The sequence below is a fragment of the Psychromonas aquimarina ATCC BAA-1526 genome (assembly GCF_000428725.1).
Taxonomy (GTDB): domain Bacteria; phylum Pseudomonadota; class Gammaproteobacteria; order Enterobacterales; family Psychromonadaceae; genus Psychromonas; species Psychromonas aquimarina.
This window is the reverse complement of record NZ_AUAM01000010.1, coordinates 57,672-115,342: the sequence shown is the minus strand read 5'-3', so window position 1 is coordinate 115,342 and position 57,671 is coordinate 57,672. Positions and strand designations below refer to the sequence as shown.

At 41.3% G+C, this 57,671-nt stretch carries 43 protein-coding genes and 2 tRNA genes (1 of these 45 only partly in view); 19 read left to right on the top strand and 26 right to left on the bottom strand.

What is annotated here, in order from left to right; all coding sequences use genetic code 11:
* Window positions 1–416 precede the first annotated feature (416 nt).
* From G337_RS0103410 to G337_RS25500, 3 genes are all read left to right on the top strand, one after another.
* Complete coding sequence (locus G337_RS0103410) at window positions 417–1,040, top strand: hypothetical protein (protein ID WP_028862627.1); 624 nt, start codon at window positions 417–419, stop codon at window positions 1,038–1,040.
* Window positions 1,041–1,084: 44 nt separating this feature from the next.
* On the top strand, window positions 1,085–1,237 hold the full coding sequence (locus G337_RS29515) for an ATP-binding protein (protein ID WP_084605269.1): 153 nt from the start codon (window positions 1,085–1,087) through the stop codon (window positions 1,235–1,237).
* 359 nt (window positions 1,238–1,596) lie between these two features.
* Window positions 1,597–2,994, top strand: coding sequence for an alpha-amylase family protein (locus tag G337_RS25500; RefSeq protein WP_051302925.1), 1,398 nt, complete (start codon window positions 1,597–1,599; stop codon window positions 2,992–2,994).
* A 261-nt stretch (window positions 2,995–3,255) separates the two neighbouring features.
* Here G337_RS25500 and msrA read toward each other — a convergent pair whose 3' ends face one another.
* The gene (gene msrA, locus G337_RS0103400) at window positions 3,256–3,846 is read right to left on the bottom strand and encodes a peptide-methionine (S)-S-oxide reductase MsrA (protein WP_028862626.1); all 591 of its coding nucleotides are present in this window, start codon (window positions 3,844–3,846) and stop codon (window positions 3,256–3,258) included.
* A 204-nt stretch (window positions 3,847–4,050) separates the two neighbouring features.
* On the opposite strand from msrA, the gene G337_RS0103395 reads away from it, so the two are divergent.
* The gene (locus G337_RS0103395; protein WP_245597626.1) at window positions 4,051–5,847 is read left to right on the top strand and encodes an ABC transporter transmembrane domain-containing protein; all 1,797 of its coding nucleotides are present in this window, start codon (window positions 4,051–4,053) and stop codon (window positions 5,845–5,847) included.
* A 168-nt stretch (window positions 5,848–6,015) separates the two neighbouring features.
* Here G337_RS0103395 and G337_RS0103390 read toward each other — a convergent pair whose 3' ends face one another.
* From G337_RS0103390 to G337_RS0103370, 5 genes are all read right to left on the bottom strand, one after another.
* Window positions 6,016–7,167, bottom strand: coding sequence for a lipocalin-like domain-containing protein (locus tag G337_RS0103390; protein ID WP_157619199.1), 1,152 nt, complete (start codon window positions 7,165–7,167; stop codon window positions 6,016–6,018).
* Window positions 7,164–9,629, bottom strand: a complete 2,466-nt coding sequence (locus G337_RS0103385; RefSeq protein WP_028862623.1) for an FtsX-like permease family protein — start codon at window positions 9,627–9,629, stop codon at window positions 7,164–7,166. Before G337_RS0103385 ends, G337_RS0103390 begins: the two co-directional genes overlap by 4 nt.
* Window positions 9,629–10,303 (bottom strand): ABC transporter ATP-binding protein, encoded by a 675-nt coding sequence (locus G337_RS0103380; protein WP_028862622.1) that lies wholly within the window; start codon window positions 10,301–10,303, stop codon window positions 9,629–9,631. Before G337_RS0103380 ends, G337_RS0103385 begins: the two co-directional genes overlap by 1 nt.
* A 498-nt stretch (window positions 10,304–10,801) precedes the next feature.
* A complete protein-coding gene (gene deoA, locus G337_RS0103375; protein ID WP_028862621.1) occupies window positions 10,802–12,133 on the bottom strand; it encodes a thymidine phosphorylase in 1,332 nt (443 codons plus the stop codon).
* Window positions 12,134–12,549: 416 nt separating this feature from the next.
* Window positions 12,550–13,488, bottom strand: coding sequence for a LysR family transcriptional regulator (locus G337_RS0103370; protein ID WP_084605268.1), 939 nt, complete (start codon window positions 13,486–13,488; stop codon window positions 12,550–12,552).
* Window positions 13,489–14,006: 518 nt separating this feature from the next.
* Here G337_RS0103370 and fbp point away from each other — a divergent pair.
* Complete coding sequence (fbp, locus tag G337_RS0103365) at window positions 14,007–15,008, top strand: class 1 fructose-bisphosphatase (RefSeq protein WP_028862619.1); 1,002 nt, start codon at window positions 14,007–14,009, stop codon at window positions 15,006–15,008.
* Between the two features lie 271 nt (window positions 15,009–15,279).
* Here fbp and G337_RS0103355 read toward each other — a convergent pair.
* The 3 genes from G337_RS0103355 to G337_RS0103345 all read right to left on the bottom strand — a co-directional run bounded on the left by G337_RS0103355 (window position 15,280) and on the right by G337_RS0103345 (window position 16,180).
* Window positions 15,280–15,355, bottom strand: a tRNA-Val gene (locus G337_RS0103355).
* A 38-nt stretch (window positions 15,356–15,393) separates the two neighbouring features.
* Window positions 15,394–15,469: transfer RNA gene (locus G337_RS0103350), tRNA-Val, on the bottom strand.
* Between the two features lie 195 nt (window positions 15,470–15,664).
* Window positions 15,665–16,180, bottom strand: a complete 516-nt coding sequence (locus G337_RS0103345) for a hypothetical protein (protein ID WP_028862618.1) — start codon at window positions 16,178–16,180, stop codon at window positions 15,665–15,667.
* 194 nt (window positions 16,181–16,374) lie between these two features.
* Here G337_RS0103345 and G337_RS0103340 point away from each other — a divergent pair, with 194 nt between their 5' ends.
* The 6 genes from G337_RS0103340 to G337_RS0103305 all read left to right on the top strand — a co-directional run bounded on the left by G337_RS0103340 (window position 16,375) and on the right by G337_RS0103305 (window position 31,834).
* On the top strand, window positions 16,375–18,285 hold the full coding sequence (locus G337_RS0103340) for a DNA topoisomerase III (RefSeq protein WP_028862617.1): 1,911 nt from the start codon (window positions 16,375–16,377) through the stop codon (window positions 18,283–18,285).
* A 458-nt stretch (window positions 18,286–18,743) separates the two neighbouring features.
* Window positions 18,744–22,874 carry a TOMM system kinase/cyclase fusion protein gene (locus G337_RS25495; RefSeq protein ID WP_051302924.1) on the top strand — a complete coding sequence of 1,377 codons (4,131 nt, stop codon included), beginning with the start codon at window positions 18,744–18,746 and terminating at the stop codon, window positions 22,872–22,874.
* A 485-nt stretch (window positions 22,875–23,359) separates the two neighbouring features.
* The gene (locus tag G337_RS0103330) at window positions 23,360–23,752 is read left to right on the top strand and encodes a BMA_0021/BMA_0022 family TOMM bacteriocin (RefSeq protein ID WP_028862616.1); all 393 of its coding nucleotides are present in this window, start codon (window positions 23,360–23,362) and stop codon (window positions 23,750–23,752) included.
* A gap of 520 nt (window positions 23,753–24,272) precedes the next feature.
* Window positions 24,273–28,253, top strand: coding sequence for a TOMM system kinase/cyclase fusion protein (locus G337_RS25490; RefSeq protein ID WP_051302923.1), 3,981 nt, complete (start codon window positions 24,273–24,275; stop codon window positions 28,251–28,253).
* Window positions 28,254–28,276: 23 nt separating this feature from the next.
* Window positions 28,277–29,500, top strand: a complete 1,224-nt coding sequence (locus tag G337_RS0103310) for a hypothetical protein (RefSeq protein WP_028862615.1) — start codon at window positions 28,277–28,279, stop codon at window positions 29,498–29,500.
* 120 nt (window positions 29,501–29,620) lie between these two features.
* Window positions 29,621–31,834 (top strand): TOMM precursor leader peptide-binding protein, encoded by a 2,214-nt coding sequence (locus G337_RS0103305; RefSeq protein ID WP_028862614.1) that lies wholly within the window; start codon window positions 29,621–29,623, stop codon window positions 31,832–31,834.
* A gap of 84 nt (window positions 31,835–31,918) precedes the next feature.
* Here G337_RS0103305 and G337_RS25485 read toward each other — a convergent pair whose 3' ends face one another.
* A complete protein-coding gene (locus tag G337_RS25485; protein WP_051302922.1) occupies window positions 31,919–33,172 on the bottom strand; it encodes a hypothetical protein in 1,254 nt (417 codons plus the stop codon).
* A 283-nt stretch (window positions 33,173–33,455) separates the two neighbouring features.
* On the opposite strand from G337_RS25485, the gene G337_RS27550 reads away from it, so the two are divergent.
* The 4 genes from G337_RS27550 (at window position 33,456) to G337_RS0103280 (ending at window position 39,727) form a co-directional block, all read left to right on the top strand.
* A complete protein-coding gene (locus G337_RS27550; protein ID WP_051302921.1) occupies window positions 33,456–35,591 on the top strand; it encodes a YcaO-like family protein in 2,136 nt (711 codons plus the stop codon).
* A 274-nt stretch (window positions 35,592–35,865) separates the two neighbouring features.
* Window positions 35,866–37,692 carry an asparagine synthase (glutamine-hydrolyzing) gene (gene asnB / locus G337_RS0103290; RefSeq protein WP_028862613.1) on the top strand — a complete coding sequence of 609 codons (1,827 nt, stop codon included), beginning with the start codon at window positions 35,866–35,868 and terminating at the stop codon, window positions 37,690–37,692.
* 464 nt (window positions 37,693–38,156) lie between these two features.
* On the top strand, window positions 38,157–38,651 hold the full coding sequence (locus G337_RS25475; RefSeq protein ID WP_051302920.1) for a GGDEF domain-containing protein: 495 nt from the start codon (window positions 38,157–38,159) through the stop codon (window positions 38,649–38,651).
* 131 nt (window positions 38,652–38,782) lie between these two features.
* Window positions 38,783–39,727, top strand: a complete 945-nt coding sequence (locus G337_RS0103280) for an FHA domain-containing protein (protein WP_028862612.1) — start codon at window positions 38,783–38,785, stop codon at window positions 39,725–39,727.
* Window positions 39,728–39,987: 260 nt separating this feature from the next.
* On the opposite strand, the gene ylqF is transcribed toward G337_RS0103280, so the two are convergent.
* Window positions 39,988–40,917, bottom strand: coding sequence for a ribosome biogenesis GTPase YlqF (gene ylqF / locus G337_RS0103275; protein ID WP_157619197.1), 930 nt, complete (start codon window positions 40,915–40,917; stop codon window positions 39,988–39,990).
* Between the two features lie 143 nt (window positions 40,918–41,060).
* On the opposite strand from ylqF, the gene G337_RS0103270 reads away from it, so the two are divergent.
* Window positions 41,061–41,393 carry a YajD family HNH nuclease gene (locus tag G337_RS0103270; RefSeq protein WP_028862610.1) on the top strand — a complete coding sequence of 111 codons (333 nt, stop codon included), beginning with the start codon at window positions 41,061–41,063 and terminating at the stop codon, window positions 41,391–41,393.
* A gap of 63 nt (window positions 41,394–41,456) precedes the next feature.
* Here the strand turns inward: G337_RS0103270 and G337_RS0103265 are convergent, their stop codons facing one another.
* Both G337_RS0103265 and G337_RS0103260 read right to left on the bottom strand, forming a co-directional pair.
* The gene (locus tag G337_RS0103265) at window positions 41,457–41,831 is read right to left on the bottom strand and encodes a DUF2799 domain-containing protein (protein WP_028862609.1); all 375 of its coding nucleotides are present in this window, start codon (window positions 41,829–41,831) and stop codon (window positions 41,457–41,459) included.
* Window positions 41,832–41,885: 54 nt separating this feature from the next.
* Window positions 41,886–42,755: a flagellar protein MotY gene (locus G337_RS0103260; protein WP_028862608.1), complete on the bottom strand. Its 870-nt coding sequence runs from the start codon at window positions 42,753–42,755 to the stop codon at window positions 41,886–41,888.
* 155 nt (window positions 42,756–42,910) lie between these two features.
* On the opposite strand from G337_RS0103260, the gene rnt reads away from it, so the two are divergent.
* Entirely contained in the window at window positions 42,911–43,525 is a 615-nt protein-coding gene (rnt, locus tag G337_RS0103255) for a ribonuclease T (protein ID WP_028862607.1), read from the top strand.
* Window positions 43,526–43,589: 64 nt separating this feature from the next.
* Here the strand turns inward: rnt and grxD are convergent, their stop codons facing one another.
* Window positions 43,590–43,928, bottom strand: coding sequence for a Grx4 family monothiol glutaredoxin (grxD, locus tag G337_RS0103250; RefSeq protein ID WP_028862606.1), 339 nt, complete (start codon window positions 43,926–43,928; stop codon window positions 43,590–43,592).
* A 222-nt stretch (window positions 43,929–44,150) separates the two neighbouring features.
* Between grxD and G337_RS0103245 the strand changes: the two genes are divergently transcribed.
* A complete protein-coding gene (locus tag G337_RS0103245) occupies window positions 44,151–44,732 on the top strand; it encodes a Fe-Mn family superoxide dismutase (RefSeq protein ID WP_028862605.1) in 582 nt (193 codons plus the stop codon).
* A gap of 64 nt (window positions 44,733–44,796) precedes the next feature.
* On the opposite strand, the gene G337_RS0103240 is transcribed toward G337_RS0103245, so the two are convergent.
* Complete coding sequence (locus G337_RS0103240) at window positions 44,797–45,414, bottom strand: AhpA/YtjB family protein (RefSeq protein ID WP_028862604.1); 618 nt, start codon at window positions 45,412–45,414, stop codon at window positions 44,797–44,799.
* Between the two features lie 149 nt (window positions 45,415–45,563).
* On the opposite strand from G337_RS0103240, the gene serB reads away from it, so the two are divergent.
* Complete coding sequence (gene serB / locus G337_RS0103235; RefSeq protein WP_028862603.1) at window positions 45,564–46,607, top strand: phosphoserine phosphatase SerB; 1,044 nt, start codon at window positions 45,564–45,566, stop codon at window positions 46,605–46,607.
* A 16-nt stretch (window positions 46,608–46,623) separates the two neighbouring features.
* Here the strand turns inward: serB and G337_RS0103230 are convergent, their stop codons facing one another.
* The 11 genes from G337_RS0103230 to sbcB form a co-directional block, all read right to left on the bottom strand.
* Window positions 46,624–48,981 carry a PilZ domain-containing protein gene (locus tag G337_RS0103230; RefSeq protein WP_028862602.1) on the bottom strand — a complete coding sequence of 786 codons (2,358 nt, stop codon included), beginning with the start codon at window positions 48,979–48,981 and terminating at the stop codon, window positions 46,624–46,626.
* A 410-nt stretch (window positions 48,982–49,391) separates the two neighbouring features.
* Window positions 49,392–49,769, bottom strand: coding sequence for a PilZ domain-containing protein (locus G337_RS0103225; RefSeq protein WP_028862601.1), 378 nt, complete (start codon window positions 49,767–49,769; stop codon window positions 49,392–49,394).
* 24 nt (window positions 49,770–49,793) lie between these two features.
* A complete protein-coding gene (locus tag G337_RS0103220; protein WP_028862600.1) occupies window positions 49,794–50,465 on the bottom strand; it encodes a M15 family metallopeptidase in 672 nt (223 codons plus the stop codon).
* The gene (gene dapE / locus G337_RS0103215; protein WP_028862599.1) at window positions 50,459–51,595 is read right to left on the bottom strand and encodes a succinyl-diaminopimelate desuccinylase; all 1,137 of its coding nucleotides are present in this window, start codon (window positions 51,593–51,595) and stop codon (window positions 50,459–50,461) included. Before dapE ends, G337_RS0103220 begins: the two co-directional genes overlap by 7 nt.
* Before the next feature lie 9 nt (window positions 51,596–51,604).
* Window positions 51,605–51,955: an ArsC family reductase gene (locus G337_RS0103210; protein ID WP_028862598.1), complete on the bottom strand. Its 351-nt coding sequence runs from the start codon at window positions 51,953–51,955 to the stop codon at window positions 51,605–51,607.
* Between the two features lie 118 nt (window positions 51,956–52,073).
* A complete protein-coding gene (gene crr, locus G337_RS0103205) occupies window positions 52,074–52,583 on the bottom strand; it encodes a PTS glucose transporter subunit IIA (RefSeq protein WP_028862597.1) in 510 nt (169 codons plus the stop codon).
* An 81-nt stretch (window positions 52,584–52,664) separates the two neighbouring features.
* Window positions 52,665–54,386, bottom strand: coding sequence for a phosphoenolpyruvate-protein phosphotransferase PtsI (gene ptsI / locus G337_RS0103200; RefSeq protein ID WP_028862596.1), 1,722 nt, complete (start codon window positions 54,384–54,386; stop codon window positions 52,665–52,667).
* Window positions 54,387–54,435: 49 nt separating this feature from the next.
* Complete coding sequence (locus G337_RS0103195) at window positions 54,436–54,693, bottom strand: HPr family phosphocarrier protein (RefSeq protein WP_028862595.1); 258 nt, start codon at window positions 54,691–54,693, stop codon at window positions 54,436–54,438.
* A 436-nt stretch (window positions 54,694–55,129) separates the two neighbouring features.
* Window positions 55,130–56,095, bottom strand: a complete 966-nt coding sequence (gene cysK, locus G337_RS0103190) for a cysteine synthase A (protein WP_028862594.1) — start codon at window positions 56,093–56,095, stop codon at window positions 55,130–55,132.
* 155 nt (window positions 56,096–56,250) lie between these two features.
* Window positions 56,251–56,814: a hypothetical protein gene (locus G337_RS0103185; protein ID WP_028862593.1), complete on the bottom strand. Its 564-nt coding sequence runs from the start codon at window positions 56,812–56,814 to the stop codon at window positions 56,251–56,253.
* Window positions 56,815–56,874: 60 nt separating this feature from the next.
* A protein-coding gene (sbcB, locus tag G337_RS0103180; RefSeq protein WP_051302919.1) for an exodeoxyribonuclease I crosses the window boundary here: on the bottom strand, window positions 56,875–57,671 show its 3' portion. It continues 664 nt past the right edge of the window; 797 of the gene's 1,461 nt are visible here — the last part of the coding sequence; its start codon lies beyond the right edge, outside the window — the gene reads right to left on this strand; its stop codon occupies window positions 56,875–56,877.

Sequence of the window (57,671 nt, the reverse complement as noted above, 5' to 3'; positions counted from 1 at the left end):
ACAGACACTGCGCGGGCGGTTATGAAGTCTTGATTTATCCCGTTAGATCTTTAACTTCTCTGCTTAACTTTTCCTCTGCCGTTTCTTTGGCATCGTAATTAACGACTGCTCAGCTACAATTCATTATTGTTACAAATTGTTACAAATTAAAACAAAAGGCCAACAGATTTACTTCATACAGGAGGGTAATGTTGTAGTAACTTGATTTATATGTGATTTTTATTAGCTGTTAAAATTCCCAAATAACTGCAGTTCCACTAATTCTTATCTTAAAGGGGATTGTCAATTGAGAACGTCCAGCGGCTGCCGCTCATTGTCATGACCGGGTTATGTATGGTCAATAAATAATTATAAAGTGGTGCTGATTAATATTGACCACTTTATACACTGTAACAATTTTTAAAATGAGTGTATAAATGGAACATATACTACTGCAGCCAATGCCGGTTGAGCAAATAGAACTGTTAATCGTTAAATCCAAGTATATTGGTGATAATGAAGCGGAGTTTATACTGCATAAGGAGATTTATCTGCGTTGCTGTGATGTGCTGGTTGAGAATGAAAGGATCAGAACCATTGTCACCATTATTATTGCCTCTATTCTGCTGGATCAACCGCTAGTCACACAACGACAATACATTAAATCACTGTATAAACGCTTCGGGACGGAAGCGAATAAAAGTAAAGCAAATTTGATGAAAATGAAGCATGATTTAAAGACTGTTGAGCAGCGCGGGAACGGCAGCTGGTATTTAAAAGCAGCACTGGTTGAGCGAATTGCGGCTGAGGAGCTGGCGTTAGACCGCTACGCTGAGGAACAATCGCTAATAAATAATCACTGCCCTCGCTGTGCTGCGGCTCAGGGGGACGAAATAAGTGTAGGCTGTGATGCCTGCGGCGGTACGGGAAAAATTGCGGTGACAATGCGTGATGCTAAGGCGTTTTTTAATGTGCTGGGTTTACCGTACACGCCGTATAAATTTGCATCTGAGTATTGGAGTAAAATTCTATTTATTGTAAGTGAATTACAAATTAAATAGTCTAACACGATAACTGCCATGCACAGGACTCTGTAAATAACCCTGTGTGCCTCGATTCCAGCCGAAGCCGGGAATCTGGAGGCCGCGGATTGGGTTTGGCAAACGTCAAACGGCTGCTTGACTCACATCATGGATCAGTTTCTATTACAACTTCTTCTCCTGGCGGCAGCCGCTTTACGCTTTGCCGGCAGGTTTAAATCGACAGCTGTTTTCATCACGTTTATCCAGTCACACAGCAGGCGTCTAAGAGCAGCCGCGTTTTCAGCCTCTAAACTCCCTTTTTTCCCTGTGCAGCTTGCATATAAAACCGCGAACTTTCTTTCTGGGCATGGTAATTAACTAGCCGGCCCTGTATTCGCCATGGTTACAGGTTGTTACAAATTAAAACAAAAGGCCAACAGATTTTTTCAAAAAAAGAGATACGATAGCAAAGTTAACAATTAGGTAAATGAAGGTGCGGGAATGGGATAAGGTGGTTGTTTTTTTACATTCGAAAAGACTAGCTTGGAGGGAACCTCGTACGTCTGCTAACGTACTTATAAAGAGAAATACAAAGATGGATATTAACCAACGTGATATAACCACTGAAATTCATGTCAAAGGCGCTACTTACTTAAATTTCAATATCCCTAAAGAATTTCGCGGTACCTATTTAGGTCTGTGTCATGATTACATGATTGAGTTCTTTAAACAAACAGGAATAACTAAACTTCAGCTTCAGCCTGTAATGGAGTTCCAGGAAGAGGAACACCTTATCGAAAATGGTTTAACTAACTACTGGGGTTATAACCCGTCATGCTGGATAACACCTACAATACGTTATGCGACGCAAGACGGGGATCCAGTTAGCGAATTTAAACAGATGGTTAAAACCCTAAAGGATAACGGCATTAAAGTTATTATCGATGTGGTATATAACCATGTGGCGAAGAGTGTCCGCAAGTATTACCCGCACTGGAATAGAAACTACTCCGGCTGCGGCGATACTGTACAGCTAGAACACTGTGTCGATAAAGTAATACACTCAATGCATACGTGGCATTGTGACTACGGTGTGGACGGGTTTAGATTTGACCTGGCTACTGCATTAGGCCGTGACGGTTTAGGCGGGTTCAATCCTAACTCTAAGATGCTTACCGCCATTAAGAATGATCCTAAATTACAGGGAGCTGTACTTATTGCAGAACCGTGGGATTGTGAAACATATCAGCTGGGCAGATTCCCTGCGGGTTTCCAGGAGTGCTCTGATCGATACCGTCAATGTGTTCGTGAGTTCTGGAAAGGCACAGACAGCATAGGCAACCTCGCTAAGTATATTACAGGCAGCCAGGACACATTCAATAACTGGCAAAGCAAACGCCCAGTGAACTACGTTACCTACCACGACGGTTATACTCTACAAGATTTAGTTAGCTATGATGAAAAACAAAATCTTGCTAATAAAGAAGATAACAAAGACGGGTGTAAGAATGAAGACAACGCCAGCTGGGGGCGTTATAAGCCGGGTGATACGCCAGAGCAGACAACGGCACGTAGAGAGCGTGATAAACGTAGTATGATGACTACACTGCTTTATAGCCTAGGCGAACCACACATCGTATTTGCAGACTTATTCAGCCATACACAGCGAGGTAACAATAACGCCTATTGTCAAGACAACGAAATCAGTTGGATTAACTGGGACTTTACCGACACCAACAAGAAAAATTTCTATAACTTTATGGCACGCACTATAAAGGCATCTTCTGCAGTTATGGAAGAGTTTAATGCGGCGGTAAATAACGGTTTACAGTATGACTGGAAGTGTGATGACTGGGCTGGTAAAAATGCAATGTTAACACTAACCACAGAAGATAAAATATTGACCTACAATATCGCAAGAGAAGGCATCACTATGTCTGCATACGATCGAGTATTTGTAACATCGTCTGCGGGTGAACTAGCCGCCGCATAAATAACATTAAGCGGCAGTTATATGAAGCCGCTATACGTTAATTAAACATGGATTCCCCCAGCTCAGCCGGGGGACTCGCATAGGTTTTACTGTTACAACGGTAGGGGAGTTTTCTTTGCTCGACCAAAAATAATATATGGCGCTCAGAAAACACTTAGGCGGGGCGTTTTATGAATCAGCAAAAAGAAAAGGAGCAATCGAAGCAGCGCATTTTCTTTTTATTACTTGAATCTGGAAGTGATTTGTTAAATAACAAGCATCTTAATGTGTCGCCTTATCTCCCCAAATTTCTTTGAGTCGTTTGTCACGGCCGCAGTTCCAGCGATAGAATTTATAGCGAACGGGGTTGTTTATATAATAATTCTGATGGTAACTTTCGTCACCTTTAATAGGATAAAAGACAGTCGCTTCTAAAATTGGCGTAACAACTTTTTGATCAGGGAACTGCTCGGCTATTTCTCTTTTAGATTGTTCCGCTATTTTCTTTTCAGTTTGGCCTGCGACAAAGACTGCACTTAAATAACTTGAGCCTTTATCACAAAACTGTCCTTTATCATCAAATGGATCAATGTTAATCCAGTAATGGTCCAGCAGCTCTTTATAACTAATTTTTGCCGCATCATAGGTGATCTCAACGGCTTCATAGTGACCTTTATGACTGCCGTAATAGCTTGGATCTTCTAACGTTCCACCAGTAAACCCGGAGATGACATCACTCACCCCCTCAAGCTTTTCAAAGTCGGACTCCATACACCAGAAACATCCTCCAGCTAGTACGGCTTTATCTGCCGCCGCATTAGAAACAGAGAGCAGCAGGCTGGTTAAGATAAACAATAGTGGTTTACATTTCACAATATTTCTCCTTTCTATTTAACTAAAGAATAGTCTAAATGGTTCATGTCTAGACTGGACAAGGGGAGGGCTGTTTTTGTGTTTTCTTGCGTAAATTAAAAAGCATGCTTATTCTGATCATAAGCTGTTGTTAGCAATAATGATATTAATGATTCAAGCATTAAACTAAAAGAGTATTGAGATTAATAACAGACGGAAACAGCATTGAAAAATGATATGCGAACCAACGACCAGAACGAATTGCGCGCTAAAGGAGCCTCTCTTAAACCTTTACGTGCTCTTGTTCCATTTATGAGCCCCTATAAGGGCACGCTGATTACTGCAGTCATAGTATTATTGATGGCGTCTGCGGCAACGAGCTGTCTGCCGATTGCAGCCAGATACCTTATTGATAGCGGTATCAGCAGTGGTGATCCAGACAAAATTAATTTTTATTTTAAGCTTGTTTTAGGTGTTCTTCTGCTGATCAGTTTATTGTCAGCTAGCCGTTTTTACCTGATAACCTGGCTGGGTGAGCGAATTGCTGCAGATATCCGTAAAAAAGTATATTCACATGTCATCAGACAGGATCCTGCTTTTTTTGAAGTGACCCAGACAGGGGAAGTTCTATCTCGACTGACTACTGATACAACGCTGGTACAGTCTATATCCGGGGTCGGAATATCAATCGTACTGCGTTCATCTGTTATGTTGATTGTTTCTCTTGCCGGCATTATGTATACCAGCCCCTCTTTAACACTGATGATTCTATTACTTGTTCCTGCCGTAATCGGGCCAATATTGTGGATTGCCCGCAAAGTACGCAGACTGTCCCGCGCGGCTCAGGACAAAATTGCGGACTCCAGCGGCATGGCTAATGAAACACTGAATGCTATTGAGACAGTGCAGGCATTCACCCTTGAGTCTTTACAAAGCAGACGTTTTGCAGAAGCAGTGGAAGCCGCATTTATAGCGGGCCTGCAGCGGATCAGGGGACGCTTTGTGATGTCTTTAGGGTCCATGTTTCTGCTCTTTGGCGCTGTGACGCTGGTACTTTGGGTTGGAACGCGGGAGGTACTGGCTGGAAACATGCTGCCGGGGGAGCTCGCTCAGTTTGTTTTATTCACGGTTCTGCTTGCAAGTTCAGGTGCAATGCTCAGCGAAATGTGGGGAGAAGTTCAACGCGCGGCAGGTGCGATGGAACGGCTGTTCGAATTACTCGATGCACGACCATTTATTCGTGCACCGGCAAATCCGATATCTTTATCCTCGCAGGGAGGAGGCCGTATTGTATTTAGTGAGGTCAATTTCAAATACCCCTCGCGTCCGGATACGCCTGCGATAGATAATTTTAACCTGAACATCACTCCAGGAGAAACTATCGCATTTGTAGGACCATCGGGGGCGGGTAAAACAACGACTTTCCAACTGTTATTACGTTTTTATGACCCGAATGCAGGAGCTGTATACATCAACGGGGTTGATATAACTAAAGCGGATCCGCAAGCCGTGCGTGCTGTTATTGGTATTGTCCCGCAGGAAACCATTGTCTTTGCCGCCAGTGCGCTGGAAAACATTCGCTATGGTCGACCGGATGCAAGTGATGATGACGTTAAGTCTGCAGCACAGGCCGCTTTCGCCGATGAATTTATCGAGCGCTTACCAGAGGGCTATGATACATTTCTTGGAGAAAAAGGGACGCGTTTATCCGGAGGACAGAAACAGCGCATTGCTATAGCGCGTGCCGTTTTGAAAAATCCGCCAATATTACTGTTAGATGAAGCGACGAACGCGCTGGATGCTGAGAGCGAACAACTGGTACAGGAAACGCTGCAGAAACTGATGCACAATCGCACTACTATTATTATTGCCCATCGCTTAGCAACTGTACTCAAGGCAAAACGCATTGTGGTTATACATCAAGGAAGGATTCAAGCAATCGGCAGCCACGCGGAACTTGTGGCAAAAAATCCTCTTTATGCGCGCCTTGTAGAACTGCAGTTTCGCTCCGCAGAGGAATAATACCAATCGGATTAAGTATGTGATCTATTTTTGCGTAGGAGAAATTGCTTAGTTCAAGGCGTAAATTGATGTAAATGGTTGTTCCCTTTACGAAATTTACAACGAAGAAATAAGCTGTTTTAACCAGTAAAACTGATCAGCTATTTATTCAGATTGGTATAACTGCCGTTAATTATATCCAGTCATTTCCACGAATCCCTGACCAGTATGTGATCCATTAAAAGTTACCATTCCCTCGAAGTATTCAATAGCAAAACGCATGATCTGCTTGTTATTGATTATATCTATATTAATGTCAATACCTTGAGATTCGACCTTTAAGGTAAAAGCCTGCGGATAACCAAGCTCACTTATAAGGCGGCTTTGCAGATTGATATCCTTAATTTCTAAGATATCTATCTTGCCGCTGCTGTGCATCAGGCTGCCGTATAGAAAATCATCTTCCTGGGAGCGAATGCGGTAAATCATCAGCGCTTTATCTTTGGATAAGCGTAATGAAAACCAGTCCCAACCCTGCTGATCCTGCGCGAGCATACTGGATCCCCATTCCCGATCAAACCATGCATTTCCAGTTACTCTTTGCCGTTTCCCCTGCCATAATATTTCACCTTTTACATCAATGAAGGGCTGGGAATAATAGTGACTGGCAATATCTTCACTGTGATGCTTTTTACTAAAGCCTTTATTTCCCTGCAGATAAAAAGGTTTTGAACTGGATAATGATAATTTCACCTGCCAGTTTTCCTGCTCAAGATCTTCACTTTCTAAAACAGGGTCTTGTGCAGAAGCGTTCTTGAGCGGCTCATTGCTGCCGCCGTAATTTGAAGAGCCATAACTGAGCCTGGCGGGTAATAACTGTGCAGATGACTGCCATATCCAGTCATCAATAACTGCTCGAAAAGGTCTATCAGAAACTTCTACATTACCAAGCTCTTCTCTGCCGTTACGAAATGCAGAAAGGTGCTCTTTTGTATCCGCTAACGCCGCATGAGCAAAATACCAGTGGCGGTTATTTACAGCGGTGCGAAATAATGTCCATTGACTGGCAAAACGCTGACCGTTCTCGGAAGTTAAATTAGTCGTTAAGTACCACCATTCATGTCGATAGCCTTTATGAGGTGAATGGGCTTTAGGAAAGGTAATATTATTACCTGCAGAGGCTTGTGTATATTGCTGCTGATCATCAGCCAGTTTTTTTAGAGGATTTCGACTAGGTAGATCTGCTGTTATTAAATAAGCGGCCAATAGGCCTGATACTAGTAGAAACACTATTATCAGCAGTAAGTAAAAATGACGTCTGCTGCTTTTTATCACATTCATAAGCTGGATCTGACATTAAGTTTAAACAGGGGAATACTTAACGCGGGAATTAAAAATAACAAAGCAAGTAAGCTGCTGACTGCAAAAGGGGCAACATTTAACATAAGCGGCATCGACCAGCCGAATGAGGCTGGCAGTACTTTGTTTACTAATGCATCAGCTAGAATTACTGCTATTGGCCAGCTCAGCAGAATGGTCCCTAAAGCAAGCAGTAACCATTGTATCAACATGTGAGTAAACAACTCCATTTTGCTGTATCCCAAACTGCAAAGAATGTATAAATCAGTTTTGCGGGCCAGCTCTAAACTGTTTGCAGACAAAAACAGCCCCAAACATGCGATTGAAAGTAATAGCGCTACAATGGCATTCATAAGTACAAAGGTTTGAGAGAAGATAGCAAGTGCTCGTTTCTTTATTTGTTGTGGTTCATAGATCTGCTGCTCTTCTAATTCGATTGTCATTAACATATCTTGTTTGTTTATCGATTTGCCCGCTTTAAAAAACACCCCGAAACCAGTATCAACCCAGCCGTTAAACACTTTTGTTATTCGTTGTTTATTCAAAGCTGCAGATAACCCCGGGTAGCCGTAATCGTAATAAATGCCTTTTATCTTACACTTATATTGTTTGCCGCCTTGCGATAAGAGTAAGGTCTGGTCGACAGAAAGTTGTTTCTTTAAAGCTAGCTGTTCATTGATATAACACCCCTGATCTAGTGTGCTTGATGAAGATTTGAATAGTAATGATTCAAGCTGGCGAGCAGACTGGTAGCTTGAAACCTTGACTGACTCATTATCGACTTGTGCCCGGGTATGTTGAAATAAAATGTATTGTTCAACTTCTGATTTATTGTTTAACCATTCTACTACTTGTTGATTCTGCCAGCTCTTATGGCGAATAAAGATATCTGAGCTTAACTGCTGATCAATATATTTATCAAAAGCCGCCTCAAAACTATTCACCATTAAGGCGCCTGCAATACTTGAAGTTAGCGCTAAATAGAATGCTGCAAGCGGTAAATAGCGTCGTGCAATCTGCCTGGCGGCATCTTTAAAAATGTATTTAAAGCGAAAAGAATTAAGTAAGTATCCGCTTACAAAAAGCATCAATTGTAAAAAAATTGGCAGTAGTGCAACACTTGCTATTAATAACAATCCGTACTTCGCCATAAGCTGAAACCAGTTACTGCTCGGCCAAAGCAAAAACAGCAGTAACAAAATAATGCCGGCTGCTGAGGTTTGAAGATAAGGAAAGCGCTCCGTTGATGCTCTTGCAGAAAGAGCAATATGGGCAGTACTGATAAGCTTAAACTGCTTGAATAACGCAAGTAATACTGCTGACGATGAAATTATAAATGCCCATATTACGTATTGCCATTGCCATACAAAATGACCACTGCTGTTAAGTAAATAGATCTGGCTAAGGGTTAAACCAAGTAATGGTAATAAAACTGAAATTAAAACGGCAGTTATCAGTATGCCTAGCCCGGAAGCTGCTATCAGCAGAAATAATAATTCGATCAACATGGCTGTTTTTAGGGTTTGTAACTGCACACCTAACAAACGTAATTGTGCTGCTAATTTACCACGCTTGTGCCACGCCTGACTGCCGGCTTGAAATGCAATAAACATACTCATAATAAACCCCAATATAGCCAGCACATTGAGGTTCAGGTGCAGTGCATCGGCAAGGCCCAGCCGTTCCTCTACGGACCATGGTTTATATAGCGTTAAGTGCCCGGGTAATGCTGATTCCAGTTGCTGTTTATTTTTTTTGCTAAGTGGCGCGACCATTAGATAGCTAAAATCACCTTCTTCAGGGAATAACTGCCAGGCAAGCGCAATATCCAGCAGCGCAACGTTACCCCATTGTTCTGCGGCTGTTAAACTAAAGGCAATAGACCTTTGGTCTGCTAATACAAAGTGATTATGAGCAGCTGCCTGGTTATCCTTATCTGCATTTTTAGTTTTTTTAACTTGATCTGTGTTAGTCCCTTCGGACAAAGATAATGTATCTCGGTATGTTTGGTTAAGCAGCACCGTCTGGCTGTTAAAGCTTTCAGGTTTCATGATGCTCAGCGCTAACATATCAATAGCTCTGAAGGAAAGACGTTTTCCATTAGCCAGTTTTTTTATGAAGGTTAATACCGGGGTTATCTGCGTAAAACCTTGTTTTCTTAAGGCTGCAAAATCACCCTTAGTAAGTTTTGCACCGGGCTTTGCAACGATATGAAAAGCCACTGGATTTTTTAACTGCAGGTTTGCCTGTTGATACTGCTGCTTACTGGCATGATTTAAGACCAAAATAGATAACAAGGTACTTGTCGCTATGGCCAGGCTGACAATAAATCCTAGGTTTAATAAAGGGGTGTTTTTATATTCCGCGACCTGGGTTTTCAATACCAGAAAGAGATCCCGGTATGCCGGTTTGCCGTTTGTACTGGTCGATTTTTTATCCTCCATTAAAGTGCCTTATCAACTAACGTTAGTTGACCGTCAGCTAATCGATAAATTTTATCCATTCTCTGAGCAACATTCGCACTATGGGTGACCATTAATAATGCAGTGTTATGAAGTTTTGCTAACTTGACTAATAATTCAACAACACATGTACTGTTGTTTTCATCAAGATTACCGGTCGGCTCATCAGCAAGTAACAATTTAGGCTGAGCACTAAGTGCACGTGCAATAGCAACACGCTGCATTTCCCCCCCGGAAAGTGTTGCCGGATACTTATGCAGCAGGCTGTGAATATCCAGCTGCTTTGTAAGCGTGCTGCAAAGTAATGCATCATAACGACCAGCTAAACGTGCGCTGAATTCAATATTATCCAGCACTGACAGGTTAGACAGCAAATTGTACTGCTGGAAAATTATACTGAGGTGTTTTTTTCTTAGCTCACTGAGTTTTTTCTCCGTCGCTTGTGCCAGTTGTAAACCTGCAATACTAATACTGCCTTGTTGTATCGGTTCAAGTCCTGCAATCAGGTTGAGTAAGGTTGTTTTACCACTGCCGCTGTCACCCATTAATGCAATACATTCACTCTGTGATACAGATAAACTAATATCCGACAAAATCTGCCGGTGATTATCACCATCAGCAATTTGATGGTTAAGTGATGCAATAATTAAAGACAAAAGCAATCCTCAATTTCAATGATTTAAACTAGTAATTAGCAGTATTTCAGGTCATCTTGTTATTTGCTTGTTCTACTTACAGCCGCCTGTAAATAGAAGTTCAGCATAAGAAGAATAAGCGTCATTTTTCGTTTAAGCAAAGTTGCCATAGACAAATCAGAGGGGATTTAGACGTTGAATTTTTATCTGAAGACAGGGCTCAGCCTCAACTGGGCTTGTTTGACGGCTAATAAACGAAATGCCTTTGTATGAAACGAGTAGTAGGAATAATGCTGGACTGTGCCTGCCAATCGGGTAGAAACAGGTATATTGACGAAGGAGAAGAATAAATTCTTATAATATTTTGCCGCATTGGAGTGTAATGCGCTGAAATTAAATCAATATTTTTGCTAAAGGGTTATTATTCTTCCTGTACTTATTGCTGTGACTGCAGCATCTGTTTATTGAGTAATGCTTAAAGAGCTGAAAAATATCACAGCTCTTTAAGCCTAGTAACAATTAAATATCTTCAGCACGAATCTGACGGTAAACATCAGGTGTCGCTACGTAAGGTTCACTACCGACTTTAATCGCTTCAAGCAGGGCATCTGCAGCTTCCAGCCATTGTGCTTCACTGCGTGCATGAATAACAGCTAATGGTTTCTGACTGTCTGCTGTTTCACCTAAGCGGATAAACTGATCAAAACCAACCGCATAATCGATCTCATCGGTCGCAACACGGCGTCCGCCGCCCATGCTTACCACTGCCATACCAATTGCTCGGGTGTCCATTGCTGAAACAATGCCGCTGTCTTTTGCATAAACAGGTTTAGCGATAGGTGCTTTTTCTAAATAGTTTTCATAGTTTTCAACAAAGTCTTCCGGTCCGCCAAGACCCGCAACCATTTTGCCGAAGCATCGTGCGGCACTGCCGTCATCGAGAACAGCCTGCAGTTTTTCACGCGCTTCTGTGCTGTCTTTGGCTAAGTGACCTAAAACCAGCATTTCAGCACAAAGTGCCATGGTAATTTCATGTAAACGCGGATTTCTATATTCACCTGTTAAAAATTGTACCGCTTCACGTACTTCTAGTGCATTACCCGCAGAAGAGGCTAACACCTGGTTCATATCGGTCAGAATAGCAGTGGTTTTTGTACCAGCTCCATTCGCTACGCCGACAATTGATTTAGCAAGCTCTTCAGATGCTTCATAGGTAGGCATGAAAGCACCGGAACCCACTTTTACATCCATTACTAATGAGTCAAGACCTGCCGCCAGTTTCTTAGAAAGAATAGAAGCGGTGATCAGTGAAATACTGTCAACTGTAGCGGTGATATCACGGATTGCGTAAACACGCTTATCAGCAGGAGCAAGGTCACCCGTTTGACCAATAATCGCAACACCGGCATCTTTAGTCACTTGACCAAAACCGTCATTATCCGGGGTAATGTTATAACCAGGAATAGACTCTAGTTTATCTAATGTGCCGCCCGTATGACCCAGGCCGCGGCCGGAAATCATAGGTACAAAACCACCGCAGGCAGCAACCATTGGACCTAACATTAAAGAAGTTACATCACCAACGCCACCCGTTGAATGCTTATCTACAATCGGGCCGCCAAAATTCATATGGTCCCAGTTAACCACCATACCAGAATCACGCATCGCACAAGTAAGGGCAATACGCTCAGGCATGGTCATTTCATTGAAGAAAACCGTCATCGCAAAAGCACCTGTCTGACTTTCAGAAATGGTGTCGTTTGTTATTCCCTGAATAAAAAAATTGATCTCTTCGGCGGTCAGTACTTGGCCGTCACGTTTTTTACGAATAATTTCCTGAGGTAAAAACATCTGTGTCTCCAAACTCTTCATTGAGTTTTAAATTGTAGAATAGTTATAGTCAATTACCTCTTATTTTAGAAAGAGGATAAACGAGTATAACTGGAACCGGTATCTGCAACTGTTTTTGTCTTATAACAAAGCTCAATCACTTGTTGAACCCTGTTATCGTCATCTAGCGTGTTTAAATTCTGCGCGTAAAGCTGCTGTTTATAAATCTGACATTAATCTACTTCAGTATTTACATAGGTAGAAGAAATGCTGTCATTCATATTACGCCCGAGCAGAGACTGGATATATAGGATTTCGTAAAAACATTATTGCCGTATGGAAAAGATGCAGGGCTAAAACAAAAGATTAGAGATAAAGGACAAATATAAACGCAGGCAGCTTAAAAACAAAAAGGCTCAAATTGAGCCTTTTATTGATTAACTGTTTTTAAGCCAGGGGCTCAAAGCCGCATCCCAGTAGGGGGGACATTTAATACTTTCTTTTAGAAAAGAGATAACGGCAGTAAGCCTTTCCGGAAGGTGCTTTTTACGAGGGTAAACAGCATAAACAGGCATCACTAAATTTGCTTTCCAGTCAGGAAGCAGCTGAACTAGTTTTCCGGTTTCAAATTCATCTGATAACAAGTAAGTCGCGATATAACCGATACCATGGTCGGCAATCACTGCATCTCTTACCGCTTCAGAAAGATCTACGCGGTAGTTCCCCGATACATGGATATTTAACTGCTCATTATTTTTAATAAACGGCCAATGGCTATAGTCACGTGTACTGCTGTGATAAATAACACAATTATGATCTAATAAATCTTGTGGATGTGTCGGTGCAGCATGGCTTTTAAGGTACTTAGGAGAGGCTGCAAGCACAAAGTTACCATCAGCAACTCTCTGCGCTATATAACTTTCATTAATATTCTCATAGGTTGTTATCCATAAATGAACATCTTCATTTAACATATCAATTTTTCGATCCGTCAGCGTGATTTCAAAATTAATTTCTGGATATCTTTCCTGCAGTTCATCTAAGACCGGAATAACATGCAGTATGCCGAAAGAACGGGGCAGCGCTAGACGTATGGTACCGGACATCTGCGCGGTGGCATCCATCATTGCCGCTTCTGCATTCTGCACAATTGAATGTAACTGTGCGCAATACTCAGCATATTCAATTCCCGCATCAGTTAATGCCAGGTTTCGAGTCGTTCTTTGTACAAGCTGAACCTTGAGCTCAGATTCTAACTGCATCAGTTGTTTACTGACATAAGAAGTAGAAACCCCTAATCTTTCAGCCGCCTTGGTGAAATTGCCGCTAATTTTTAAGATGTGTAAGATAAGCATCTGATTAGCTCGGCTTTTCATAATCGATTCCTGTATAGGCAAAAAGTCTATATTACAAAATTACCCGGGCGTACTCCACTTAAAAGATAGTTTCCGCACAGAAAGAATCACTATCTTTTCCAAATGTAAACAGAGCTTTTTCAAACCGGTATATATCATTGCGTGTTTTTTATTCACAATAACCACTGAAAGACAGTGCTGCTTATTATATCGGCAGTATCTATACCCGTTATCATTCAAGATGCAAAAATCAGCAAGTCGAGAGGTGGGCAGCTTCTAGGCGTGAAGATGAAGATCTAACTGGTTAAATCGAGGCTTCACAACAACGAAGATGTTTGCCTCTCGGCTTGCCCGAGGGTCACTCGCTCGAAAACCAATACTGCGTTGCAGCATTCGATAAGGGCCCGCCATTGTCATCATGCTGCGCCTTGTCTTGGTATCCGAGCGGGTGACTGATAAATGCATTTTGATTGGTAACGGGTATTTTAAACTAAGTAATTTCGTTCAAAGTACCATTGCATTATTAGAAAGGGACAAACATGATCACACTTGGTGAATACATCATCGAAAAGCAGCAGGATTTTCCTGAAGCTACAGGGGAATTATCTCTATTACTTGGATCTATCCGTTTAGCGGCTAAAGTGGTAAATAGAGAAATCAATAAAGCCGGTTTAGTTGATATTATCGGGGCAACCGGCATTGAGAATGTGCAGGGGGAAGTGCAGCAGAAAATGGATTTGTATGCTAATGAAACATTCAAAGCCGCATTGGAAGCACGAGGAGAAGTCTGCGGTATTGCATCGGAAGAGGAAGACGAATTTGTTTCTTTTAACAGTGAACGCGGCATCAACAGTAAATATGTCGTGTTGATGGATCCGCTGGACGGTTCTTCGAATATTGATGTAAACGTTTCCGTCGGTACCATTTTTTCAATTTATAAACGTGTCAGCCCTGTCGGTCAGCCGGCAGTATTAGAGGACTTCCTGCAGCCGGGTATTAAACAGGTTGCCGCCGGATATATTATCTATGGTTCATCTACCATGCTGGTTTATACAACAGGCAACGGTGTGCACGGATTTACCTGCGATCCGTCACTGGGCGTATTCTACCTTTCTCATGAAAATATTCGTATTCCGGAAGACGGGCGTACCTATTCTATCAATGAAGGTAATTACCTGAAATTTCCGGACGGGGTAAAAAAATACCTGAAATTCTGTCAGGAGATCGATACACCAACAAACCGTCCTTATACATCACGTTATATCGGTTCACTGGCTTCCGATTTCCACCGTAATTTATTAACCGGCGGCATTTATCTCTATCCTTCAACCGCTTCTGCACCTAAAGGAAAATTACGTTTATTATACGAATGTAATCCGATGGCGTTTTTGATTGAGCAGGCGGGCGGTAGAGCAAGTGACGGCTATAACCGTATTATGGAAGTAACGCCGACAGAATTACACCAGCGCATACCTTTTTTCTGCGGCAGTAAGAATATGGTTAAAGATACCAATGACTTTATGGCTAAATATTCAGGCTAGGGAATGACCATAGCGTAATGCTTCGATTTTGCCAGCTGTGATTAAAAGCTAAACTTTGTCATTTAATAACAGGCATCCATGCCAAATCAGTATGGATGCCTGTCTGCATATTAGAGTAACTTTTGGTGCGTGTAAGCTGGACTGTCAGCATGAACGATTATGGGATTTTCAGGTTAAAAACGTATATTGCACAAGATGTTATGAAACTAGATTTGGTTAAAACAGGTAGACTTAAGCAGGTAAAACTTTAGAAGATCTTGCAGGAGAAAAATGGTGCTCGCTACTGGACTCGAACCAGTGACCTACGCCATGTCATGGCGGCACTCTACCAACTGAGTTAAGCGAGCATTATTTTATATGTTAATAGCTGTTACAGACAAGAAAATGGTGCTCGCTACTGGACTCGAACCAGTGACCTACGCCATGTCATGGCGGCACTCTACCAACTGAGTTAAGCGAGCGTTATTTTCTTTGCTGTTGAAAGCGAGGTGATTTTGCTTTGTCCCCGCAAAACTGTCAATAGTTCTTTTAAGTTTTTGGTTCGTTTGATGTTTATTTGCACGTATTGGATAAAAAACTGTTAAGTTAAACGAAAATGCTGGTTTTTTAACTTAACAGTTAAGTACAGTTGTTTAAATTCAGTAGGGGTCGGATGGTTAAATCTCATCAAACTGAGATTCAAATTCACTCTTTTTGTCCTTGTCGTTTAATAATTCATCAAGCTTGTCATTACTTTTATCCCAGACTTCATTACTTTTACCTTTTACATCATCCCAGAGCTGCTCACCGGCTTTACTGCCTTCATTCCAGGCCTCTTCGGAGCTTTTTTTAGTGGAATTCCAAAGTTCAGTTGAAGCTTCTTTGCTCTCTTCCCAGATTTTTTCGCCGGAATCTTTGCCGGCTTTAAGCAGATCTTCACCTGCTTTTTTACCCTGTTCCCAGGCCTGATCCGTTGACTCTTTGGCTTTATCCCAGTTATCCGGTGATTTTTCTTTTACTGCATCAGCAGACGGGATTTTATCTTCGCTGACATTTGCTGCAGGAGCGCTTTCGGCCTGTTCTTTTTTCGGCATTTCCGCAGGCTCTGACGGTATTTCAGTTTCTTGTGCGTCACAGGCTGAAAGTGACAGCAGTAACGGGCTTAACATGACAAGCGGGATATTTATATTCATAACTAATGTACCAATGGCGAAGTTGAAACTTATTATTGTGCTGACCGGCTGCCGGCCGCATTTGTAAGTGTGTTGTTCATGTTAGTCTCTGCCTTTGTTAATTGGTTCCATAAACACTGTTTTTACAGTGATTTAATTTGTGTTGTTGTTGAAATTCTAATACTGTGTAAAAAAACAGTCACAAAAATGAGCCAATGAAACTTTATATTGCTGAAAAACCAAGTCTTGCGCGTGCCGTTGCTGATGCGCTGCCCAAACCACATCGAAAAGCGGACGGCTGTATTCATGTCGGTAATGGTGATGTGGTCAGCTGGTGTATTGGACACTTGTTAACACAGGTTGATCCGGAAGCTTACGATCCTGAATATAAAAAATGGAAGTTTGAACACCTGCCTATTATTCCTGAAAAATGGAAACTGAAATCGACTCCCCGCACCAGTAAGCAGCTGGCTGTATTAAAAAAACTGATTAAACAGGCTGATCAGCTGGTGCATGTCGGCGACCCCGACCGAGAAGGGCAGCTGCTGGTCGATGAGGTGATTCATTTCAGCGGTGTTAAAGGTAATAAACTTAAACAGACGCAGCGTTGTCTGGTGAGTGATTTAACAACCAATGCAGTTAAACGTTCGCTGCAGCAGTTACGCTCTAATCAGGAGTTTATCGCTCTGTCGACCTCGGCTCTGGCAAGAACCCGGGCGGACTGGTTATATGGCTTGAATTTGACCCGTGTTTATACGCTGCAGGCGCAAAAGTCAGGTTATAAAGGGGTTATTTCAGTCGGGCGGGTACAAACACCGTTATTAGGGCTGGTGGCAAGGCGGGATCAGCAGATTGAACAGTTTGTCAGTAAACCTTTTTATGAAGTGCTGGCATCATTAATTACTAATGTTGAGGACGGTGCACAGGCGTTCACGGCAAAATGGAAACCCAGTGAAGCCTGTGCTCAGTATCAGGATGAAGAAGGGCGCGTTTTAATAAAAGGGCTTGCTGAGAATGTAGCCGCCCGCATTACAAATCAGCCTGCAGTGGTGATTAGTTTTACTGCTAAGAACAAAAAACAGACAGCGCCGCTGCCTTATAATTTATCTGCACTGCAGATTGATGCCGCTAAACGTTACGGCTGCAGCGCGCAGCAGGTTTTAGATATTTGTCAGGTTTTATATGAAAGATATAAGTTAATAACTTATCCTCGTTCGGACTCGCGATATTTACCGCGTAATCATCACAGCCAGGCAAAATCGGTCACTCAGGCCATTTCAAACAATGACTTATCCCTACAACAAGCTGTGGATAACATTGATTTGTCTATTAAGGGCCGGGCCTGGAATGATAAAAAAGTTGATGCGCATCATGCAATTATCCCCACTGATAGTAAAAAATCGTTAAACAGTTTAGATAAGATGTCGCAGAATATTTATAACCTTATTGCCCGCCAGTATTTGTGTCAGTTTTATCCTGATTATCAATATGCAGAGTGTAAGGCTGAGATTGAGATCAATAACGGTCTTTTTATCAGTAAAGCAAAATCTAAACTCAGTGACGGCTGGAAAGTATTATTTGATAAACAGGAAAAAGATACATTTCTGCCCAGGCTGATTAAGGGGCAGAAGCTGTTTTGTAATAAAGGAGAGGTGATTGAGAAAAATACTCAGCCGCCGGCGTATTTTACCGATGCAACATTACTGGCGGCTATGAGCAATATTGCCCGTTATGTCAAAGATGCTGAGCTGAAAAAGATACTGAAAGACACCGACGGATTAGGTACCGAGGCAACGCGCGCCGGTATTATAGAACTGCTGTTTAAGCGTCAGTTTTTACAGAGAACGGGAAAAGTCATCAAAGCGACGGAAACCGGGCGTAAGCTGATTGACAGTTTACCAGAGATGCTGACTTTACCGGATATGACCGCCCAGTGGGAGATGCAGCTGAATGCTATCAGTGAAAAGTCGCAAAGCTATCAGGGCTTTGTGGCGCCGCTGCTGGGGCAGTTAAAAAATATTATCGACAAAGCTATTGCCGACGGCCCGCAGGCACTGACAAATTTACCGGCTGGTGTAAATGTGTTTAAGAAGAAAAGAAGAGTTAAAAGAAAGAAGTCATCTTAGAGACTTTTAGGGCCGGCAGTGCTGTTTTTGAAGCACCAGAAAAACCTATATGTGAGTAGGTATGTATTACTTAAATATTGGACATTTGAGTGATGTTTTGGTGTTGAAAAATCAGTGCTTAATTATAAAGTCTTTTCGCGTGCTTGTTGTTAACAGCTGCAAGCCGGTTTTTACATTCATTATGCTTATGCATAAATTCAAACCTGCCGTTATAGTTTCATCCTGCAGAAGCTGTTTTTGAGTGCGCTTTCAGTAAAATAGGCTGTCTGGTTATCTTTTAGGCAGTCGATATATTTGTGAAATTCTTGATTAGACTGCTTATATTAAACTGCTATTATGAGCTTATAAATGAGAGCTGAAACGTAATGCTGGTACAGAAATATTGCAAAATTCCTGTTACTACCGTAACCTTTTTATCTAATTTCAGAGCTCCAAGCTCATAATAAAATGAAAAAAATATGACGACAAAAGCAACTCTTTGTGATGAAATTTCTGAGCAGTTTGACTCTCCTGTATATCAGCTGCTTGAAAAAATAGGCGAAGGCGGTTTCGGCCGTGTTTATCGTGCAGTACAGATTAATACCGGGCAGATTGTTGCTATTAAATTTTTGTCGATCGGTGCTGAATTTGATCCGCCTAAAAGGACTCGTTACATAGAGCGTTTTGAGCGGGAAACGTTATTAGGCAGTCGACTGCAGCATCCCAATATTGTGCGTTTGTTAGATAAAGGTAAAAGCGGAGAGCTTCTTTATGCAGTATTTGAGTTTGTAGAAGGAAAAACCTTAAAGCAGACACTGCTTGAATCCGGCACTCTGCCGCCCGCTGATGCGGCTGCTGTTATGAGGCAGGTTTTAGATGCATTGTCCCATGCGCATGAGCAGGGAGTTATCCACCGCGATATTAAACCCGCTAATATTATTCTCAGTAAAACAGGCGCCAAAACACACGCTAAAGTACTTGATTTTGGTATCGGTACCTTAGTGAATGAAGCGCGTTTAGAGGATCATAAAAGCATCACCTTGACGCAGGAAACCTTAGGTACACCCTCATATAGTTCTCCTGAACAGCTGCGCGGCGAGCCGCCGACAGTAAAAACCGATCTTTATGTCTGGGGCCTGGTCTTTATTGAATGTCTGACCGGGCAGCCTGCTATGTCGGGCTCTAATCTGGCATCGGTATTTCATAAACAGCTGAGTCAGACCAATGTACCTCTGCCGGCCGCTATTGTCGGTCATCCCATTGCGGCTCTGTTGCGCCGGGTTTTACAGAAAAAAGCGCATGAGCGCACAGTTAAGGCGCGGGAGTTATACCAGGAACTTGCGCAGATTAATTTTTCTAATCTTGTCGGTGAGATGGCCGCACCCAAAGAGCACCAGAATGAACATCATACAACAGTACTGCGCAGTGATTTTGATGAAACTGTTATTCATGATAAGGCATTGCAGTACAGCAGCTTAACAGAGCGTAAACAGATAACTGCGCTGAGTATCAATTTAAGTATGCATTCGGTGACAGATCAGGTTCTTGATCATGAAGTGGTTGATGCACTGCACCGCGATCAGAAAAACCAGTGTTTAGATACGGCTGTCCGTTACGGCGGTTTTCATGCCGGTACGCTGGGTGACACGCAGTTATTTTATTTTGGTTATCCAGCGGTGAGTGATAATGACTCTCGTCTGTGTGCACGCACCGCTCTGGATATGATCAGCAGTTTACGCAAACGTAATGCTCTGCTTAAAAGCAGCCAGGGGATTCGCATGGAGATCCGGATCGGCATACATACTGGTTTAGTTACCTGTTATGCCGATGCCGTGCCGGAAGGGGATACGCCGAATACTGCTATGCAGCTTGCGCGTATGGCGGGGTGTTGTCAGGTACTTTGTTCGGACAGCAGCCGCAATATGCTGGAAGGCTATATTAATTTTGAGCCGCAGCAGAGCTGCAGCCTGGGTATCGATTCCACTGAAACAGCCTTGTTTAATTTAACATCCGAGCGCTACGTTGAAGCATTTGGATTTTTACGTGGAGCACAAAATAATAATACCTTTATCGGCCGGGAAGAAGAACTTAACCGCCTGGATTCACTGCTTTATAATCCGGCCGCCAATAGACAAAGCAGCTGTAAGTTCGCTCATGTTTATGGTGAAGCGGGGATAGGTAAGTCGCGTTTAATATTTGAACTAAGAAACCGCTGTCCGCAGATGCTTCATCATGTGGCACAGTGTCTGCCTGAGCAGGTAAATAACGCCTTATACCCGATTCTAAATATGCTTAAACATAAGTATTCATTAGAAGCTCTGACACAGTCAGCTGCTGTACAGAAGCTTATTAAAGAGCTGAATCAGATACAGCCGCTTCGTTTACAGGAAACGCTGCCTGTGCTTTGCTCCTGGCTAGGTTTACCTTTACCCGAAGGTATGCCTGTTTCCCCTCTAAGCCCGGAACTGCAGAAGCAGGTTTTATTTGCAGGTCTGTCTGCTTTGTTAGTCAGCCCGGTCAGAGCAGGAGAAACTCAGCCTAATCTGTTTCTCTTTGAAGACATGCACTGGGCAGATCCAACCAGCATTGAATTTGTTGGTTACTTGACGATGGATCAAGGTTTTATTGAATCAGATGATGTGTTTATTACCACTTCTCGTCTGCCTCTGCCTAAGCTGTTAAATGAATCTGAATTTGAACTAATTGAGATAGTTAAATTATCCCAGGTTAAAACCCGTGAGTTTGTTATTAACCTTTTTGATAAGAAAAAAGTATCGGCCCATTTATTAGATGTTGTGGTATCTCGAACCGACGGTATTCCGCTGTTTATTGAAGAACTGGTCAACATGCTTAAGCAGAAAGGCCTGACGCAGCATTTAAACGGTATTACCGACTTTACGCATGCTGAAAATATTAATGAGGTGCCCAACAGTTTACGAGATTCCCTGCAGCAGAAACTTGATACATTGGTGTCAGCAAAAGAAACAGCACAGCTGGCCGCTGTTATCGGCCGCGAGTTTGATTATGATCTGCTTGCGGGCGCTTCACAGCGAGGCGCTGCACAGCTGCAGAATGATTTAGCTGAATTATTAGAAGCTGAACTTATCTACCTGCAGAGAAAGGTTGCCGGAGACAGCTACATTTTCAAGCATGCTCTGGTAAGAGATGCTGCTTATGACTCTATTCCATCGGCGGCTTTAATTACACTTCACAGCCGTGTGGCCGATGCACTGAAAACTCAGGCAAACACTTCTGATATAGTAGTGGCGGAACACCTGGCGAATGCGCAGCGTTATACTGAAGCGGTTGAATTGGGGTTATCCTCGTCTCAAACTGCATTAGCTAAGTCGCTTAGCCAGAGTGCTTTTGATATTGCTAATAAAGTACTCAGCTGGAATGAATTACGGACAGACAGTGCAGAAAAGTTTGAATCATCGCTGCACTTATTAGCGGTGACGCTGCCGGCTATTATGATCGTTGCGGGTATGGGAGCAGACAGTGTCGGCGAAGAGATAAAAAGATGTGAAATTGCGCTGCAGGCTTTGAAAAGTTTACCGTCGGGCTCGTTAACAGAAGCGCAGATGGAACTTGAAAGAAGCAGTAAGTTTGCGTTAGTTGGTTTTTATAATGTGCGCTCCATGCGCAGCAAAGCAAGAATAACTGCTGAAGAGCTGCTTAAGCAGGCGATGTTATTAAAGGATGTAGAATTCGAAATAGCAATCAGAAGTATTTTAGGGCAAAACTATTATATGGAAGGTATGTATCTACAGGCCAAAGATACCTTAGAAACAGCTATTGCTATGTATGATCCGGAAAAACATCAGGGCTTAGCGGTTAAATATTCCTTAGAGCCGGAGTCTTACTGCAGAATGACGCTGGCATTAGCATTATGGAAGCTGGGTTATGCAGATCAAGCGGTTGCAACGGCTAAAAGTGCCCATGAGCGGGCTGCTGCAATCGGTCATACGGCATCGGTTGCGATGGCGAATATCTACCTTGGTTTGATCGGCTACTTTAGAAAAGAGCCGGATTTTATTCTTGAGGTTTCCGAAGATAATAAAAAAATGTGTGAGCGTTATCCAGATATGGCCTGGTGTACGTTATTTTTAAAGTGTCTGGAAGAGTGGGCGAATGAATCTACGCAGCATACGGCGCAGTTTATTGCTCAAAAACGGGCGGAAAACGAACTGTTTGCAATGACCTTTTATGAAGCGACACTCGCTGAAACCAAGATCAAACTGGGTGATGTTGAGCAGGCGCTGCAGTTATTAAGTGAAAGTATTAACTGGTGCCATAAAACAGGAGAAACTATTGCGCTGTCTACACTTTACCGTATACGGGCAAAGGGCTATTTAGCTTCCTCTGAATACGACACTGATGCCGCTGTTGATGCTCTAAAAAGTGCTGTTAATATTGCCCAAAAACAGCACTCCATCGCATTAGAGTTAGATGCTTGTGTAGACCTTTGCAAGCTTTATAAGCTTGAAAATCAGACCCGTAAGATCAGCGAATTACTGGAACCATTATTAGTCCGGTTTAGTGAAGGTTTTGAAACTACAGTCTTTCAGGAGGCAAGTTTATTATTAGCTGACTGTCGAGAAGTCAGGTAAATAACAGCTTCTTTTGATACGCCGCTGATTACTATAGGTATCAGCGGTTTCCCCTGCAGACATCTTTTTTACCGTGTCCTGTCAAAATTCGCATCTTTTCTTGGTATTCCCAGTTTATTTAGTTATGTTAATTGGTATTAATGTTTGATATTTAATTATGTCGTTTAAAAGTGAAAATAGTTTTTCTTGGCACAAGTGATTGAAGATAAAGATGATGACGGTAAAAGTTTACTGAAAAACAGTCTATTAAAGATATCTATTTTGTGACAATAGGGTGAAAAAAATGGCTGGGTGAAGTATTATAAATATTCGATAGGGAAATGTTATCAACGAGATTTATTAAATTTGCAAAGCTGCAGTTGTTTAATAATTTCTTATATTGAGCAAACCTGTGTAGATGTTCAAATGGACAGATGATAATTCTATTTTTAGGTTGTTCGTAGAGTGTTTAAATTAATATTACATAACTACAAAGGAAACTTAACATGTCAGAAATAATGCAAACTAGCCTGCCGGGTGATGAACACGTAATTATGGGCCTTAAGGATGATGAAGAGTGGAAATATGCCTGGGCAAGAGCAGTCGCTAAGGCGTGGGAATGTCCTCAGTTTCGTGAACTGTTATTAACAGATGCAGAAACGGCAGTACGTGAGTTCGGTTACAAAATGCCGCTTGGCACAAAACTGAAAGTTGAGAACTATGCCGGAGATAATGCATTCCAGGAAGAGAAAGGTCTGAACGGCTGGGCGCATTTTAAAAACGAATTAGCTTCAGAAGTGATCATGGTATTACCGCCGACGCCGCAGTTAGAAAAAAGAGCAATTGCTTTAGCTGACTATCAGGCGACAGGCAGAACTTACCCGTTCTCTTCAATTTAAGTTAATTACTTTTACAGTAGATTTAAAGGGACATTTGTCCCTTTCTTTTTACCTCAAACAGCTCATGTTTTTCGCTAATGTTTAGCATCTTTTTGTCTAGCCGCACACTGCCTAACAGCGTCTTTTTGCGATATGTTTTCTTGATGATGTAAAAAATAGCCGGCATCTATTATTTAATCTGCCTTTGAACAGCTTAAAACAGTATTACTTTAATTATCTATTTACAGTATTGCTCCCTGCCTGATTAAAACCTGACCAGTTTGAACTGAATTCACATATGTTATTTTTTACTGTGTTTTTTCAGTGGGATATCTACGTCATTTCTCTTTGGATTTCTATATTTACTTGCCGAATCATATTTAAACTAGCTCTGTCAAACGTGCTTTTAATATTAAAAATGAGATCAAAGACGCACTGTAAGTCCTGTTTGCGGCTACTGACACATTGAAAAATGTCAATTACTGCCGTAACCTTTTTAATTGACTTCATAGCGATATGCTCACCAAATAATGAAAATAATATGACTAGAGAAGCAATTGTTAACGATAAAATAGCCGCGCAGTTCGACTCGCCTGCGTATCAACTCCTGGAAAAAATAGGTGAAGGCGGTTTCGGCCGTGTTTATCGCGCCAGACAGGTTAATACCGAGCAGATTGTTGCTATTAAATTCTTATCGATCGGTGCTGAATTTGACGAGGCTAAAAGGGCGCGTTATATCGATCGTTTTGAGCGGGAAACCTTACTTGGCGGCCGTCTGCAGCACCCCAATATTGTGCGTTTATTAGATAAAGGTAATTGTGCTGATCTGCTTTATGCGGTATTTGAGTATGTAGAAGGCAAAACCTTAAAACAGACACTAACTGAATGCGGTACCTTGGCGCCTGTTGATGCTGCTGAAATTATGCGTCAGGTGTTAGATGCATTATCTCATGCTCATGAGCAGGGGGTTATTCATCGAGATATTAAACCTGCCAATATTATCCTCAGTAAAATCGGTGCTAAAACACACGTTAAAGTCTTGGATTTTGGTATCGGCACTTTAGTGGACGAAGCGCGGTTACAGAACTATAAAACTATTACCCTGACTCAGGAAACCCTGGGAACGCCTTCCTACAGTTCACCTGAACAGCTCCGCGGCGAGCCGCCGACGGTAAAAACCGATCTCTATGTATGGGGGTTGGTTTTTATTGAATGCCTGACCGGGCAGCCTGCAATGTCCGGCTCTAATCTTGCTTCGGTATTTCATAAACAGCTTAGTCAGGAAAATGTGCCTCTTCCGGCCGCCATTGTCGGGCATCCGATTGCAGCTCTGCTCCGCCGGGCGCTGCAGAAAAAAGCACATGAGCGCACGGTTAATGCCGCTGAATTATATCAAGAACTTACCCAGATTAACTTCTCTAACCTTGTGGGTGAGATGGCTGCTCCTAAAGAGCATCAAAATGAACATCATACAACAGTGATACGTGCCGATTTTGATGAGACGATTATTCATGAGCAGCCGGTTAGTTTCACTTCGTTAATTGAGCGAAAACAGATAACAGCTCTGAGTATCAGTTTAAGTGCGCATTCAGTGACCGATCAGGATGTTGATTATGAAGTCGTCGACGCTTTGCACCGCGATCAGAAAAATCAGTGTCTGGATACGGCAGTCCGTTACGGTGGTTACCATGCTGGAACGCTGGGAGATACGCAGTTATTTTATTTTGGTTACCCTGTTGTAAGTGACAATGACAGCCGTTTATGTGCCCGCAGTGCACTGGATATTATCAGCAGCTTACGTAAACGAAATACCCTGCTTAAATCGACTCACAGCATAGAGCTGGAGCTGCGCATCGGTATACATACAGGTTTAGTTACCTGTTATGCAGATGCGGTTCCTGAAGGTAATACGCCTAATATTGCGATGCAGCTTTCACGAATGGCGGGCTCTGAACAGGTACTTTGTTCAGATGCTAGTCGTAAAATACTTGAAAGTTATATTGAATTTGAACCCGCTCAAAGTCATAAGCTGGGCATCAAACGTACTGAAACTCCGGTTTATAAATTAGTAGCAGAACGTATCGTAGAGGCATTTGGATTTTTACGGGGAACACAAAACAATCATGCTTTTATTGGACGTGTTCAGGAATTTAGTCGTTTGAATGAGCTCCTGCAAAGCAGGGGGGAAGATAACAATAAAGCTAAACTCGCCCATATTTATGGTGAAGCGGGAATCGGTAAATCACGTTTAATTTTTGAGTTGAGAAACGGCGCCTCACATATGCTTCATTATGTGGCGCAGTGTCTGCCGGAACATGTTAATAACGCCCTGTATCCTATTTTGAATATGCTGAAATATAAGTATTCACTGGAGGCGTTAACACCTGAAAATGCAGTACAGAAACTGCGTAATAAGATTAGTAATACAGAGCTGCTGACTGAGCAGGAGAGTATACCTGTACTCTGTTCCTGGCTAGGTCTGCCTTTACCTGAAAGTATCGATGTTTCGACGCTCAGTCCTGAGGTGCAGAAACAGATTTTATTTGCAAGTTTAAGTGCTTTGTTAGTCAGTCAGGATCCAGTTACGGCTTCTCAGCCGAACTTATTTCTTTTTGAGGATATGCACTGGGCGGATCCTACCAGTATTGAATTTATCTCTTTTTTAAGTGCCGAGAATGCATTTAATAACTCTGATGACGTGTTTATCAGTACATCTCGTCAGCCGCTGCCTGTATCACTAGAACAAGCTGGATTTGATCTAATTAAACTGGTGAAACTCTCTAAGCAGGATACGCGTGATTTTGTGCGCGTTTTATTTGATAAGCAGAATGTTTCGACAAGTTTACTCGACATTGTCGTGACCCGTACAGACGGCATTCCGCTGTTTATCGAAGAACTGATTAATATGCTCAAACAAAAAGGCCTGGTACAGCATCTAAATGGTATTACCGACTTTGTAAATGCCGATAAAATCAGTGAAGTACCTACCAGCCTACGAGACTCGCTGCAGCAGAAACTTGATGCATTAGTATCTGCAAAGGGAACGGCACAACTCGCAGCCGCCATTGGCCGTGAATTTGATTATGATCTGCTAACGGCCGCCTCCGAGCTTGGAGAGTCTCAGCTGCAAAACGATTTAAGGGAATTAGTTGAAGCAGAGCTTATTTATCAGCAGCGCAAGGTAAACGGTGACAGTTATATATTCAAGCACGCTCTGGTAAGGGATGCCGCCTATGAAGGAATAAGTCCCCATGCGCTTAGACACTCTCATTTTCAGATTGCTAATTCACTGGAGAGGTATTTTCCTGAACTTGCTGACAAAGAGCCGACCATTGTTGCGCTGCATTTTGCATCGGCGGAAAAATTTTTGCAGGCTGTTAATTATGGTATTCGTGCCGCAAAACAATCTCTGTCTGCGGGGGCATTTTCTGAAACAGTCTCTCAAACTAAACAGGTGGAATTATGGCTTACAGATCTGGATGAAGAGGATCTGATTAACAGTAAACTTGAATTGAATGAGATTCTAACAACTGTGAGTATGCATACTGATGGATGGGCATCTGATCAGATCAAAGAGTATACCAGCCAGTCCATTGAGTTATTAAACTCTAAGCAGGGTTATGAGAAGAAAGAGCTTATTAAATACTTGTGGTGGAAAATCATGCAGAGTCTTGTTGCTGGAGAACGAGAGCATTTGGCCGAAGCTGCACAAGAAATAGAGGAATTGTTAGACATAGCAAGTCCATCGGATAAGTCTGCTATTTTTAGTATTTTAGGGTATTACTATTACACCGAAGGAAATTGTCAAAAGGGCAGGGAGTTTCTTGAATCAGCACTGAATTATCATTCAGAAGTAGATCAAGATCCTGAACATTTTAAGATTTACGGCTGGCATTGTGCTGTTTTTTCTTTAGCCAGTTTAGCTCGAGTCTGCTGGGATATGGGTGATACTGATCTGGCACTTAAGTATGTGGAAAAAGCTGTTAAAAAAGCGAAAGACAGCGATGATCTTGGAACTTTAGGCATAACATTAATGTATGCAAGTATTGTCCATCAATACAACAACGACAAAGCTTCATGTCTCAATACTTCAGAAGAGTTATTAACTCTGTCAAAAGAGCATGATCTTCCCGTCTTTGCCGCTTATGGACGTTTAATCTATGCATGGGCTGCTGATGATGACAGCGGACAGCAGCAGTCACTGGAGAATTTGAAAAATTACGGCTCTATGCATGCAGTAGCTTATTTTTCTTCATTAATAGCTGATATCTATATATCTCAAGGCGCTGTTGAAGAAGCCGTTAAACGCCTGGATGAATGTATTCATTTATGTCAAACAATAGGTGAACATTATTACGAAGCACAGCTATACCATCGTAGAGCACTGTGCCGTTTCCATCATTTCCCTGCTCAAAGAGAATTAGCAAAAAAAGATTTTCAACAAGCATTGCTGCAAGCTGAAAAAGTAGGTGCTTCTTATGTGGTTGAAAAAGTGAAGTCCGATCTAACGACTATTTTTTAATGATAATTAAGGAAAATAATAGAATGACTATAGATAAATCAGAAACAGAAATACCTGGTTCAGTCGCCGACAGAATGATCAACTTAAGGCTGTTACATTTACGTGAATGTGCTGAAATTTGGTCTGAAAGTGAGAGCATTGAAAATTTCATTATTACATGTAATGAGAAAAAAATAGATTTTCGCTGGCAGGATCCATTAGATGAAACAGTGTTTGATATAAAGTTTAAAGATAAAGCCTGGGTTAAATTTCTAAAAGCTTATGGACCTAAAAAAGCAGGAGAGCCGGTAAAAGAGGGCAACCCGTATTTATTCTGGTACGAAGGCATCCCGCCGTTTTATAACCCTTCAAACAGCTCAATGATACTGCAGCCCTATATTAATAACCGTATTATTATTAAGGTACCAAAAAAACAAAATGTGAAATATTTTGAAAACGGTCAAATTGTAGAAAGTGAAGAGTGTTTAACTGGATTTCAGCAGGCGATTGCTCTTACTAATATTGTTGCAGATGATCCGGCTTTATTTTCTGCCAAGCAGCAGTCCAATCAGAACCTGACATATAAATCAGGCGCAGAGACTATGTATACTCTGGATCTGAGTGAAAAAGAATACAACATTAATACCGGGCTGTTTGTTGCTGATTCTGGACGCTATAGCGTTTATTTTTCTCCAGCTTATAAAGAATATCGTAAATTATTCGATCTTCCGCCTATTGTGCCGCATGACCCTACTCAGTTAATTCCTGAGATTCTTGCGCCGGAGCAGCCGGAGAAGTCATTTAATTTAGACAATAATAGTTCCGGTCTGTATTTCTCACTTAGTGCAGGTCTTCGCAATTTATTAACGACAATGTGGACGAATGATTCCATTTGGGATTTAGCCATCACTACCAAAGAGCGCCTGGAACAGCATAAACCGGGTCAAACGGTTAAACTAATCAATGACCTGCTTGATACTACTTATCCACTGCATTTTGACTTAGTGATTATGGAAGATGAACATGCTCATTATGTTCTTGATAAAGATACAGGTAAAGGGTCCTGGATATGGATATACAGCGAAGACTTTGTCAGTAAATTTAAAGAGGGCAGTGATATTAAGGCAGGAGTGGCGTACCCGACTTCAAAACTTCCTTTACAAATGATTGAGTATACAATACCTACCCCGCCTCAAAATGAAAGCATGGCGCCAATAGCATTAATGAATTACGATGTTGATGACTATGGAATGCCTTTTACTTGTTAATCCTGCAGTTTGATTCTGTTCCTGCGGTCCTGATATAGGGCTGCAGGAATGCATTTAAAACGATATTTCTTTTTACCAGTAAATAGATAAAATCCGCAACTATCAAAAAGGTGACAGCAGTTGATTATTTTTGAACAGCAGTATGAATGGCATCCCAAGTTTTTAATTAGTTCTCTCCATAATAATTACGTTCGTGTTTTAGCAGACTTCAATCATAATATTTTGAATATTGTATCTCTTTCAACTTTAAATGAAGTACTTATTCATTCTAAAACCTTAGATGAATTAAGTAGAAAATTTCCGACAAATGTTATTTTACAGCTGTACCAGCAGCTGCAGACATTGCTGAATGCAGGATATATTCGTCTGCAGGATAACTGTGCTGAAGATGTCATTTACCATATACCAGACTTTTCACAAAAAGCACTGCAGATAACAGATCAATATCAAACAAATGAAATAACGGTGCTGTCACAATGTGATTTTCTAGAGCCTCTTCTTAGCGTATTTAAGCAGCTTGATACAGAGAATAAATGCAGTGTAGTAATAGTTGATGATTATCTGGATCCTCGCTTAGAAATAATTAATAAAAAGTATCATGACAGTAAAGAGGACTGGCTGTTAATTAAAATTACCGGCGATCAAACGTTTGTAGGCCCGTTGTTTAGTGCTGTAAATCATACCGCCTGCTGGCAGTGTTTAAACCATCGTATGCGTATTAATAATGCGCTTCGATGGATAGATTATAATAATGGTTCAGATTCTTTAATTGACGGTACGCCTATAGAAACTAGTGATATGGTAATAAAAGCTGTACCAATAAAGTATGATGCCAAACTTATTGATAAACATATCTCTCTATTAACACCAAAATTACAACAGCTGCTGTCAAATAAATTAAAAAACTGTTTTTTTGAAATAAATACTGAGCGTGCTCACCAAGAGAGTCATCCGGTGATTAAGCGTCCACAATGCCCATGCTGCGGTGATGAAAAATTATATAAGCATCAAACTCAAGAGCCGGTCAAGCTGCAGAAAGCTAAGAAGATATTTAGTATAGATGGCGGAGTTCGCTGTGTGGCGCCAGAGGAAACATGTGCTCTTCTTAAAGCTGTGATAAGTCCGATCAGCGGGTTATTGAGTCACTTCAATACGGTATCTAAAACAGGAAAAAATCTTAATCAGATTTATCGAAGTGGATTTTTTCAAGTACCCCGCTTAATACATACACTGACTCATAAATTATCGAATGCTACTTTTTTATATACCAGTATGGGTAAAGGTATTGTTGCTCAACAGTCGCAAGCCAGTGCATTAAGTGAAGGTATTGAACGTCTTGCATCGCAGTATCAAGGGGATGAAGTTGTCCTGTTTTCAATCCCCCCGGAGAATAGTTCCGATTATATACTGCCGCAGCAGTTGAGCCCTTTTACTGATAGGCAGTACAATAATTTTGCAGCAGAGAAAAATGCAGAGTATCAGTTATATGCAGCAGAAAAATACGATTCAGATGTTCCTTTGCACTGGACCCCCGTATGGTCATTAACGGAGAATAAACAACGTTTTGTTCCTTTGAGTTATTGTTACGCACATACGCCCTTTGAAGATCAAAAATTCAGCCGTTTTTATCATAATGGCGGTGCTGCTGGAAATACGTTAGAAGAGGCCGTGCTACAAGGCTTTTTAGAGATTGTAGAAAGAGATGCTATTGCAGTTTGGTGGTATAACAAGTTACAAAGACCTAGTGTTGATTATTCTAATATGAGCGATGAACTGCTCAGTCAGTTAAAGCACACATTAGGTGATGACTGGCAATACTGGGCAATTGATTTAACCACTGATTTTAATATCCCGGTTATTGCCGCCATAAGTCAGCATAAATCGGAAGATAAAATTTGTTTCGGCTTCGGCTGTCATTTAAACCCGCTTATCGCTTGCCAGCGAGCATTTACGGAGCTCTGCCAAATTACTGAAATAAGAAACAGTAATACGGCGCCGTTTGATTTTGATCTGATTAAGCAGGACAACTACCTGGCAGCAAGCAGCAGACCGCCAATAAAACTTGACGAGTATGATGTGGAAAATCATGACGACATATTGGATGATATTAATTTATGTCTTAAAAAGGCATCTCATTTAGGCCTTGAAACCTTAGTCCTGGACTATAGCCGTCCAGATATGGTTTTAAAAACAGCTAAAGTCATCATTCCCGGAACCTGCCATATATTCCCCTATTTGGCCGCTGAGCGATTATATCAGGTTCCCGTAAAAATGGGATGGCTGGATAAAGCGAACAGTGAGTCTGATTTAAATCAGCAGGCGCTGCTGATTTAGTGAACTGTCCTTTAACATCGTAATATTTGCAATGTTAAAGGAACTATAAGTGCGGCAAAGGGACTTGCTTCAGTCCCTTTATTTTTATTCAAAAACATCTCTTAAGTTTTCGATTTGAGTCATTTCAGGATCAAACGGGTAGAGCCTGATTTTCCCTTCATGTTTATCATCTAATGCCTGCAGGCATTTCAGCACAAAGAATTTTTCTGCATTTATCTCTTCTACCGATAAAATCTCAACGCGCATATTGTTGTTCATAAAGGTAGGGCCGCGAACAGCGCGGGCAATGCTGGTCGCTTTTTTTCTCGCTTCCTGAAATACCGACACAGCTTTGGCAAGCGGAATCTGGAAGCATCCGTTGGGGTCTGTATCTGCTTCAACAAACATATGATAAGGAAACATGCCTAACTGTACCTGCTTGTTCCATAAATCAATCCAGTCCTGCGCGTTATCATTGATATCTTTTACTATGGGAGCCTGGCAGCGGATAACTGCACCGGTTTCCTGGATTCGCCGGACTGCTTCCTTGACTACATCGGTCTGTAGTTCGTTAACATGAGTAATATGCGCCATAATAGCGACATGTTTACCTTGCGCTTTCAGGTATCTAAAATAATCAAGCAGCTCATCTGCGTCTTTATCCGTAGTAAAACGGTAGGGCCAGTATGTCAGCGATTTAGTGATAAAACGGATCACCTTCAGACTTTCGACATCAAGCAGCGGATCGGTAAATTTTTTCACTTGTGAGGTAGTCATGATCAGAGGATCTGCACCGGTCATAAAGATATCTTTAATCTGCGGATTACTGCGTAGAAAATCGACAGGAGTTGCCGGATCTGAGTAACTGGTTTCAGGAAGAAATTTGCCGCTGGTATGATGGATCCATCGGAAGCAGTAATTACAGACCGCGTGGCATGTTTTTACTGCAGGTGCAGGGAAAAGATAGAGGTTGGTTGGGAATGTATGATAAAGGCCCGGAATAATATCCCCGTCATTTTTTGGAATTCTATCTTCAACAATATCAACCACCGGCCAGATTTTCCGCTGAATCATATTGGCGACCATATCCATCTCTAATGCACTGGCCCCATCCTTAATCATTCCTGATAATGTTTTAAAATCAAATGCACTTAACATATCTCTGCGCGGAAATATAAGCTGGTAGATAGGATCGTCGGGCAGGTTTTCCCAGTTAATTAAATGCTCAGCGACATAGTTGTTTATTTTAAACGGTAATACCTTAGTTAATACATCAAACTCGTCGCGCAGCGTTTCTGACATATTTAGATAATAGGGTGTTTTTTTGAAAGAGATTTGAGAGTAGGCTTGGTATTTCAAATTTCACCTGCTTAATAGATTAAAAAAATAAAGGAGTTGTCAAAAGTTAACATAGCGATATCTGCCATTCAAGCTGATGAGGTTGAAATATGCAGATAGCGTCAGATTTTACCTTTTAATTGTTTTTATGTGTAAATTCAAAGACAAGGCAAATGACTGCTGATATAACTCTCATTGTTTAAAACTTTACTGCGGCGGCGGTTGTTTTTGTGCTGCGAACAGTAAATAGTAGGGCAAACACGGTTAATAAATAAAAAATCAAAATATATAGATAGGTATTAATGTGAAAGAAATATTAAGCTGGCATCCAAAATTTAATGTGTATTGTTTAGATAACCTGGATATTTTATTAATTAGTGAATCGGATAGTTTTTCTCTGCCTCATGTAAACTTTGCACTGTTCAGTATGTTTGACGGTGTTAAAAGCGTTGATGAAATTCTTGCAGAAGCACAATTAGCCATGCATAAAACTGCTGATTTTCTTTATCAGGTAGATAACTTCAAAAAACAGCAGCTACTTGTAGATAAAAATTATGCTGAGTCAGCCGCCTACATCAATTATTATACAAACAGCAGTACTCTTATTGCTCAGGAGGAAAATTACTCGCTGCTCAACCTTTGCGGCTTAAGCGTTGAAAGTATAGATCAGTGGCTGTCTGTGACTGCTCAGCTGCATCTGTCTGAATCATTAAGCTCATCAGTCTGTTTTATGTTGACAGACAGCTTTCTGAATCCGGAAATTATTAACCAGTTACCTGCAGATGGAGATCTGTGTTTAATCAAAGTCTGCGGGGAGAAGATCTGGGTAGGGCCGCTGTTATCGGCAGCTGATGCGCCTGAATATGTAACCGCGCTGCAGTCACGCCTGCAGCATAATAATCCGACGCTGGCTTTAGCCGAGTCGTTGTTTCCTGAGCAGAGCTTATGTATTCCTTATTGCGAACAGGACAGGCTGTCTGTCCCGCAGCTGCAGTGCATCGTTCATGAATTAAATAAGCAGTTGAGCGAACAGCTGGAGCGGGTGGTTATTATTCCGCTTTCGACACAGCAGGTGCAGTATCACCCGGTGTGTTTAGCTGATAATCATCAGCAGGCTTTTTCTAAGCAGGTTAACTCTGCCGTTAAGCTGCAGAACTGCCCGGTTAATTTTAATATTGACGGAGGCTCTCGCGCAGTTGATCCGCAGCAGACGGTACAAAGTATTAAACCTTTTATCAGCCCGATCACCGGCCTTATTACCCATATTCAGGTTTTAAAAGAGTGTAAAAATGATCCGGTAAAAATATATTCCACAGCCTTTTTTAAAACACCTGCGCTTAAGGATTCATGGAAATTAGATCACAGCAGTTTTGTACACAGCTGCATGGGCAAAGGCGTTTCTCATATTCAGTCACAGGCAAGTGCTTTGTGTGAAGCAATTGAGCGTTATTCTTCACATTATCAAGGGGATGAGCCGCTGCATCTATCGGTAAAATCTAAACTGGATAAACGTTATTATGATTTTCAGCAGCTGGTTCCCTATAGTCAGAAGCAGTATCAGAATTTTACCGATCCGAGCCATAGCGACTCATTGTTAAAGCAGGCTGCTATGCCTTATCAGGATCAGGCGGTGCACTGGCTGCCGGCCTGGTCTCTTAGTGAGCAGCAGCAGGTTTATCTGCCGCTGACCCATTGCCTGGCGAATATTCCCTTTGAAGATGATCAGTTTGCGCGCTGGCATTCTAACGGCTGTGCTGCCGGAAACACTTTAGAGGAAGCGGTTCTTCAGGCTTTGTTTGAACTTATTGAACGCGATGCGGCTGCTATCTGGTGGTATAACCGCACTCCGAGGCCTGAGTTTAATATGGATCTCATTGATCCTGAGCATTTTAGTTTATTAGATGCGACATTATCAAAGGAGCATGATTTCTGGGTGCTGGATTTAACCCATGATATTGAAGTCCCGGTGATGGTTGCTGTTGGACGTAATAAACAGACTCAAGGGTTAAGTTTTGGTTTCGGCTGCCATTTACAAAGTGAGCTGGCGGCCCAGCGGGCACTGACGGAGTTATGCCAGCTTATTCCTATTCGAGATCAGAACGGTGCGCCTTTTGATTTTAATGCAGTAGTTGAACAGCCGTTTCTATTTCCGGGCGATTTCCCGGCGGCTCAGAGCACCGACTTTACTACTAGTGGTGATATAAAAACGGATATAGAAAATATTGTTAAGAAATTAAAAGAGTTGAATTTAGAAACCTTAGTGTTTAACTATTCCCGTGACCCCTTACCGATTAAAGCGGCGAAAGTGTTTGTGCCCGGGCTTTGTCATATCTGGCCGCAGCTGGCAAACTCACGCTTATATCAGGCGCCGGTTGATTTAGGCTGGTTAGAGAGTGCTAATACTGAAGAAACGATTAATCAGCATGCTTTATATATCTAACGGGTAATTATACCCATGTTACCTCAAGATGCTTTGTCAGGCGTTAGCTCGATTACCAGAACAAGGAGCAGCATGAGGTAATGGTGCTCCCTTGTCGATTGCTGCAACGCAGGGCTGGTTTTCGAGCTAGCGCCCCGCAGGGCAAGGCAAGCTGCACCAATTTGCGTTGTTATAAAATTTCTATGTAGAATAACTATACTTCAATTTTATGCCTAGCACCTTGGCACAGTTTGCCTTGCTGACTTTGCATATTGAAGTATCAAGGGTATATATTATGTGCGGTATTATTTTTTATCATTCTGAGTTGAATCGATGTGACAGTGAAAGATTCAGCAAAGCGTTAATGTCGCTTAAGCATCGCGGACCGGATAATGATGATTTATGGTTTTCAGAAACTAGAAATCTGGCGATCGGCCATACCCGCTTAGAAATAAACGGGGACAGTCATGCCTCACAGCCGATGCACAGTCGTGATAACAGTTTAGTGATTGCTGTTAATGGTGAAATATATAATAGCCGCGCAGACATTGAAAAGCAGGGCTTCACTTTCAGTACAGAAAGCGACAGCGAATTTTTACTGCATCAGTTTATGCACAAAGGCCCCGCCGGGCTGGCAGAGCTTGATGGTGAGTTTGCTTTTGTAGTGCATGATAAAAAGGCGGACTGCTCTTATCTGGGACGAGACCGTTTCGGTATTAAACCGTTTTTTTATAGCTTTTCTAACGGGCAGCTGCTGGCCGCTTCTGAAATTAAGGCTCTTTTAGAATACGGCGTAGAAGCTAAATGGAATAAAAACTATCTGTCGGGGACTGAGTATTTTATTCATGATGCGCTCGAGACTTTTGTTGAGGGGGTATACGCAGTCCCCCCTGGTCATATTATCAAGGTTTCAAACCGCGGTGTTGAATGCTTACCTTACATTACTAAATCACCGCTTAACCCGTCACTATTTGAAGCACAGCCGATTTCATTTGCCTCTGCATGTAGTGAATTTGAGGGCTTATTATTTAATGCGATTGATAAACGTTTACTAAAGAACCACAGTAACCATACTTATTTAAGCAGCGGTATTGATTCTTCTGCGATTACGGCAATGGGGGCGCGTTTAACGGATTCTATCCATTCCTACAGCATAGGTTTTGAAAACCAGGCTTTTGATGAAAGTAAACAGGCCGCGCAGTTCGCCCGGGAAATCGGTGTGACTCATGAAACAGTTACAGTAACCGACCAGATACTTGCTGATAACTTCTGTAATGCGGTCGTGCACAGTGAAATGCCTATACCCAATATTAATGTTGCGGCTAAATTCCATCTCAGTAAAGTATTATCACAAGCCGGGCATAAAACAGTATTAACCGGAGAGGGAGCCGATGAGTCTCTTCTGGGTTATGGGTTTTTCCGTCGGGATCTGACTCAGTCCTATGTTGATGTTGAGAAATTTCCATCCAGCTGGCAGCCGCATCTATTACAAGTGCAGAATAAACTTGGTCTTATGCCCGCTCAGGCCGTACATGCAACTCCAAATGGTCTGTTATTAACAAGCCTGCGTAATAATGAACATCTGATTACATCATCATTTACTTCTTTTAGTAAATTTGAACGTACTGTTACCGAGCATCCCATTGAGCTTTCACAAAAACTCCATTATCAGTCAGTTTTTCAAACCTATAATTTAGGCGCGCTGGCAGACAGAACCGAAATGGCCCACGGCATAGAGGGGCGTCCGCCGTTTTTGGATAATAAGCTGGTGGAGTTTGTACACAGCTTACCGCTAAGTTATAAGTTTGACGGGCAGGTGGATAAGCGCCTTTTACGGCAGGTGGCCGGAAAATTTATGCCTCAAAGTTATACGCAGATAGAAAAAAAAGCTTTTATTAGTGCGCCTGCTAGCCTAAGGGCTCAAGGACCATTAGCCTCATTATTTCAGACTCAGTTTTTAGATTTGAATTACCTTCCTGATTTTTACAATAAAGACAAAGTGCGAAGCTTATATCTGCAGGCTTTAACGATAAGCCCCGATAAGCAGGCCTCTTTAGATCCTGTTTTTATGCACCTAAGCAGCCTGATGGTGCTGCAGGAACGATTTGGATTGACTATGTAATCCTGTAACCATTTACAATATAACTGTTTTTATTTTATTACACGCGATTACAGCAGATTGTTTCAGCGGCTCAGCTGAAATTAACAGCCCTGAAATTTGTTTGTAATAGATTTGTCATTGTAACGTCAATATATTTTTATATATATTAATGCAACTGCTTGATTCTCGATTTACCTCGCTGCCGTCAGGGATACAGAATACTTACAAATGAGTATCCCTGTGCTCATGTTACCTACAAAGATGAATAGCTGTTATTCATTCACAACCCGCGTGTAATAAGGTGTAATAGTTTTTATCCACTCTTACAGCTAATCTATTTGGTAACAGTTTCCTTACTAATTCGATGTTTTAATTAAGATTTTGAAAAGGTAAGGTGACGACCAAGAACTTTGCTAAAACTGAAAGCAGCAGGCTGTTAATTTTCTGCTTAACTCGCTTTCGATGATGTGCTGGAGTATCAGAAGATGGAAGACCTGAACTTACAAGATGACTTAACTGGACTAGATAACCGCAATCAGTTTTCTATTTCGTTTAAAAATTCAGTTAAGAATAGTCAGATTCAATGCAGAAGTTTCTCTTTATTAGTGCTCGAACTGGATGGTTTTAAGGGTATTAACGAAAAATTTGGACGTCAGTCGGGTGATTTAGTATTAACCAGTTTTGCTAAAATTTTATCTAATTATATTCGTTATAGAGATCAAGTATTTCGTTACGGCGGTGATCAATTCACGATTATATTAAACGATGCAGTAATAGCATCGGTACCTGATATTATCGAACGTATTCAAAAGGCAATATCAGAGAGTGCTTTGCTGCTGGAATTCAATATCTCATGCAATATTGGCAGTGCTAATTTTGAGAAAAACGATAATCTGGATACTTTATTTGAACGGGCAGATCATGATCTGTTTCGTGCTAAAAGCCGTTCTCATTTAAAGTTAGCTGCCTGTAGTGCATAATATTTATACTACAAAGCGTTGATTGGCGAAAAATCAAGCATATATACAGTGTCTGCGTGTAATAGAGTGTAATGGACATTTAATATTATCCCATTAGACTCTACCTAAAGGAATTTGGAGACAGAGCAGTTATGACAAAGATTATAAATACCGATACTGGGGAACAGGTCATTTTATTGATCCAGCATGTTTTTGGACGTCACCCTAGTACTTCACACACAATACTTATTAATCCTGACGCATCGCGTATGCATGCAACGATTTTCTGGGATGGTGAAGAGTGGCTGCTGCAGGACTCCAGCAGTAACGGTACTTATATTAACGGCAAAGCGGTAGTTCGTGGCGCTAAAGAGCGTCTGCATAAAGGGGATAAAATCCATTTTGCCAGTCTGTTTGGTGATACCTGGAAAATGTGTGACGTTTCTCCACCGAAAAGTTTGTTAGTTCCTGTCACTGCCGGGTTAGGTACAATTGAATTAGATCATTTAGCGGTACTGCCGAGTGAAGAGTCACCTGAAATCACCATGTACCAGTCCCCAAACGGCCACTGGGTTTGTGAAAGTCAGTCTGGTATTTCAATATTAAAAACCGGAGATCTGGTCGGCTGTCATGATCAGACATGGCGTTTTATCGAAGCGCGTGCCAGTGAAGAAACCGTCTTTATTGAATCAAGCGAACTGTCGACATCACCGCAGATCGGCATCTACTTTGATGTCAGCCAGAATGAAGAACATGTCTCTTTTAAATTTAAAATGGACGACCATGAATACGATTTAGGACAGCGTAATCATCATTATTTAATGCTGCTTCTGGCTCGTAAACGCATTCATGATATGGAAACTGGAGTAAGTGAAACTGAGCAGGGCTGGATAGATAAAGATGAATTAAGCAAGATGCTTGGACAGAATGAAAGTCATATCAATATTCAGGTTTACCGTTTCAAAAAACAGGTTGTTAGTATTTTACCTAAATCATTCAATCTGCCGCAGGCGATTGAACGACGCAGTCGAGAAATTCGTTTTGCCTATGAGGATATTAAAATCACCGGCGGCTCACAAATGACGGAACTCGTCTAAAAGTTACCCATTCGGTGCGTGAGAGTTTTGTTAGGCACTCGCGCATCGTTTTTTATCTAATCATTAGCGGTGGCGTTTTTTGTATATTAACCACCAGAAAAGTTACCCATTCGGTGCGCGAGAGTTTTTAAGCGCTCGCGCATCGTTTTTTTTATTACAGTCATCTACGGCGGTGTTTTTTGTATATTAACCGCTAAAAAAGTTACCCATCCGGTGCACGAGATTTATTAATTCTCGTGCGCCGTTTTTTTTAGCGAATTTTATCTGCGTTTATATTTACGCTTTCTCGACTTTTTCTTTTCAACTTTGTTTTCAGCCTGTTCTGCCATTATTCTGGCAACTTCAACTTTTTCTACAGCGGCCATTTCAGGTGTTTCTACGCTTAACGGACCAAGTGCGCCTGAACGCAGTTCATTTAATAAAATTGTCGAGACTTTATAGATGTCAAAATGTCCGCCGGCCCGTAAACAGCCGCGGCGTAATGCAATCGCTTCCATTAACTCATGATCGCTTTGCGGCAGAGTTTCCAGCTCATAACGCTCTTTTAAGCGGGCCGGATAGTTATCTAAAAGGTATTCCGCAGCGTAATAGGCGATATCTTCATATTCAATCGCGGTATCTTTTATCGCACCGGTAACAGCAAGGCGGTATCCTGAGTTGGCGTTTTCAATTTTCGGCCATAAAAAACCTGGCGTATCCGAGAGCATAATGCCGCTTGGTAAACGAATTCGCTGCTGCTGTTTGGTGACCGCAGGCTCGTTACCTGTTTTAGCAATAATACGATCTGCTAAAATATTAATAATGGTTGATTTACCTACATTAGGTATACCCATGATCATTGCACGAATTTGTTTATCCTGACTTAAGCGGTTGGGCAGCATCTGTTCACACAGCTTAGTGATTTGGTGAACCTGCTCTGGTTTGCTGGTGGTAATAGCAAGCGCTTTAATACCTTGTTCCTGCTCTAAATAAGTAATCCACTGTGCCGTTATTTCCGGATCGGCTAAATCTGATTTATTCAGGACTTTGATGCACGGGGTTTTTTCACGGATATGTGATATTAATGGGTTTTCACTGCTGTAAGGGATTCGAGCATCTACAACCTCAATAATGATATCAACTTGTGGTAATACCTCTTTGATCTGTTTGTGTGCCTTGTGCATGTGCCCGGGAAACCATTGAATCGCCATATTTGAAATTACTCATTTATTAAAGAATCCGGCATTTTAACAGGGATTGTTATGCTTGTGACACTATTTTAATGTTTGCAGCTTCACTGTGTACTCTGTTCAAGTTAAAATAGCTCTTTCTATTATGTTAAAAGATGAACAAAATGGCCTATATACCAAGTAATTATAAAAGTTTAGAAAATGATTATCGTGATAAAGCGTTAAAGTTGTTTCCGTGGGTATGCGGTAAATGCGCGCGTGAATTTGTTTACTCTAATTTAAAAGAGTTAACGGTTCACCATATAGACCATGATCACAGTAATAATCCTGCTGACGGCAGCAACTGGGAACTGTTATGTATCTATTGTCATGACCATGAGCATGATAAATATACCCAGGCAGATTTATATGGAAGCACTGTTGAAGCGGGTGATGATATGCAGGCAGGTGCCACTTATAACCCTTTTGCTGATTTAAAAAGTAAAATGAAAAAATAGGTATTAGAAAAGCCGCCGGCTGTTATCACTGACTGCGGCTTTTACTCTGTCAGGTGCCTTTGTCTAGAATATTGATCCGGCTCGGGAATGCCTGCCGCTCAGCCAGTCCTGATAAAAAGCCCAGCCATGAGGGTAACGATCACAGGCATATGGGTAAGACTGCCGTTTTACGCCGTATATAAAGGCATTTTTAGGCTGACAATAGAGTTGTAATGCCTGCTCGTAACCTGCTTGATAAGCCGCATAATCAACTGCGCCCCGCGCAAATTCAACACTTAATTTCTGCAGTTCGCTTAAAGACTTTTCATGTAAACCGTTTTCACCGTCATACTGGCCGACTGCCTGCCAGTTATCACTATTTACAGCATGCTGGATCTGCGCTGATGTGCAGGCGAATAACGAAACGGAAAATATTAATAAAAGAATATTTTTAAACATATAGACCGCCGCTCTGCAAACTTAACTTATATGTTAATTATATGATTAGGGGCGCTAAATATCTTCTCTTTCAATGGAGATAACCACGCGACGGTTCTGCATACGTCCTAAAATGTCGCGATTGTCTGCTATATGATGTTTTTCACCAAAACCCGTGACCTTAATTTTCTCATCGTTTAGGCCTAGTTGTGCCAGGTACTCTTTTACAGAAGTTGCGCGCTGTTCAGATAATTCCTGGTTATGGTAACGGGCACCGTAACTGTCTGAATAACCGGACACAAGAATAACGCTGATATTTTCATCATGCTTGATATAGTCGCCGATCATTTTCAAACGTTTTTTAGAAAACGGCGTCAGTTTGATGCCGTTTTTATTGTATTTAAGTATGCTGTAGGCAATATCATCAAAGTTATAGGGCAGGAGCTGGTCTATACAGTTGTTAAAATCGTCGTAACTTTTTATAAAGTTGATTGAGGATAGACCGACGCTGGTGATCTGCTCTTTGTTGTACCAGTCTTTGAAATAAAAAGTCGGGAACTGTCCTGACTCTAATTCATTGAGCATCTGCCATGCACTTTGACGTGTAACATAACCGTCAAACTGCTGATAAAATTTCACCGTATCAATTTTCTCTGCCGGACTACCCGCCCTCCATTGCGGAGGTACCGATTTTAACGTTGCCATGCGGGTTTTAGGCATTGCTTTTTTGCTGTGCAGTATAAAATCCAGGTTAACCTGTTTACTTGCTTTTGCTTCAAAATGGGCTTGTCCGTAACGGGGGATAGGATGCTCCAGAGTGCATTGAATAGGTGTCGAGCTGGATATGTACCATAGAGAGTTATCTATATCTGCCTGATAGCTTTTATTAATCGCAAAAGCATTATTAATGCAGAACAACAGTGTAATTAATATTATTTTTTTCATAATTCAGCTCGTTAAATTAAGGCGTCCTATCAGATATCGGCAGCTGCTGAATAATCTTTAGTTAAAATTATCTGTTTTCTGAACCTGCTGCGGAGCTCGCATTTACATGCGGCTTGGGTATAATCGCCATTCTTATTTTGACCTTAGAGTAAACTATGGAATATTTACTGGCTGCGCGTTTTCGTGGTTATTACCCTGTTATTATCGATATTGAAACTTCCGGCCTGAATTCTCAAACAGACGCTATGCTGGAAATTGCCGCTATCATGCCGGCGATGGATGAACAGGGGTATTTATATTGTGCTGAGAAGATCCATTTTCACGTGCTGCCTTTTGAAGGCGCAAATTTAGATCCAAAAGCTTTAGCATTTACAGGTATTGATCCTTTTAACCCGTTACGCGGGGCTGTTGATGAGCGTGAAGCATTAACAGAGATTTTTAAATGTGTTCGTAAGCATCAGAAAAACAACGGCTGTAACCGTTCTATTCTGGTTGCGCATAATGCATCGTTTGATCAGGGCTTTATAAATCAGGCTACGCAGCGTTGTAATTTAAAGCGGGTGCCGTTCCATCCCTTTGCAAGTTTTGATACCGCCAGCATGGCCGGCCTGACATTAGGACAGACTGTGCTTGCTAAGGCCTGTGAACAGGCAAAAATACCCTATGATAATAATGAAGCACATTCCGCCTTATATGATACCGAAGTAACCGCAGAGCTGTTTTTTCATATGGTTAACAAATGGAAAGCCCTGGGCGGCTGGCCGGTTTAGAGGTCTTTGGGTTATAAATGTAAAAAGGGATACCTAAGTATCCCTTTTTACATTTATAAGTTAGTTACTCTGCAGCCGCTGTTTCTGCCTTTGCCGCCGCTTGTGCAACGATCGGTTGTAGTTCACCCTGCTGGAACATTTCTAAAATAATGTCACAGCCGCCGATTAATTCACCGTCAACCCATAACTGCGGGAAAGTAGGCCAGTCAGCGTATTTCGGTAATTCAGCTCGGATATCCGGATTTTGTAAGATATCAACATACGCGAAAGGGTGGCCGCACTGCATTAATGCTTGTGACGCCTGTGATGAAAAACCACAGCTAGGCAGTTTTGGTGAGCCTTTCATATATAGTAAAATTGCATTTTCACTGATTTGGCTTTTGATTTTGTCTAAAGTTTCCATTGTATAATCCAGTTAGTATTTTAAATGATTGTACCCAAATTTAATCACTAAAAAAACGTTATAAATATTAGGGCTAATAAAAACAGCATACCACAAATAAATATTGACATAGATCAATTTCTTGTCGAGAATTAAATCACACAAATGCTTTATTAAACAGACAAATGACTATAAATTACTTTATAGTTATGAAGTAATTACATTCTATTGAGGATAAAAATCATGGCTTTTGAATTACCAGCACTACCTTTTGCTATAAATGCATTAGAACCTCATATTTCAGCTGAAACACTTGAGTTTCATCACGGAAAGCACCACGCAACTTATGTTCAAAAATTAAACGGTCTTGTTGAAGGGACTGATCTGGCATCTAAATCTTTAGAAGAGATTATTAAAACGACGCAAGGGCCGTTATTTAATAATGCAGCACAAATCTGGAATCACACCTTTTACTGGAACTGTCTGGCACCTAATGCCGGCGGTGAGCCGACGGGAGCAATTGCTGATGCGATTGCTAAAGATTTTGGCTCTTTTGCAGAGTTTCAAGCTGCCTGGAATGATAAAGCAGTCAATAACTTTGGTTCTTCCTGGACCTGGTTAGTGAAAAAAGCGGACGGCTCTCTAGATATTGTTAATACATCAAATGCGGCAACGCCTTTAACAGACGAAACAGTAACTGTGCTGTTAACCGTTGATTTATGGGAACATGCCTATTACATCGATTATCGTAATGTTCGTCCTAATTACCTGAACGGTTTCTGGGCATTAGTTAACTGGGATTTTGTAAATAAAAATTTTGCTTAATTTAGTTCTATCCAGCTGTTTAAAAAAACCTTAATGGCGGCATTAAGGTTTTTTTATTGAATCATTACAACTTATTACTTTTAATTAACCTTGGAATCAGCGTAGCTAAACGGTAATAGGCCGCTTCTGCTCTTCTGAAAAAGAGCGCCATGATAATTGTACCTGCTATAAAAGACAGGGTTAATAACAGCCACATGGTTGAGAACCCTTTTTCCTGATAATTATGAATTAAACTTAAAATCTTCTCCTGCTCAAGGGTTATTCGAATATAACCGATCTTTTCTTCCTCTTTGTATAGCTCTGCAATATACGGAATAACTCCTTTTGCTTCGTCACTGTCTGAATCAGTAATTTTTAACAATACCTGCAGGGGTAATGAGTCAGTTGACTGATAAAGTATCTGCCCTAAATTATCATAAACAGTTGCATCGCGGACAATAGGGTCGTTACTTAAATCATCAATAAGCAGCTGCAGATCTTTTATTTTATTCTGCGAAAGGTAACGAGTTGCTTCAGCCGCTGCTAAATTGGTTAAAGAATATGAAAATTTTTCGGTCTGCTGATAACGCATCTGATTTGATGTGCTTTGAAGCATGGTAATCTGGTAAAGAATTACAGTGCACACAATAATTAGGCCGTTAATTTGGCATGTACGCAGAATATAATACATTTTCTTGTTCATTTGTTCTTATTCCTTAAGAAGCCGCGGTAAAACTTGCAATGCTAAAATGCAATAGTTATCGTGTGTGCGATTCATTTAATTCAAATACCCAAGTCTTATTAAACTCACCAGCAGGTGGGCAGGGTATCTATAAGCATAGGGATTGTACTGTGAAAACCAAAGAAATACTTCAAGTTCCTTTAAATTCTCAATCATTAATTCAATGGAGAGATTATTTAAAACAACAAGTTAGCGAATTAGATAGTTTATTTTACCAGAATGAAAGATTAATTGAGCTGCCGGATTATGATTTTGATCAGCAGGCTGAACTGATTGTAATGGGCCGCTCATTCACCACAGAGCAGTTAAATAACCTTTTGATGCTGCTGGCTAAAGAAGGGACTGACTGTGTTCGTCTGCATAAACCGGAAGTGATTGAAAATGTCACTGTTATGCGTTTTGCTTTAGATATTTACCCTGACTCTCTTAAAGTAGTTATTGCTGCTTTCGCGAAACATAATCAGCTGGATTTTGCTTTGATGGATCGTTTTCCTGACTGGAGTCAGCCGGGGTTAGTTCTGATGGATATGGACTCAACAACCATTCAGATTGAATGCATTGATGAGATAGCGGAACTGTTCGGTGTCGGGGAGCAGGTTTCTGCTGTTACTGCTCTGGCCATGCAGGGGAAACTGGATTTCAATCAGAGCCTGTGCACCCGTGTCGGCAAATTAGAAAATGCGCCGGTCTCGATACTGAAGCAAGTTGCAGATAATATGCCTTTGATGCCGGGCTTACAAACTTTAATCGCGGGACTGAAAGCCGCCGGCTGGAAGGTTGCTATTGCCTCCGGCGGCTTTAATTATTTTGCCGACCGCTTAAAAGATGACCATGGTTTTGATGCGGCGGTTGCCAACACTTTAGAAATATCTGACAGTCGTTTAACAGGTAAAGTAGTGGGAGAAATTGTTAATGCACAGGTTAAAGCGCGTACCTTAGGCGAGTTAGCAGAGTTTTATGGTATCCCGCTTTCACAGACGGTTGCAATCGGCGACGGTGCAAATGATCTGGTGATGATGGACGCTTCGGCAGTGGGCATTGCAATTCATGCTAAACCTATTGTGCAGGAGAAAGCCCCCGTTTCGCTTAATCATTTAGATCTGCAGGGGGCTTTGTGCATTTTGAGTGCATCAAGTTCACTTAGCTGGTTTTAAGCACTTTTTAAAGTGCTTAAGTTGACTTCCCTTTGGCAGAGCGGGTTATATTAAGCGAGTCTAATATCTCTTCGCTTCTGTCAAAGATTTCGATCATGGCATTAACCGCTGCTAACTCTTCCTCAAGCTTTTTGGTTAAGTGAATTGCGAACCTGGATATGGCGCGAATTTCTGGTTTAATCGTTGCTAAATCGGGTTTGTCTAATGCGCTAAGCCGGTAATGCAGTGCATAAAATATTGATTCCTGTTCACTCTTAATTATAAAGTCTCTTTTTTCCTGCTCAGATTTAAAGTCATTATCGAGTAAACTGTGTATCTGCCACTCTTTATCTTGGTTCTGCACGGCGCGCACATAAATCAGCGCCTCTTTCAGCAGTGGTTCATTTTCTATATTTTTAAAAGGCTGCGCTATCAGGCGCTCGTAAAGCAGGTTATTTGCCAGCGGGTAGTAATTCAATTCAGCCGGATTATCACTGCACATGGAAAAGAGTTTATGCAGAGGATGATCCTGAACGTCTATCGCTGCAAATCTGATTTTCGGGCGTCCGCTTTCTTTACCGATAAAGAAAATGCAGTTAGTTAATGCTTCCTCGGATATTTCAATTAAACGCTTAGCTGCCGGTTGTTTAGGTGCTGTTAATGGTAAACACTCAAAGTGTTTGGCATTATTTTGTATTAATAACGCGAAAAAAGAGCTTGTCACTTTTAGAGTGTTTGTTTCGCAAACTTGTAAATGCCAGCTGTTATTCGGCCCTCCGCAAACCACCTGATAATGCAGCTGATTTAATACGAACTTCTTAGAAATTCTCTGCAGTTCCTTTAAATTGATGCTTACTTTGCTTCCCGGTGCCAGAGAAACGATTTTATCCAGCTGAATTTTTAAACCTGATAATGACAAGTCTAGAATTTTTCCCTGATAATTCTGGCCTTTATCATTTAGTACTATCTGACTTTCGTAAAGGTAACGTTCTTCTTTTCTCTTCTCGGTTGAAAACAGAGTGAATATACGCGCTTCATTTTCTTCATTCTGAATATGAACAAACTGGTTTAAGGTACTTAAATCATACTTATCCGTTGTGCCGCTGACCGGCTGCGGATAGACCTTAGTTAACGGTTCCAATGTGGCTATATGGGTGGCACGCTCAAACTCTGCAGGTACAGGCTCGGTTATATCGTAATGATTGTTCTGATTCTGCTGATACTGGTATTTGCGCAGTGTCAGCTGATAAACCCGCCAGCTGCTTTTATCTTGCCCGTAACTAATAAATAAATTCTTTAAGTTTTTTTCTATTAATTCCTCTTCAGTTGCAGATAAAAAGTACTGTTTACCGCCGCTGCTGTGGGTGAAACAGTATAGTGTGCTGGTTGACTGCTGCATGCGTGCCAGCTGTTTAGTCAGACGCAGTTCATTAAACAGTATCGGCAGCTGATTGTTACCTTCACAAATCCATTCATTAACTATTTTTTCATTGGATTTATTTTTCAAAGCAAAAATAAAAGGACTGGAAGAGCTGCAGTCAAGATAAACCGGTAATGAATTCATCTGTGCCAGGTAACAATGTTTTAAGGCGCTGATTTTGGCAAGCTGATAATAATAGTGAACATCAATCTTATATTTATGCTGATTGATACGGATAAATTCACGGATAAAATTGATGAACAGATCTTTGTCATCGGCATACATTAAGTAAAAATAGTGGATGTTATCGTTATGTTTCTGCTTGATTAACTGATAATTAATTTTATTCTCAAGCAGTGCTTCGCTGTATTCGTTTTTCAGACCGGTAAAAATGACCTCTATGTACTGGTCGTTAAGCATATGAATATCTTCGTGCAGTTTTACCTTTAAACCCGATGATGAGATATTTGAGGTTTGTGCGTTTAAAATTGTGCCGTCTTCAAGAATGAGCTGTACATCAGAAACAAAAAACATACGCGGTGCACTGCGCTTGCTTTTCTGAGAAAGGCGCAAGAATTCACACTGCTCCTCTTTTACCGGTAATTCACTGTCTGAAAAGTGTTTTTCGGTTTGTCTCTGTTTCTGCTGGAGAAGGTAATAGTGCACGTATTCATATACGCCGACAGTATAAAGGCCGTAAAGCTCAATTGTTTCCTGTAAAACTTTAATGGTATCTTTGGTCAGGTAATGCTTGAGACCGTCCTGCTGGTGGAGCTGACAATCTTCAGTTACTTTATGCCTTAAATCAATAATTCGCTGACACGGCTGCGACAAACGGTTGAGTTCCATTTTGATCAGGAATTTAACACTGGTAGTTTCACCAAATAGAATTTTATTGAGTAGATCATTAAAATCGGGTGCATTCCGTAAAGGAATAAGCTCTCTAATTTGTGACTGGTAATCTTTAAAATCCATATATCAGTTTTTTCATCCGCGGTTCTTGTTTTTTATATTAATTTTAATCACTTTATCTGCAATTGCTGAGAATTGTTTAGCCTTTTGTAGGTGATCTGCACCAGTAATACTGATATCTAACTTTTAAGGCATGATCTGTTTAATAATAATTAATACCCTGAGTAAAGCACAATATAGTAAATGATTTCAATGGATAAGAGTAAAATGCATATATAAAGCAAAGATAATAACAATCTGCTTAAGTTAATTAAGTATTATAAAGTAAAAAATATACAGGTAACACTTAGGCGTCTAATCAGCCTCTGAGATATGGATTTATGTATGACCGCGATAAGCAGTGTCTTTAACTGATGAGCCCGCTGCTCATCAGTTAAAATGCAGACAGAAGAAAATTTTAAAGAGAAACTGAGCTAGTCATCAATATTAATCAACTGCGACATCTCTCTGTGCAGTAAGTTTTCATCTGCTAAGTTTAACTGCACTAGGCGTTTCAGATGGGAAATACTTTCTAAACTTAATGTTAAGAATTTAATTCCTAATAAACCTTCTTCATAGTGGCAGGTCACGCCGCCTATTTCTAAGACTATGTCTGAGCCTTCAAGCTGCAGATTTAACTGCACCGGCACATTTTCTCTGTTTTTCCAGTCACCCGGGCTGAGGACTAATGCCCCTTTTAAAGATATATCTAAGATCTCGGTAGACCAGGTTTCTGTTTCACCTGAAGCTTCTGCGCTTATCGAACAGTTTCCGGCAAAGGTGATTCGTGAAAATTTACGTCTTTCTGACATTGTGTATTCCCGTCATGTTGTTAATTACAATTGATTTACATTACATATGAATTGTTTATATATCATAGGTAGTTGTTGGCAAATTAGCGATTTCCCGAGCACATTATTATTGATAATTGTGTCTTCAATGAGGTGTAGATCTAATTGTTTGAGTGCTTTTTCTGCAATCGGGTAATAACTTATGTGCCAGGGCTCTGCCGCAACCCCGCCCTGATAATTCTGATAAGGGCGGTAAAAGCCGAATAAGTGCATATTTTCACTTAACCAGGCGTTTAACTCATGGAAATATCCATTGTTTTCATACTCACTGACGGTTAACTGCAGGCTCTGCTCTGCAGGTAATAAATCAGGATCGTAGATATCGAAATCTGTTCCCCAGTGATGTCGGCTTGCACCTGGTAAAGCAGACCAGTGCAGGATTGCCAGCAGTTTTTCTAATTCTGATAAAGCCGCTAAATTTAAAAACTGTTCATTTTGATCTAAAACCGCTGTCTTAGCTGAATATTTATTATTCCAGATTGCCTGCTGTCGTTCGAAACTGCGAAAACCGCTGGCAATCTGCAGGTTAAAGCCGGCTAATCCTGCCGCCTGCTGCAGCGCACAAAAATCAGCGGCAGCATCTCGATGGATTAAAATGCCGTTACCGGTTTCAGTCAGGTGAGAGGTCACCTGACCGGTTAACTGCTGTGCTAACACGTTAATAACTTTTCCAGTGTTAGTTGATATATCTTCACTAACTCTTCTAAATCATCAACTTTCACACATTCATTGAGTTTATGAATAGTTTTATTGCTCGGGCCTACTTCAACCACCTGTGCACCGGTAGGAGCGATAAAGCGTGCATCTGATGTACCGCCGCTGGTAGAAAGTTCGGTTGTTAAACCGTTTACTTCAAAAATCGCCTGAGCGACCGCATCAGTCAGCGAGCCGGGCTGGGTGATAAAAGGGGAGCCGTTGTAAGTCCACTGAACATCAAAGTTAAGATCATGTTTATGCAGAATCGATTCAACCTGTGTTGTTATCTGTCCGGCAGTTAATTCGGTGGAGTATCTAAAGTTGCATTGAATGACTGCTTCTCCCGGTACGATATTACTCGCGCCGGTGCCGGAGTTAAAATTGGTGATCTGGAAACTAGTCGGTGGAAAATATTGATTGCCGTTATCCCATTGCGTATTCGCCAGCTCTGACAGTGCACAGGTGCAGCTGTGTATAGGGTTATGGACAAGGTGCGGGTAAGCGACATGACCCTGTGTCCCTTTGATTACCAGATCCGCAGTTAACGAGCCTCTGCGGCCGTTTTTAATAGCGTCACCAACACGGCCGGTACTTGACGGCTCACCGACAATACAATAATCAATTTTTTCATTGCGGGCTTCCAGGGTATCGACAACACGGGTAGTACCATTGATAAACGGACCTTCTTCGTCGCTGGTGATTAACAGTGCAATTGAACCGTTATGATCCTGATGTGTTTCTATAAACTGCTCCAGGGCGATCATAAAAGCCGCAATCCCGCTTTTCATGTCGGCAGTGCCTCGCCCATATAACAGGCCTTCAATCACAGTCGGTTCAAAAGGAGGACATATCCACTTGTCTTCAGGGCCGGTTGGAACAACGTCAGTATGACCGGCAAAGCAGAATAACGGTTTTTCCGTACCGCGGCGCGCCCATAAGTTGGTGGTATCTTCAAATATCATTACTTCACATTCAAAGCCCAGCTTTTCAAGTTTTGAAATTAATAACGGCTGACAGCCGGCATCTTCAGGCGTAATTGAACGACGGCTTACTAAGTCTTTGAGTAAAGCCAAAACAGGGCTGTCTGACATGGAACTTCCTTATAATGAAAATAGAGTCTGGTAGGTTTCAATCTTAAAACCAAGTTGATACTGGTTGTTATGAACAAGCAGAGGGCGCTTGATTAAAGTCGGAAGTTCAATAAACAGATCCGTTACTGTGCTTTCGCTTAGTGATTTTTTCTGCGCATCAGTGAGTTGTCGATAGCTGGTACTGCGTTTATTGACTAAATCTGACCAGGAGAGGTTTTCTAAGAATGAGTCGATAAGTGTTTTATCTAAGCCGTCTTTACGAAAGTCATGAAAGGTATATGAGATGTTATTTTGTAAAAGCCATTTCTGCGCTTTTTTTACCGTATCACAGTTAGGGATGCCGTACAGAGTTGTTGTCATGATTTACCCGCTGAAAATGAAATGATTGTAGCAAGTAATAAAAAGAAAAACAGCAGTGCTTAGCAGAAACAAAAAGAGCCGCATAAGCGGCTCTTTTTTAAAGTATAAATAAGCTTACTTATTTAACGATTTTAAGTACCGCATCAGAAGCTACGGCAACAGTACCAGACATCTTCTGCAGTTCTTTAATCTCATCCATGTTTGAAATAACAACAGGTGTTAAGATTGATTTTGCTTTTTCTTTTAGGAACTCAAGATCAAATTCGATGATTGTATCACCCATTTTCACTTTCTGGCCTTCTTGTGCGATACGAGTGAAACCTTCACCTTTAAGTTCTACAGTATCAATACCGAAGTGAACAAAAAGCTCAATACCAGTGTCAGACTCTAAAGAGAATGCATGGTTAGTTTCGAAGATTTTACCAATCTCACCGTCACAAGGTGCAACCATTTTGCTGCCGGTTGGACGAATTGCGATACCGTCACCAACAATTTTTTCAGCGAATACAACATCCGGCACATCTTCAATTGCTACGATTTCACCAGAAAGTGGTGCGATAATGTCAATTGTGTCGTCTGTTTCTGTAGTGCCTGAAATTGCTTTTTTTAATGAATCGAAAAAACCCATAGGTTAACTCCAAATTGTTATTGATAGATATATAATATCAAACGGGCGTCTGCTTTACTGCATTATAACCCGTTTAAATAATTAGTTAATGCCTTTGGTCTTATTAAATTCGTTAACCAGGGCTTCGATTTCAGCTGCCGTTGCCATTGATAATGCTTCATCAGCAAGGGCTTTAACATCAGAGAAATTCGTATTACGGATAATTTTCTTAACAGTAGGGATAGAGATAGCACTCATAGAGAACTCGTCAAGACCCATACCTAGAAGCAGTAATGTAGCACGTTCATCACCGGCTAACTCACCACACATACCAGTCCATTTACCAGCAGCATGAGAAGCATCGATGACTGTTTTGATGATGCTTAATACAGACGGCGTCATCGGGTTGTAAAGGTCAGAGATAAGCTCGTTACCACGGTCTACAGCCAGTGTATATTGGGTTAAATCGTTGGTACCGATACTGAAGAATTCAACTTCTTTAATCAGGTGATGAGCGATAGCAGCTGCTGCTGGTGTTTCGATCATTACACCGATTTCAATTGCTTCATCAAAAGCGTGACCTTCACCGGTAAGTTCTGCTTTTAGTACCGCAAGAATTGATTTAAGTCGACGAATTTCTTCAACAGATATGATCATCGGGAACATGATACGGATTTTACCGAATGCAGAAGCACGTAATAAAGCACGCAGCTGCGGGTTCATGATTTCCGGACGGTCGAAACAGATACGGATTGCACGCCAGCCTAAGAAAGGGTTCATTTCAGTCGGAAGGTCAAGGTAAGGCAGGTCTTTATCACCACCAATATCCATAGTACGGATAATACAGGCTTTACCTTCCATTGCTTGAACAACATCTTTATAAGCAATGAACTGTTCTTCTTCAGTCGGCAGCTGATCACGGTCCATGAATAAGAATTCAGTACGGTATAGACCAACGCCTTCAGCACCGTTGCGTTTAGCTCCGTCAGTATCTTTTACAGTACCGATGTTTGAGCAGACTTCAACGTGGTGACCGTCAAGGGTCATTGCTGGAAGGTCTTTTAATTTAGCAAGCTCTTCTTTCTCAGCTAAGAAAGTGGCTTTAATTTGTTTAGCTTCTGCTAATTCAGCCGCACTTGGGTTAATGATGATTTTATTATTAAGCGCATCAAGAATGATGTTGTCACCATTTTTAACACGTTGAGTTATATCATTAGTACCTACGATTGCAGGGATTTCAAGTGAGCGGGCCATGATAGAAGTATGAGATGTACGACCACCGATATCGGTGATAAAACCAAGTACTTTATCAAGGTTAATTTGTGCTGTTTCTGAAGGTGTTAAATCGTTAGCAATTAATACAACTTCTTCAGAGATGTTGCTTAAGTTAACAATTTCAATGCCTAAAACATTTTTAAGTAAACGGCTTCCGATATCGCGAAAATCAGAAGCACGTTCACGCAAATAAGGATCGTCCAACTCCTGAAGCATATTTGCATTTTCTTCAACAATGTAGTTGATAGCAAAGTCTGCAGAACATTTGTTTTCTTTGATGTAAGCTACGATATCTTCTTCTAGCTCTTCATCTTCAAGGAGCATGATATGTCCTTCGAAGATAGCTTCTTTCTCTTCACCGAATGTTTCTAATGCTTTTTGTTTTACAACCTCAAGTTGAGCGGACGCTTTGTCACGCCCTTCTAGGAAGCGAGCAATTTCTTTGTTGACGTCATCAACTTTACCCGTGTTAAGAGAGATTTCATCTTCCTGTAGTAATAATGCTTTTGCGAACGTTATTCCAGGAGACGCTAGAATGCCAGATATCATATTCGATCCTTTAAGTGCTGATTAAAAACTAAATAATACGTATTTTGAACTATACAAGTGTAGCCATAAGTTCTACTAGCGTATCAACTGCTTTTTGTTCATCAGCGCCTTCACCTTTGATATTTACAGATGTACCTTGAGTTAAACCTAAAGTTTGCAGCTTGAACAGGCTTTTTGCACTTGCAGATTTACCACCGACTTCAACAGAAATGTCAGATGCAAAAGATTTAGCTTCTTTTACAAATTGTGCTGCTGGACGAGTATGTAGGCCGTTAGGCGCAGTGATAGTTACTGTTTTTTGATACATGGAAACACCTTCATTTATGAGAAGTTTATGGGTATTTTTATTGCAGTGATTAAGAAATAAACCATAGCAACGTAATAACGAATAATTTTTGTTTTGCGATTACAAAGTAACGAAAAAATGCCTGTATGAGTTTGACGCAGGTCATGTTTTTTGCGACAAGTCACATTTTGCCATACTTTTTTCTCCCTGTAAAAAAAGATTTTTAACAGGGCTTTTATCGCTACATTTAAATAAATGTGACTGAATAATCCTTAATTAGTGAGACTAGGTCAATGTATTTTTGCTTTAAAAGCTTAAAAAAAGGTAACGAAAGGTAAGAAAGGTAACAAAAGGTAACTAATAAATACTGATGTTATCTTTTTAGTGCAGTTGAATGATTTTTAACTGCTAAAAAAGAAGGTGCACCAGGCACCTTCTTTTCAAATCAGCACTTTAATCAGGCGAAATTTTCACCTTCAAAAACCCCTGCAAACAGTGCGGTTGAAAGGTAACGTTCTCCCGAACTCGGCAGAATAACAACAATGTTTTTATCTTTGTATTCAGGCTCTTCAGCTAAACGTGCGGCTGCAACAACGGCCGCCCCCGATGAAATACCTGCCAGAATACCTTCTTCTTCCATTAAACGGCGTGCCATTTCAATGGCATCATCATTGCTGACTAAAGCCGCACGGTCCACTAATGAGATGTCTAAGTTTTTCGGAATGAAACCGGCACCGATCCCCTGGATCTTATGTGGTCCTGGTTTTATCTCTTCGCCGGCTAATGTCTGTGTGATAACCGGTGAATCTTCCGGCTCTACGGCAACACTTAGAATAGCTTTACCCTGAGTTTGTTTAATGTAGCGGCTGACACCTGTGATTGTACCGCCGGTACCCACACCGGCAACAAATGCATCAATCTGGCCGTCAGTATCATTCCAGATTTCAGGACCGGTTGTTTTCTCATGAATCTCCGGGTTGGCAGGGTTGTCAAACTGCTGCAGAAGCACAAATTTATTCGGCTCTGTATCTGCCAGCTCCTGCGCTTTATTGATGGCACCTTTCATACTTAATGCGCCGTCGGTTAACACTAAGTTTGCACCTAGGGCTTTAAGCAGCTTACGACGCTCAACACTCATGGTATTCGGCATAGTCAGGGTAATTTTGTAACCGCGGGCGGCGGCAACAAATGCCAGAGCAATACCGGTATTCCCGCTTGTCGGTTCAACCAGTTCTTTTTCTTTTGTAAGAGTACCTTTCTTTTCAGCGTCCCAGATCATATTCGCGCCGATACGACATTTAACACTAAAGCTTGGGTTACGGCTTTCCACTTTAGCGAATACATTACCGGTTGTTACGTTATTTAAACGAACAAGAGGAGTGTTACCAATAGTTTGTGAATTATCACTAAAAATTTTAGTCATCGTATTTCCTAACCTTTTGTATGTTATTGAAAGTTGTAGGACTAAGAATAGCTGAAGTAGAAAATAGGGGAAATAAAATTTTGTTATACTATATGGGTTTTAGCGATAACTTTGCAGTGGAAGGGCTGCAGCCTTAAACAGACTGCAGCAGATAACTAGAATTTTGATTCAAAACCGATTAACGCCTTACTGTCTCCATAGCCCGGGATCTCTTCATTGGAGATAATAATTTTTATTTTACTGCTCGGGCTGGTATTAAAACTTAATCCTGCACCAAACCCTACATCTACCTCACTGCCATAGAAGCTGTTGTGCTGCGTATTAGACATATAGTCGGACATAGCATGATCTGATGACAGGTTACTGAGGTAAGCGGTGGAAGGGTTTGAAAAATTACTGAAAAATTCCAGCTGGATATTGTCATTATTAGGTGCAATTAACGGCACGGATATCAGCTCATAATAGGAGTTATCTTCAAAGGTACTGTTGGTAATGGGAGTATTTAACGAAAATACTTGTGAAAATGAGGTAAATATTCCGTTCAAGTAGTTATAAGTGGCTTCTGGTATCTGCGAGACAGAGCTGAAATTAAATTCATCCGGCTCTGCCTGCTGTTTTACCGATTTCTGATATTGAACTTGGAGCAGGTTCGACGGCACATTAACTGCGAAACAACTGCAGGAAGCAAACGCGGCTAAAATTATTATTGACCTCAACATGATTTTACCTCCATGTAAAACTGTTGAAAAACACTGTAATAATATAGCCCCGTTAATGACTTAATTACAGCTTAAATAATAAAGATAATTATAAAGCTGTTTAAGCAGCTCTAATTTTGCCGGATTACTCTGATGCTCTAGAGCAAGCGCATCGAGCTTTTCACTGTAAGACTGACTATGCTCCAGTAAATACGCCTGACACTGTCTCTGCCATTGCTCCTGCTCTTCTATGGTTAAAGACTGCGGTGCATTTCGAGCTCGATAATGCCATAGCAGCGCCGCCAAACGTACATCTTCGAATTCAAAAGTGCTTTTGCTTAATTCTTCAAAACTACTTTTATGCACCTGATTTATAAGTGCTTTGTCATGTCCAGAAAAGAAGCCACCGGCGTATAACATCTCTTCCGGCGTCTTGTCTGCAGCACTCGGCGGTTCATCGGCAAAGACCTTCTGCAGCTTCTCTGCAATCTCAGTATTTTGCTTGATAAAGTCTAAAGATAAGCGGCACTGCTGACGGTCTATACCTAACTCATCAGCTCGAGTTTCTGTTAATGTTTTTGCAGGTGCGACAATAGGGCACTTATTTATGTGGATTAACTTCAGTGCAGGCCGGTTTATTCCTTCTGGTAAATCAGCCGTTGGCGTATACATATAATGGCGGATCTCTTCAACGCTCAGCGAAGCTAAATTCGTTAAGTCTTTATTGAGATCAACCACGATCACGGCATTTTTATTAAAAGGATGCTCACAGACAGGCAGTACATAGGAAGCACAGCCCTGCAGTGCCGGAAACATACCGGAAATATGAACAACGGGCGCCATACTGCCAAGTTTTAACTCATTTAATACATTATGTT

Coding starts and splice junctions, on each gene's coding strand:
- G337_RS0103410 (WP_028862627.1), top strand. CDS start 417: ATGGAACATATACTACTGCAGCCAATGCCGGTTGAGCAAATAGAACTG.
- G337_RS25500 (WP_051302925.1), top strand. CDS start 1,597: ATGGATATTAACCAACGTGATATAACCACTGAAATTCATGTCAAAGGC.
- G337_RS0103390 (WP_157619199.1), bottom strand. CDS start 7,167: ATGAATGTGATAAAAAGCAGCAGACGTCATTTTTACTTACTGCTGATA.
- G337_RS0103385 (WP_028862623.1), bottom strand. CDS start 9,629: ATGGAGGATAAAAAATCGACCAGTACAAACGGCAAACCGGCATACCGG.
- deoA (WP_028862621.1), bottom strand. CDS start 12,133: ATGTTTTTACCTCAGGAAATTATTCGTAAAAAACGTGACGGCCAAGTA.
- G337_RS0103370 (WP_084605268.1), bottom strand. CDS start 13,488: ATGAAAAGCCGAGCTAATCAGATGCTTATCTTACACATCTTAAAAATT.
- fbp (WP_028862619.1), top strand. CDS start 14,007: ATGATCACACTTGGTGAATACATCATCGAAAAGCAGCAGGATTTTCCT.
- G337_RS0103345 (WP_028862618.1), bottom strand. CDS start 16,180: ATGAATATAAATATCCCGCTTGTCATGTTAAGCCCGTTACTGCTGTCA.
- G337_RS0103340 (WP_028862617.1), top strand. CDS start 16,375: ATGAAACTTTATATTGCTGAAAAACCAAGTCTTGCGCGTGCCGTTGCT.
- G337_RS25495 (WP_051302924.1), top strand. CDS start 18,744: ATGACGACAAAAGCAACTCTTTGTGATGAAATTTCTGAGCAGTTTGAC.
- G337_RS0103330 (WP_028862616.1), top strand. CDS start 23,360: ATGTCAGAAATAATGCAAACTAGCCTGCCGGGTGATGAACACGTAATT.
- G337_RS25490 (WP_051302923.1), top strand. CDS start 24,273: ATGACTAGAGAAGCAATTGTTAACGATAAAATAGCCGCGCAGTTCGAC.
- G337_RS0103310 (WP_028862615.1), top strand. CDS start 28,277: ATGACTATAGATAAATCAGAAACAGAAATACCTGGTTCAGTCGCCGAC.
- asnB (WP_028862613.1), top strand. CDS start 35,866: ATGTGCGGTATTATTTTTTATCATTCTGAGTTGAATCGATGTGACAGT.
- G337_RS25475 (WP_051302920.1), top strand. CDS start 38,157: ATGGAAGACCTGAACTTACAAGATGACTTAACTGGACTAGATAACCGC.
- G337_RS0103280 (WP_028862612.1), top strand. CDS start 38,783: ATGACAAAGATTATAAATACCGATACTGGGGAACAGGTCATTTTATTG.
- ylqF (WP_157619197.1), bottom strand. CDS start 40,917: ATGGCGATTCAATGGTTTCCCGGGCACATGCACAAGGCACACAAACAG.
- G337_RS0103270 (WP_028862610.1), top strand. CDS start 41,061: ATGGCCTATATACCAAGTAATTATAAAAGTTTAGAAAATGATTATCGT.
- G337_RS0103265 (WP_028862609.1), bottom strand. CDS start 41,831: ATGTTTAAAAATATTCTTTTATTAATATTTTCCGTTTCGTTATTCGCC.
- G337_RS0103260 (WP_028862608.1), bottom strand. CDS start 42,755: ATGAAAAAAATAATATTAATTACACTGTTGTTCTGCATTAATAATGCT.
- rnt (WP_028862607.1), top strand. CDS start 42,911: ATGGAATATTTACTGGCTGCGCGTTTTCGTGGTTATTACCCTGTTATT.
- grxD (WP_028862606.1), bottom strand. CDS start 43,928: ATGGAAACTTTAGACAAAATCAAAAGCCAAATCAGTGAAAATGCAATT.
- G337_RS0103245 (WP_028862605.1), top strand. CDS start 44,151: ATGGCTTTTGAATTACCAGCACTACCTTTTGCTATAAATGCATTAGAA.
- G337_RS0103240 (WP_028862604.1), bottom strand. CDS start 45,414: ATGAACAAGAAAATGTATTATATTCTGCGTACATGCCAAATTAACGGC.
- G337_RS0103230 (WP_028862602.1), bottom strand. CDS start 48,981: ATGGATTTTAAAGATTACCAGTCACAAATTAGAGAGCTTATTCCTTTA.
- G337_RS0103225 (WP_028862601.1), bottom strand. CDS start 49,769: ATGTCAGAAAGACGTAAATTTTCACGAATCACCTTTGCCGGAAACTGT.
- dapE (WP_028862599.1), bottom strand. CDS start 51,595: ATGTCAGACAGCCCTGTTTTGGCTTTACTCAAAGACTTAGTAAGCCGT.
- G337_RS0103210 (WP_028862598.1), bottom strand. CDS start 51,955: ATGACAACAACTCTGTACGGCATCCCTAACTGTGATACGGTAAAAAAA.
- crr (WP_028862597.1), bottom strand. CDS start 52,583: ATGGGTTTTTTCGATTCATTAAAAAAAGCAATTTCAGGCACTACAGAA.
- ptsI (WP_028862596.1), bottom strand. CDS start 54,386: ATGATATCTGGCATTCTAGCGTCTCCTGGAATAACGTTCGCAAAAGCA.
- G337_RS0103195 (WP_028862595.1), bottom strand. CDS start 54,693: ATGTATCAAAAAACAGTAACTATCACTGCGCCTAACGGCCTACATACT.
- cysK (WP_028862594.1), bottom strand. CDS start 56,095: ATGACTAAAATTTTTAGTGATAATTCACAAACTATTGGTAACACTCCT.
- G337_RS0103185 (WP_028862593.1), bottom strand. CDS start 56,814: ATGTTGAGGTCAATAATAATTTTAGCCGCGTTTGCTTCCTGCAGTTGT.